This window comes from Flavobacterium sp. ACAM 123 (assembly GCF_000264055.1).
Classification (GTDB): Bacteria; Bacteroidota; Bacteroidia; order Flavobacteriales; family Flavobacteriaceae; genus Flavobacterium.
Map to the genome: position 1 here is coordinate 1 of NZ_AJXL01000006.1, position 57,671 is coordinate 57,671.

At 34.4% G+C, this 57,671-nt stretch carries 45 protein-coding genes and 5 pseudogenes (1 of these 50 running past the window's edge); 17 read left to right on the top strand and 33 right to left on the bottom strand.

Annotated elements, in window-relative coordinates:
* Positions 1-139: 139 nt before the first annotated feature.
* Genes A3SG_RS0101775 through A3SG_RS22130 form a run of 3 tightly spaced genes read right to left on the bottom strand, consistent with a single transcriptional unit; the run spans position 140 to position 2,282 of the window.
* A complete protein-coding gene (locus A3SG_RS0101775; protein WP_035663216.1) occupies positions 140-562 on the bottom strand; it encodes a response regulator in 423 nt (140 codons plus the stop codon).
* Positions 563-568: 6 nt separating this feature from the next.
* On the bottom strand, positions 569-1,411 hold the full coding sequence (locus tag A3SG_RS22125) for a sensor histidine kinase (RefSeq protein ID WP_232226241.1): 843 nt from the start codon (positions 1,409-1,411) through the stop codon (positions 569-571).
* 19 nt (positions 1,412-1,430) lie between these two features.
* Complete coding sequence (locus A3SG_RS22130; RefSeq protein ID WP_232226244.1) at positions 1,431-2,282, bottom strand: PAS domain-containing protein; 852 nt, start codon at positions 2,280-2,282, stop codon at positions 1,431-1,433.
* Between the two features lie 159 nt (positions 2,283-2,441).
* Between A3SG_RS22130 and typA the strand changes: the two genes are divergently transcribed.
* Positions 2,442-4,238: a translational GTPase TypA gene (typA, locus tag A3SG_RS0101785; RefSeq protein ID WP_016988292.1), complete on the top strand. Its 1,797-nt coding sequence runs from the start codon at positions 2,442-2,444 to the stop codon at positions 4,236-4,238.
* A gap of 202 nt (positions 4,239-4,440) precedes the next feature.
* Here typA and A3SG_RS0101790 read toward each other — a convergent pair whose 3' ends face one another.
* The 6 genes from A3SG_RS0101790 to A3SG_RS0101815 all read right to left on the bottom strand — a co-directional run bounded on the left by A3SG_RS0101790 (position 4,441) and on the right by A3SG_RS0101815 (position 16,006).
* On the bottom strand, positions 4,441-5,412 hold the full coding sequence (locus A3SG_RS0101790) for a T9SS type B sorting domain-containing protein (RefSeq protein ID WP_016988293.1): 972 nt from the start codon (positions 5,410-5,412) through the stop codon (positions 4,441-4,443).
* Between the two features lie 293 nt (positions 5,413-5,705).
* Complete coding sequence (locus A3SG_RS18840; protein WP_198008489.1) at positions 5,706-7,256, bottom strand: PKD domain-containing protein; 1,551 nt, start codon at positions 7,254-7,256, stop codon at positions 5,706-5,708.
* 85 nt (positions 7,257-7,341) lie between these two features.
* Positions 7,342-11,826, bottom strand: a complete 4,485-nt coding sequence (locus A3SG_RS0101800; RefSeq protein ID WP_232226246.1) for a T9SS type B sorting domain-containing protein — start codon at positions 11,824-11,826, stop codon at positions 7,342-7,344.
* A 63-nt stretch (positions 11,827-11,889) separates the two neighbouring features.
* Positions 11,890-14,235, bottom strand: coding sequence for a T9SS C-terminal target domain-containing protein (locus A3SG_RS0101805; protein ID WP_029596555.1), 2,346 nt, complete (start codon positions 14,233-14,235; stop codon positions 11,890-11,892).
* 15 nt (positions 14,236-14,250) lie between these two features.
* On the bottom strand, positions 14,251-15,087 hold the full coding sequence (locus A3SG_RS0101810; RefSeq protein WP_029596556.1) for an ABC transporter permease: 837 nt from the start codon (positions 15,085-15,087) through the stop codon (positions 14,251-14,253).
* A 4-nt stretch (positions 15,088-15,091) separates the two neighbouring features.
* Entirely contained in the window at positions 15,092-16,006 is a 915-nt protein-coding gene (locus tag A3SG_RS0101815) for an ABC transporter ATP-binding protein (RefSeq protein WP_016988298.1), read from the bottom strand.
* A gap of 295 nt (positions 16,007-16,301) precedes the next feature.
* On the opposite strand from A3SG_RS0101815, the gene A3SG_RS0101820 reads away from it, so the two are divergent.
* A complete protein-coding gene (locus tag A3SG_RS0101820; protein WP_016988299.1) occupies positions 16,302-17,366 on the top strand; it encodes a hypothetical protein in 1,065 nt (354 codons plus the stop codon).
* Between the two features lie 39 nt (positions 17,367-17,405).
* Positions 17,406-18,284 carry an SdiA-regulated domain-containing protein gene (locus tag A3SG_RS0101825; protein WP_016988300.1) on the top strand — a complete coding sequence of 293 codons (879 nt, stop codon included), beginning with the start codon at positions 17,406-17,408 and terminating at the stop codon, positions 18,282-18,284.
* Here A3SG_RS0101825 and A3SG_RS22835 read toward each other — a convergent pair.
* Both A3SG_RS22835 and A3SG_RS22840 read right to left on the bottom strand, forming a co-directional pair.
* The gene (locus A3SG_RS22835) at positions 18,267-19,598 is read right to left on the bottom strand and encodes a ShlB/FhaC/HecB family hemolysin secretion/activation protein (protein ID WP_316945170.1); all 1,332 of its coding nucleotides are present in this window, start codon (positions 19,596-19,598) and stop codon (positions 18,267-18,269) included. The two genes, A3SG_RS0101825 and A3SG_RS22835, sit on opposite strands and share 18 nt — an antisense overlap.
* Before the next feature lie 101 nt (positions 19,599-19,699).
* The gene (locus tag A3SG_RS22840) at positions 19,700-21,997 is read right to left on the bottom strand and encodes a metallophosphoesterase (RefSeq protein ID WP_316945171.1); all 2,298 of its coding nucleotides are present in this window, start codon (positions 21,995-21,997) and stop codon (positions 19,700-19,702) included.
* Positions 21,998-22,022: 25 nt separating this feature from the next.
* On the opposite strand from A3SG_RS22840, the gene A3SG_RS0101835 reads away from it, so the two are divergent.
* Positions 22,023-23,225, top strand: coding sequence for a Pycsar system effector family protein (locus A3SG_RS0101835; protein WP_016988301.1), 1,203 nt, complete (start codon positions 22,023-22,025; stop codon positions 23,223-23,225).
* Here A3SG_RS0101835 and A3SG_RS0101840 read toward each other — a convergent pair.
* The 9 genes from A3SG_RS0101840 to A3SG_RS0101875 form a co-directional block, all read right to left on the bottom strand.
* Positions 23,222-25,591, bottom strand: coding sequence for a GAF domain-containing protein (locus A3SG_RS0101840; protein WP_016988302.1), 2,370 nt, complete (start codon positions 25,589-25,591; stop codon positions 23,222-23,224). The genes A3SG_RS0101835 and A3SG_RS0101840 overlap by 4 nt on opposite strands.
* A gap of 460 nt (positions 25,592-26,051) precedes the next feature.
* A complete protein-coding gene (locus A3SG_RS0101845; RefSeq protein ID WP_016988303.1) occupies positions 26,052-26,294 on the bottom strand; it encodes a DUF1660 family phage protein in 243 nt (80 codons plus the stop codon).
* A 237-nt stretch (positions 26,295-26,531) separates the two neighbouring features.
* On the bottom strand, positions 26,532-27,590 hold the full coding sequence (locus A3SG_RS0101850) for a nucleoid-associated protein (protein WP_016988304.1): 1,059 nt from the start codon (positions 27,588-27,590) through the stop codon (positions 26,532-26,534).
* A 92-nt stretch (positions 27,591-27,682) separates the two neighbouring features.
* The gene (locus A3SG_RS0101855) at positions 27,683-28,222 is read right to left on the bottom strand and encodes an IS1096 element passenger TnpR family protein (protein WP_016988305.1); all 540 of its coding nucleotides are present in this window, start codon (positions 28,220-28,222) and stop codon (positions 27,683-27,685) included.
* 194 nt (positions 28,223-28,416) lie between these two features.
* Complete coding sequence (locus A3SG_RS0101860; protein ID WP_016988306.1) at positions 28,417-29,028, bottom strand: HPP family protein; 612 nt, start codon at positions 29,026-29,028, stop codon at positions 28,417-28,419.
* Positions 29,029-29,067: 39 nt separating this feature from the next.
* Positions 29,068-29,448 carry a VOC family protein gene (locus tag A3SG_RS0101865; protein WP_016988307.1) on the bottom strand — a complete coding sequence of 127 codons (381 nt, stop codon included), beginning with the start codon at positions 29,446-29,448 and terminating at the stop codon, positions 29,068-29,070.
* 203 nt (positions 29,449-29,651) lie between these two features.
* Positions 29,652-30,209 carry a sugar O-acetyltransferase gene (locus tag A3SG_RS0101870; protein WP_016988308.1) on the bottom strand — a complete coding sequence of 186 codons (558 nt, stop codon included), beginning with the start codon at positions 30,207-30,209 and terminating at the stop codon, positions 29,652-29,654.
* 479 nt (positions 30,210-30,688) lie between these two features.
* Positions 30,689-31,051 carry a hypothetical protein gene (locus A3SG_RS21800; RefSeq protein WP_198008490.1) on the bottom strand — a complete coding sequence of 121 codons (363 nt, stop codon included), beginning with the start codon at positions 31,049-31,051 and terminating at the stop codon, positions 30,689-30,691.
* Complete coding sequence (locus A3SG_RS0101875; protein ID WP_029596557.1) at positions 31,024-31,344, bottom strand: hypothetical protein; 321 nt, start codon at positions 31,342-31,344, stop codon at positions 31,024-31,026. Before A3SG_RS0101875 ends, A3SG_RS21800 begins: the two co-directional genes overlap by 28 nt.
* Positions 31,345-31,751: 407 nt before the next feature.
* Here A3SG_RS0101875 and A3SG_RS0101885 point away from each other — a divergent pair, with 407 nt between their 5' ends.
* Together A3SG_RS0101885 and A3SG_RS0101890 are read left to right on the top strand one after the other, a co-directional pair.
* Positions 31,752-32,156, top strand: coding sequence for a DUF2141 domain-containing protein (locus tag A3SG_RS0101885; RefSeq protein ID WP_016988310.1), 405 nt, complete (start codon positions 31,752-31,754; stop codon positions 32,154-32,156).
* A gap of 27 nt (positions 32,157-32,183) precedes the next feature.
* The gene (locus A3SG_RS0101890) at positions 32,184-32,429 is read left to right on the top strand and encodes a LytTR family DNA-binding domain-containing protein (protein ID WP_016988311.1); all 246 of its coding nucleotides are present in this window, start codon (positions 32,184-32,186) and stop codon (positions 32,427-32,429) included.
* Positions 32,430-32,567: 138 nt separating this feature from the next.
* On the opposite strand, the gene A3SG_RS0101895 is transcribed toward A3SG_RS0101890, so the two are convergent.
* The 7 genes and pseudogenes from A3SG_RS0101895 to A3SG_RS0101925 all read right to left on the bottom strand — a co-directional run bounded on the left by A3SG_RS0101895 (position 32,568) and on the right by A3SG_RS0101925 (position 38,446).
* Positions 32,568-32,750, bottom strand: coding sequence for a CsbD family protein (locus tag A3SG_RS0101895; RefSeq protein ID WP_016988312.1), 183 nt, complete (start codon positions 32,748-32,750; stop codon positions 32,568-32,570).
* Positions 32,751-32,967: 217 nt separating this feature from the next.
* Positions 32,968-33,742, bottom strand: a pseudogene (locus A3SG_RS18850) (CDP-alcohol phosphatidyltransferase family protein).
* Between the two features lie 52 nt (positions 33,743-33,794).
* Entirely contained in the window at positions 33,795-34,814 is a 1,020-nt protein-coding gene (locus tag A3SG_RS0101905) for a COX15/CtaA family protein (RefSeq protein WP_016988313.1), read from the bottom strand.
* Positions 34,815-34,872: 58 nt separating this feature from the next.
* Complete coding sequence (locus A3SG_RS0101910; protein ID WP_016988314.1) at positions 34,873-36,288, bottom strand: CCA tRNA nucleotidyltransferase; 1,416 nt, start codon at positions 36,286-36,288, stop codon at positions 34,873-34,875.
* A gap of 26 nt (positions 36,289-36,314) precedes the next feature.
* The gene (locus tag A3SG_RS0101915; protein ID WP_016988315.1) at positions 36,315-36,707 is read right to left on the bottom strand and encodes a GxxExxY protein; all 393 of its coding nucleotides are present in this window, start codon (positions 36,705-36,707) and stop codon (positions 36,315-36,317) included.
* Positions 36,708-36,774: 67 nt separating this feature from the next.
* Complete coding sequence (locus A3SG_RS0101920) at positions 36,775-37,344, bottom strand: L-threonylcarbamoyladenylate synthase (RefSeq protein ID WP_016988316.1); 570 nt, start codon at positions 37,342-37,344, stop codon at positions 36,775-36,777.
* Positions 37,331-38,446, bottom strand: coding sequence for a glycosyltransferase family 4 protein (locus A3SG_RS0101925; RefSeq protein ID WP_232226248.1), 1,116 nt, complete (start codon positions 38,444-38,446; stop codon positions 37,331-37,333). Before A3SG_RS0101925 ends, A3SG_RS0101920 begins: the two co-directional genes overlap by 14 nt.
* Before the next feature lie 195 nt (positions 38,447-38,641).
* On the opposite strand from A3SG_RS0101925, the pseudogene A3SG_RS18855 reads away from it, so the two are divergent.
* Positions 38,642-39,411 (top strand): annotated as a pseudogene (locus A3SG_RS18855) (Kdo domain containing protein).
* Here A3SG_RS18855 and A3SG_RS0101935 read toward each other — a convergent pair.
* The 3 genes from A3SG_RS0101935 to A3SG_RS0101945 all read right to left on the bottom strand — a co-directional run bounded on the left by A3SG_RS0101935 (position 39,408) and on the right by A3SG_RS0101945 (position 42,149).
* The gene (locus A3SG_RS0101935; RefSeq protein WP_016988318.1) at positions 39,408-40,202 is read right to left on the bottom strand and encodes a glycosyltransferase family 2 protein; all 795 of its coding nucleotides are present in this window, start codon (positions 40,200-40,202) and stop codon (positions 39,408-39,410) included. The pseudogene A3SG_RS18855 and the gene A3SG_RS0101935 overlap by 4 nt on opposite strands.
* A complete protein-coding gene (locus A3SG_RS0101940; protein ID WP_016988319.1) occupies positions 40,199-41,266 on the bottom strand; it encodes a glycosyltransferase family 9 protein in 1,068 nt (355 codons plus the stop codon). Before A3SG_RS0101940 ends, A3SG_RS0101935 begins: the two co-directional genes overlap by 4 nt.
* 67 nt (positions 41,267-41,333) lie before the next feature.
* On the bottom strand, positions 41,334-42,149 hold the full coding sequence (locus A3SG_RS0101945) for a 2,3,4,5-tetrahydropyridine-2,6-dicarboxylate N-succinyltransferase (RefSeq protein ID WP_016988320.1): 816 nt from the start codon (positions 42,147-42,149) through the stop codon (positions 41,334-41,336).
* 352 nt (positions 42,150-42,501) lie between these two features.
* Between A3SG_RS0101945 and ruvX the strand changes: the two genes are divergently transcribed.
* A complete protein-coding gene (gene ruvX / locus A3SG_RS0101950) occupies positions 42,502-42,918 on the top strand; it encodes a Holliday junction resolvase RuvX (protein ID WP_016988321.1) in 417 nt (138 codons plus the stop codon).
* 121 nt (positions 42,919-43,039) lie between these two features.
* A complete protein-coding gene (locus A3SG_RS0101955) occupies positions 43,040-44,536 on the top strand; it encodes a malate:quinone oxidoreductase (RefSeq protein ID WP_029596558.1) in 1,497 nt (498 codons plus the stop codon).
* 29 nt (positions 44,537-44,565) lie between these two features.
* On the opposite strand, the gene A3SG_RS0101960 is transcribed toward A3SG_RS0101955, so the two are convergent.
* The gene (locus A3SG_RS0101960) at positions 44,566-46,791 is read right to left on the bottom strand and encodes an FUSC family protein (RefSeq protein ID WP_016988323.1); all 2,226 of its coding nucleotides are present in this window, start codon (positions 46,789-46,791) and stop codon (positions 44,566-44,568) included.
* A 199-nt stretch (positions 46,792-46,990) separates the two neighbouring features.
* On the opposite strand from A3SG_RS0101960, the gene def reads away from it, so the two are divergent.
* From def to A3SG_RS0101985, 5 genes are all read left to right on the top strand, one after another.
* Positions 46,991-47,578 carry a peptide deformylase gene (def, locus tag A3SG_RS0101965; RefSeq protein ID WP_016988324.1) on the top strand — a complete coding sequence of 196 codons (588 nt, stop codon included), beginning with the start codon at positions 46,991-46,993 and terminating at the stop codon, positions 47,576-47,578.
* Positions 47,579-47,667: 89 nt separating this feature from the next.
* Positions 47,668-48,150, top strand: coding sequence for a DUF5606 domain-containing protein (locus A3SG_RS0101970; protein WP_016988325.1), 483 nt, complete (start codon positions 47,668-47,670; stop codon positions 48,148-48,150).
* A 104-nt stretch (positions 48,151-48,254) separates the two neighbouring features.
* Positions 48,255-49,043, top strand: a complete 789-nt coding sequence (mazG, locus tag A3SG_RS0101975) for a nucleoside triphosphate pyrophosphohydrolase (RefSeq protein WP_029596559.1) — start codon at positions 48,255-48,257, stop codon at positions 49,041-49,043.
* Positions 49,004-49,324, top strand: a complete 321-nt coding sequence (locus A3SG_RS0101980) for a hypothetical protein (RefSeq protein WP_016988327.1) — start codon at positions 49,004-49,006, stop codon at positions 49,322-49,324. Before mazG ends, A3SG_RS0101980 begins: the two co-directional genes overlap by 40 nt.
* A gap of 7 nt (positions 49,325-49,331) precedes the next feature.
* Positions 49,332-50,783: an APC family permease gene (locus A3SG_RS0101985; protein WP_016988328.1), complete on the top strand. Its 1,452-nt coding sequence runs from the start codon at positions 49,332-49,334 to the stop codon at positions 50,781-50,783.
* A gap of 7 nt (positions 50,784-50,790) precedes the next feature.
* Here the strand turns inward: A3SG_RS0101985 and A3SG_RS18860 are convergent.
* A pseudogene (locus A3SG_RS18860) lies at positions 50,791-51,470 on the bottom strand (Crp/Fnr family transcriptional regulator).
* A 145-nt stretch (positions 51,471-51,615) separates the two neighbouring features.
* Between A3SG_RS18860 and A3SG_RS18865 the strand changes: the two are divergent.
* Together A3SG_RS18865 and A3SG_RS21000 are read left to right on the top strand one after the other, a co-directional pair.
* A pseudogene (locus tag A3SG_RS18865) lies at positions 51,616-53,510 on the top strand (heavy metal translocating P-type ATPase metal-binding domain-containing protein); the annotation flags it as partial.
* Position 53,511: 1 nt separating this feature from the next.
* A pseudogene (locus tag A3SG_RS21000) lies at positions 53,512-54,271 on the top strand (cbb3-type cytochrome c oxidase subunit II); the annotation flags it as partial.
* A gap of 213 nt (positions 54,272-54,484) precedes the next feature.
* Here the strand turns inward: A3SG_RS21000 and A3SG_RS0102015 are convergent.
* Positions 54,485-56,509: a DUF349 domain-containing protein gene (locus tag A3SG_RS0102015; protein ID WP_016988331.1), complete on the bottom strand. Its 2,025-nt coding sequence runs from the start codon at positions 56,507-56,509 to the stop codon at positions 54,485-54,487.
* 431 nt (positions 56,510-56,940) lie between these two features.
* Between A3SG_RS0102015 and cas9 the strand changes: the two genes are divergently transcribed.
* Positions 56,941-57,671 carry the 5' end (the start) of a type II CRISPR RNA-guided endonuclease Cas9 gene (gene cas9 / locus A3SG_RS0102020; RefSeq protein ID WP_016988332.1) on the top strand. It continues 3,805 nt past the right edge of the window, so only the first 731 of its 4,536 coding nucleotides appear in the window; its start codon is at positions 56,941-56,943; its stop codon lies off the right edge, out of view.

A 57,671-nucleotide genomic window follows, 5' to 3' on the forward strand; every position in this document is an offset into this window, starting at 1 on the left:
CCTTTTTAAGGAGCTTTTTTTATGTTTTTTTTTAAGATTAAGATTAAGAATTTTTCTCTCAAAATCGTATTGATACTAAGTTCTTTTAAGGGCACAAGCGGTTTGCTTCTGCGAAGTCTACGAATGTATTTATGTTGTCCTACTCGTGGTGATACGCTTTATTTGATAAATAATCTAGCATAGACAGTGTAATGGGTTTTGATAAAAAATCAATAACCATAGGATATGTCTTCGCTTTTTCTAGATCCTCGGGATCAATTGTCGACGAAAGTATTACGACTTTCGTGGTAGTGTTAAAATCAGAATAATCGGCAGCGCTAAAACAATCTAAGAATTCCCATCCACCCATTACGGGCATGTTTAGATCCAAAAAAATCAACTCCGGTTGTCTTTTAGAATTGGAGTTGCGGTTTTCTATTTTGATTGAGTTAAAGTAATTAAGAGCTTCTTCTCCGTTTTGTGCAGTGACAATTTCATTCGAAAATGTAGTTTTGCAAATTACTTTTTTACAGAGCATTAGCGTTATAGGATCGTCATCAACACATAAAATAAGGTTTAGCATTGTGTGTTATTTGTTTTTAAATGTTAAAGTGAAAGTAGTTCCTTTATCGACTTCGCTTTCGATACTTATTGTTCCTCCTGTAGCTTCAACTTGAGATTTCACAAGATACAGTCCTAGTCCTTTGCTGTCAGGATAGTTGTGAAACCTTTGATAAAGGCCAAAAACTTTGTCTCGATTTCTTTCTAAATCAATTCCGATTCCATTGTCCTGAAAAATTAGCGTGGTATAATTCTCTGTCTGCTGCGTAGATACAACTATTTTAAGTATTTTATTTTCGCATTTATATTTTAAAGAATTTGTTAGAAGATTCAATAAGATGCTCTCTATGTAGGATTTGTTGATTCGTAGTATAGGGGCTCGCTCAAAATCAATCTGCACTATGGGTCGGTGGACGCTAATTTGAAATGTAAGTTGGCTAAAAATATTTTCAAATACTTCGTTCAACACAACCGCCTCTTTTTGAATAGAAGGGTTGTCTTTTATAATCATAACCTTCGTTAAATCATTAATAGTTTCGTTTAAAAGATGTGTAGATTTATTAAAGCCTTGTAAAATTTCTTTTAATTCTGAGTTTTCAACGGGGATATCTTCGATTAAGCTCAACAAGCCGGTTAAATTTGATAAAGGAGCTCTAAGATTGTGAGAGGTGATATATGAAAATTGCTTTAAGTCCTTATTATTTTGTGTTAATTCTCGTATCAGATGCTCTTTCTCTTTTTCTTGCCTTTTCTCTTCAGAAACGTCTTTTTGTATGGAGACCCAGTGAGATAGCTGATTTTCTAAATTGTAAATAGGGATCATTGAAAATCGAAGCCAAAATTCTTCTTGCTCTTTTGTGTAAGCAATCATTTCTATTACACTTTCTTCTCTATTTGTTAAAGCAGATATTATTTTTTTTATTATTAGTCTTGTCAGATTTAACGCCCCTTAATAGATCTGGAGACTTCCCTATAATTTCAAAAGAAGAGTATCCTGTCATTGCTGAAAAAGCGGGATTGACGTAAACTATTTTAGGTAATTTACGATCGTTAAAATTGGATTCTGTGATGATTATTGAATCTTTAGTTTCTATAATTACGGTTTCTAATAACTTAAGTCGCAATTCTTCTTCCTTTTGCTTTGTTATATCTTGGATCGCTCCAATCATTCTAATGGCTTTCCCGTTTTCATCTTTTAGGAGGAATCCTTTGTCAAGTACATATTTATAGGAGTTGTCAGCGCATTTAAAGCGGTATTCATCTTGCCAATTTTCGGTTTTTTGTTCTATAAAAGAATATAATTTTATGGACATTTTGATGCTGTCTTCCGGATGTATCTTGTCAAACCACCATTTTGAACTGTCTCCAACCTGATGTTCTTCGTATCCGAAAATGCTTTTGATCCCTTTGCTCCAGAAGAGTTTGTCTTCTTGTATTTCCCAGTCCCAGATCGTGTCGCTGGTAGCCTTAGCAACAATATCATATTTTTCATTTGATTCTTTAATTTCGTCGTTTGTTTTCTTGAGTTTTTCAAAAATAACTTCGTTTCTATTGTCGTTAGTGGATAGAATATACCGGAAAGAGATGCCAGTGAAGAATACTAAAACAAGGTCCTTAGAGAAATTATAAAAAGGGTAGTCAGCTAAATAATAGAACTTTATGGAAAGCTTATGGAATACGATAGCCAGGAATACGGCTATGATTATGTAAATGAGAGTTAACTGGTTGGTTTTGCTTTTCATTAATCAAATGTAATTAATTATAGTGAATAATAAAATATCCGGATACACTTATTTTTTGGCTTAATTTTAAGATAAAAAACGTTAACAACATGTAAACTCTTGTAGAAACATTTTTTATGTCAAAATAAAGTGTACCTTTGCACCCATTAAAAATCACAGATGGAATCTATTAGAAACATTGCAATTATTGCCCACGTCGATCACGGTAAAACAACTTTGGTTGATAAAATTATGTATCACTGTCAGTTATTTCGTGACAACGAAAACGCAGGTGATCTTATCCTTGATAACAACGACTTAGAGCGTGAAAGAGGTATTACCATTACTTCTAAAAATGTTTCGGTAGTATACAAAGGAACTAAAATCAACATTATTGATACTCCTGGTCACGCCGATTTCGGTGGTGAGGTAGAACGAGTATTGAACATGGCTGATGGAGTATGTCTACTGGTAGATGCTTTTGAAGGACCTATGCCACAAACACGTTTTGTTTTGCAAAAAGCGCTAGACCTTGGCTTGAAGCCATGCGTCGTAATAAATAAAGTGGATAAAGAAAACTGTACTCCTGAAGAAGTTCATGAAAAAGTTTTTGACTTAATGTTTGAGTTAGGTGCAGAAGAGTGGCAGTTAGATTTTCCAACTGTTTACGGTTCAGCTAAGAATAACTGGATGTCTGACCATTGGGAAAACGTAACTGATAATGTTGAAGCATTGTTAGATATGGTCCTTGCTAATGTACCTGCTCCTAAAGTATCAGAAGGTACTCCACAAATGTTGATCACGTCATTAGACTTTTCAGCGTTTACGGGTCGTATCGCTATTGGTCGTCTTGAAAGAGGTGTTTTGAAAGAAGGTATGCCAATCTCATTAGTAAAAAGAGACGGTACAACTACTAAATCTAGGATTAAGGAACTTCACACTTTTGAAGGCCTCGGTCGTAAAAAAGTACAAGAAGTAACTGCTGGGGATATTTGTGCGATTGTGGGCGTGGAAGGTTTTGAAATTGGTGATACAATCGCTGATTATGAAAATCCAGAAGCTTTGAAATCAATTGCAATTGATGAACCTACGATGAGCATGTTGTTTACAATAAATGATTCTCCTTTCTTTGGTAAAGAGGGAAAGTTCGTGACTTCTCGTCATATTAGAGATAGATTGACAAAAGAATTAGAGAAAAATTTAGCCATGAAAATGGGTGAAACTGATTCTGCTGATAAATTTATGGTTTTTGGTCGTGGAGTACTTCACTTGTCTGTTCTTATCGAAACAATGAGAAGAGAGGGGTATGAATTACAAATTGGTCAACCACAGGTTATCATCAAAGAAATTGATGGTAAAAAATGTGAGCCAATTGAAGAACTAACTATCGATTTGCCAGAGAATCTTTCTGGAAGAGCGGTAGAGTTTGTTACGATCCGTAAAGGGGAAATGTTGAGCATGGAAGGTAAAGGAGAACGTATGGTTATAAAATTCAATATTCCATCACGTGGAATTATTGGATTGCGTAATCAATTGTTGACTGCTACCGCAGGTGAAGCTATTATGTCACACCGTTTCATAGGATACGAACCTTTTAAAGGAGCGATTCCGGGAAGAAACAATGGTTCATTGATTTCTATGGAAAACGGAAAAGCGATTCCTTATTCTATCGACAAATTACAAGATCGCGGTAAATTTTTCGTCAATCCTAATGATGAAATTTATGAAGGTCAAGTAATTGGAGAGAACTCACGTAGTGATGATATGAGTGTAAACGTAACTAAGGCTAAGAAACAGTCTAACGTTCGTTCTTCTGGAAATGATGAAAAAGCGAGAATTATACCTCCAATTATTTTCTCATTAGAAGAAGCTTTAGAATACATTCAAAAAGATGAGTATGTAGAGGTAACACCTAAGTCTATTCGTTTAAGAAAAATACATTTGACTGAAACAGATAGAAAAAGATTTAAAATCTAATTTTATTAGTATATAGAAAAAAGCCATTCGAAAGAATGGCTTTTTTTATGTCTGCTATTTACATAAGTCACGAGTTCACCCAGGCATGAGCTTATGCCAATCATAGTTATTTATCAGTTCTAAAATTTAGAATGCAATGCCGATATAGTATAAAAAGGATCCGATTTTTATCGAACTATATTGAATACATAATCGGTAGTGCTTATCTTTTCAAGCTAAAATGGCCCTTTGCTTCTCTGCCATCTTCTAGCTTTATTGCAAACCAATAGTCATCAGCCGGTAGTCTAGTTTTGTTATAATTTCCATCCCATCCAGGACTTGTAGGGCTCAATTGTTTGAGGAATTTTCCGTAACGGTCAAAAATGTATATTTCTACATTCTTATAAAAGGCAGTATTTATTCCTTTTAAGTTCCAATAGTCGTTATAGCCATCGTTGTTAGGAGTAAAAAAGTTAGGAGCTTCTAATATTGAAAAGCTTTTAATTACTTGACCACAACCATTTAAGTTTTCTACTATTAATTCGTGAAAGCCGCCAGGTACATTTTCAAATAGTATTGAATTTTGAAATGGTGTTGCGGTACCATTTTGAAAACGAATCATATATTTATAATTGTCAGGATTCTCTAAATTAACTATAATGTAATTTGTAGGTACTAGATCATGAACCTCTATGTCTTTTATTTTTGCAAGGTAAGACATAGATACTTTACAGGTTCTTGTAGTTGTACATCCAACATTATTTTTCACTACTACAGTATACTCTCCTTCTTTTGATACTGATATGGAGGCTGTGTTTTCCCCTGTTGACCATAAGTAGGTGTAGTCGCTAGTTATTGCAGGAGCTTTGATACCGGAGTCCAGAACTATAGTTGGGTGTGTACCTTCACATAAAACCCTTTCTTCATAAGTATTTATTTTTGGAGTCGGTTCTACAATAATATCAAATTGACCGGTTCCGTAACAACCTTCGTCATTTTCAGCTCTAATGTATAGGGTTCTGGAAACGGAACTGTATTGTTCTTCCAATTCATTTAGTCCAAGCGAAGCATCTCGTACGCTAGAATAAAAATACAAGCGCACATCTGGGGGTAGATTCAATTCGGTTTTTATCGATTCTTTTTTTAAATCCAAAGGAAAAAGCGCGATTCCATTACCTAAGTCGCATTTATGCATGGATTCAGGGAGTAACAAAATGTTCTCATTGGCATGTAAAATTACGGTTCCGATTTTATAACAGGATGAATTTGGTTGTGTGACTTTAGCGTAAATAACTTCGTCTGGAACACTGTTTTGATATAGTGTTGCAATAGATTCTGTATTGTTTAGATCGTTTTCAGCTTCAGTTATGCTATGGTAGAAGAAGGCCTCATATTCAGTGTTGCCAAGACTAAGAGGGGTATTAGCTAATTCCAGATTAAAGGTAGATAACCCATCCGTTGGGTCTGCATCTTGTGTATCACATTGTATCAGCTTATATGGGACTTCAGAAATAACCGGGGCTTCATATATTGTAATTTTTTTTCTATTGGATCTCTAGTGTCTCCGTTTACTGTTTTTGTTAATGTAACGGTGTATTGGCCAGTGTTAGCATAGACATGGGAAGCATCTTTATTACTTGATGTTGTACCGTCACCAAAATTCCAAAGAACCGAATCTACTGTTTCCACCGTATTGATGAAAAAATGAGTTGAGTCTCCTAGACAATTAAATTCATAAGCAAAGGAGTAGAGAAAAAGTGAAGTTATAAAAGGAGGTAATCCTAAATAGGAAGTGCCATATAAATCTATTGCATTTTGTCTATAGTTGCTGGTCGCACCGTCTTCTTCAGGATTGTTTATAACCGATAATTTATTGGAGCCTTCGGCGGGATAAAGATAACCTGCACGGTATATTTTTTCATCGATAGCAAGCTGTAAGGCTCCGGCATTATAAAATGAATTATCAATTAAGATTTTGGAGGCAGGAATATTGGTACTACGTAAGTCATATTGAAGCAATGAACTTCCATCGGGGGTAGTACCATCTGCTTTATATTTATTTGTCGTTACATATAGCTTTTTTGTTTTCGAAGAAAATTCAACACCGTAAGGGTTGGCATTATCTAAGACTGTGATTCCATTAGTGAGCGTTCCTGTTGCAGGATTAAAATCATAGAGTAGAATATTCCCTGAATTATAAACGGGTAAATTAGTTTTTGGATTTTTTTCATTTGTTCGTCTTGATGCAGTATTTGCGATAGCAATTTTTTTACCGTTAGGGGAGGCTTTTAGATAACCTATCGCGTTAAAGGTAGCAGTTACATATGCTAGTGTATTGGGGTCTGGTTGATACCCACCAAGGGGTATGTTAAGTGGAGTATTCGTTTTGACAGCGTTGCTATTGACTCCTTGCGTACTTATTTTAAAGGAATAGAAATTATTTATAAAGTGGGTAAGGACCCAAAAGGAAACGCCGTCTTCATGCTGAACGGCAGTTATTTTTTCAGAACATTTATATTTAACCTCTTCGCTGTCATTCGGGTTGTAGGTGATTAGATGAATGTTTTTTTTAGTAGGAACAATGTCGCCAAGACCGTTGTTTAGCCTCATGTCAACTTCTGAATAATTTAAACCATGATTTGGAGGAGGATCATCGCTAGAAGTAATACCACTAGGATATACTGGAAGAGGCTGGTCTACTGTGAAAATATAATAAATATAGGGGTTTCTGGGCTTTGGAACTATTATAGCTGATTGTGTGCTGGATCGATGTCCAAGTAGCCCAAAACCATTGGGCATAATTTGATGACTTTTATCGTATACCGTTGAGCCGTCTGTATAAAAAAGTAAATTTCCATTTTTGTCTGAAATGCTTGCGCAACCTTCCTTTGTGACTAGTTTTCCGTTCGTTAAAGTTACTGGATTTCCCGAGTTAAAATCCAAACCAGCGCCATCTCCAAAATACCATATTGCGGCTTCTTTTTGAGCATACATTGGAGCGATTAGAACAGAGAAAAGCAGAATAAATAGGGATCTCATTTTCATAGTAACTCAAATGTAGTAAATTCTAAGTAACATTGAATTAATAATAAATCACTATTCAATGTTAAATATACGATTTTACTTATCTTTTTAGACTAAAATGACCTTTTATTTCCCTATCATCTTTCAGTTTTATTGTAAACCAATAATCATCTGAAGGAAGTGTAAGACCATTGAAAGTGCCATCCCAACCTCTATCAGACGGATTTATTTTGCTAAGAAGTTTACCGTAACGGTCAAAGATAAAAATGATAGATTTAGAATTAAAGTCTTTATTTGCTCCTTTCAAATTCCAGTAATCATTGTATCCATCGCCATTAGGAGTAAAAAACTTAGGTGCACCTAGTATGGCTATTGTTTTACTAACTGTTCCGCATCCATTACTGTCGTTGATGTATACTTCATGAATTCCAGCGGTTACATTATCAAAGAAATTTGACAATTGGAAAGGACCATTCGGCTCGTCGAAACTATATTCGTATTTACCTTGTCCGGTGACATTTACTGTAACGGTATTTGTATCTGCTAAATCAATGATGTCAATGCTTTGAATAGCGGCCACATCAGAAGCGGCCACTTTAATCGTTCGTGTTCTGCTACAGCCAAAGGCACTATTTACTTTTACGCTGTAGGTTCCCACTGCATTTACCTCTAAAAAGGACATCGTTTCACTTGTTAAACTCATATTGTCTTTTGTCCATTGATAGGTGTAATCACTTTCAGGACTACCATCTTGAATTCCAGAATCGAGACGTACAAAAAATGAGGGAAGATTAGCACAGACTAATTCGTCATCCTGTTGATCCTCATTTGTATCAATATTGGGTTTTGGATTTACTTTTAATAGGATTCGTGGACTTAAACCGTAACAGGCATTATCGGCAGTACTTTCCACACGCACCCAGATTTGTTGTTCGTCGCGATACCCATCATTTCTGTAGTTTGTAGTATTTAAGATTTCATCATTTTCGGATAAAGCATCTTGCTCATTTTTATAATATTTTATTGAGTACGCTGTGTTAGGATCTGGTAATATGCGGAGAATATCTGTTGTTACGCTACTAAAATCAAAAGTAGTTATACCATCAGTATCATCATTTGCTGTGCCTAAATCGTCACAAATCTCAAAAGTCATGTTATAGGAAGGCGGAATTTGTGTTGTAGACACTACTAAATTGACGTGTGATACACTAAAACAACCGTTTGAATTTTCTGTTCTTGCCCAAACGGACATACTTCCTGCAGTGGTGTTTTTAAATGATAGCGGGTTATTAATTAATTTATTTGGCTCTGAATTTTCTGCGCCAGAAAACGAGATATAGTAGCTGAACTGCGCTGTTGGGTCAGATGAAATCGTATTGTTTTTCACTGTAAGATTGAAATTAGAAAAACCATCAGAATCATCATCACATTGAACAATCGTAACCGGATTAACCACAGGTAAAGGGTAAACTGTTAATGTAGTTTCATTTGAAAGTAATCCGCAAGAATTGCCAACTTTATTTAACTGAACACGATATTTATATCCATTCATGGCATTTTTCACACTTGTTATTAATAATGTATTAGTAGTCTCTTGTGAGTAGGTTGCATTATTAGTTATGGGAGTCCACGTACTTCCGTTCGTTGAAAGTTCCCATTGATAGGTGTTTCCACCATTATCTGCAACTATAATTGTTGCATTTTGTAATTCACAAGTGGGAGAAACACTTGGCTGATTTGTAATTACTATGGGTGCAGCAGTAATGTAATTACTACTTGGAACTGTGTAACCACCAATTCCGCTAGTTACTTTTCCATTTGTATTTACAGTTGGCGGCGCAATATTTCCAAGTATCCCATCGTTATTCGGGTCTAAAAAGCCAGCTTCAATCACATCGTTACACAAATCATTATCGCTATCAAGTTCAAGATAATTTTTAATCCCATCGCTATCTGTATCTCTAATGTCATAGTTAAGGATGCCACTTTCGGGCGTAGTTTCTACACTATTTGCCAGACCGTTAGCTCCAAAATTAGCACCGTCAATAATTCCGTCTAAATTAGTATCGGCAGCATTAGAACCAGATTCAACTAAATCGTATATTCCATCATTATCACTGTCTAAATCTAGATAATCTTTTATTGTGTCGCTATCACTGTCCACTGGATTTAATCCCGTTCCAAAAGCATCACTTAGTCCGTCTTTATTTGCATCTACTGTCGAATAGGGTATAAAAGTATTCAATCCCTGGGCTTCAATACTATCTGGGATTCCATCATTATCAGTATCTAAATCTAGATCATCTGTGATGCCATCGCCATCAGAATCTCTTGGAACGCAAACGGCATAAAAGCTAAAACTTACACTGTTTATATCTGAGTCAGATAAGTTTTTATGGGTAAAACTAATCGATTTTGAAAGGTAGGTTTGAAATTTAAAATCTACAGCGGGAGGCGGTCCAGAAGATGGCAATAACACCGTACCATTTAATCTAAAGCGAATATCAAAAGAAGAATACTCTGTTACACCACTTTCATAAATCCCATCATAATTAGTATCTATTAATAATTGATTTGAGGGGTTTAAAACAATTAGCGTTTTATCAATATCGGATTTAATTACAAACTCTTCATTAGATAATGATGAGATAGTTGCGCTACCTAGAGCATTGTATTTTAATCCAAGACTAATAGGACTGTTGAAGTCCAATTTGTAGATTATTGCATTTGTTTTTCCTGCGGCTAAGTTGGTGGTAAAACTATCATCCGCATTTCCTGAAAAAGTATTTATTCCTGTCCCTAAAGGAATTGTTGAACTAATGTATGAATTACTGTAATTGCCAATAGCAACTATACCTGTTGAGCTTGAAACTGCTATTGCTTTGTCTCCATAAGACTCAGTGCAATTTGTGATACCATCATTATCGTTATCAATATCAATGTTGTTACTAACTCCATCTGCGTCAGTATTAATTGGGCAGTCACTCACTGGTATTTCATCGGATGGAGTTGTAGTTCCACAACTTATGATGGTTTTTTTAACTTGATAATATCCAGGTCCTTTTTCTGAAAGACTCGGTGTATAAGTGTTTGATATTGCTCCTGGAATATCCTGACCGTTATGAACCCATTGAAATCTATTGTTTAAAGGGTCTGAGGTGATACTCAATTCAATATTGGGTATACATCCTGTATCTGTTGATAATACGCTATTAAATGTAATTTCTGGTTTTAGATCAAAACCAGAATAATATCCGCCGTACGTTGCGGCTCCACTTGATCCAAAAAATGAAACATAAACCTGCTTTGAAGAGAAAACACCAATATCACCTGTTAAACCGGTTCTTGTGTAGGTTACAAAGTCTGGTTTCCCCAATATATCCTGAGGTGCTACACCTACAGGTTGTCTAACTCCATTTATAGAAATTTCCATTGTTGCCCCTCTTTCAGTAACAATATTTAAGCCACTTCTGTTATTGAATAGTATTGGACCAATCCTATCTATATAGGGAATATTGTCTACAATATTGGGAGTTGAGCAATTTAACGGTGGAACAAAAAACATTTCCTGATTGGCTTGGCTTTGCAAGCCACTAGTACCTACTCCGCCTACGCTTTGATATGCAAATACGTTCTTTGTCGTTCTCACGTATAAACTACCATATGCAGAATAATTGGTACCATCAAATGTAATATATTGACCAGCGTTAAGTGGTGTTGCGTTATACGGAGTAGTGCTTCCATTTAAATAGATGTCAGTATTATTTTCGTGAACCACAATTAAAGGGCGTTCTGTAATATCTAAACCAAATCCACGAACAAAAATATACTCGTTTCCGATATTTTTTGCAGAGACGATTTGGTCAAATCCTAAATCTAAATTGTTATTATTATTACCGTTTGTGCCCCCATATGAGCCACAATTCACTACAACGGGCTTGTTGGATTTAACTAAGGCACCAATCAATCCATCCTTATTTGCGATACTATTATCTTCAGTTGCTAACACATAACTTTGACCTCTATTTAATACTACACTTGGTGGAGTATTTCCAACTGCAGTATTTCCAACCAGAGTTACTCCTGTTTTAATATCACTGAAATCTACTACAGTGCCGTCTTCGGTTGCTAAAACTGATAAAAAAGTATATCTGAATGAGCCATTATTAGTTGTTGCAGTATTGACAAAGGCTCCTACTCTAAATTCACTTCCAAGAGCTGAAATACCTTTGGAAACTAGTGAGCCTGCTTGATTATAACTTCCGGCTAGAACTCTCGCAGCAACATAAATTAAGTTGTCGGCTTCGATAATAAAACCTTTGTTTGTCAATGGAGTGTTTAGTAAACTGGGGTCGACATGCAACTGTGAATTTGTACCAAATCCTATGTTATATTCAACAGGAATATCTTTTGATACTATAAGCTCGATAGTTCCGTCTCCGATAGTGTTAATTTTGACATTAACGGGAGTTTCACTAGGTGTTGAAATGTATAAATACTGATTTTGAGGTTGGGCTGAAAAATTAGTGGAACTAGACAACGGCGGAATATAATGTGTTTTACTAAACTGGGCAAAACAGCTCATTGATAAACAAGTAAAGAAAATAAGTAAAGTTTTTTTCATGAGCTAAAAATAGGGAAATAAGTATTATCTTTTTAAAGAAAAATGGCCTTTTATGATTTTTCCATCTTCAAATGTTAAATTAAACCAATAATCATCAGCAGCTAATAGACGTCCATTAAATGTGCCGTTCCATCCCACACTTGTAGGACTTATTTCTTTCAGTAACTTTCCATAGCGATTAAATATGGTTATCGTGGATTTTGGTAATAGATCTAAGTTTTCAATATTCCAATTATCATTATAACCATCTCCGTTAGGGGTAAAGTATCTAGGATAATCCAATACATAGAAGACAAAAGGAGTTGATATACCACAACCATTTTTATCTCTGGCATAGGCGATATAGGTTCCTGCGGCTACTCCTTCAAATTGAGGATTATCCTGAAAATAGGAACCATCAATTGAAAATTCGTAATCTCCTGGCCCTGTATATTCTATTAACACTGAATTTTCATTTCCTGCGAAATCATTTATTGTAGTTCCGTTTATGGTTGCAATTCCCGAAGCAGTTATATAAAAGTTTTTAGTTGCTGCACATCCGTTTGAATTGCGAACTGTAACGGAATAATCACCAGGTGAAGTTACCGTTATTGAATTTGTTGTTTCACCGGTATTCCATAAGTAGCTGACGAATCCCGTAGCGACTGATATCTTTATCGTATTTCCGTTGCATAAACTTGAGTTTGAATCTTGGAAGTTTGGAGGGCTAAACTTATCTATAATTAGTGTAATAGGGGTAATGGCATAACAATCGGGGCCATTTATGATTCTCGCAAAAATAGTTTGCTGATTGGGAGTCGTATTTTTGAATGCATTTGGGAGCACATTGTTTTGTGAAACAGCATCATTTGAATTTAAATAATATTCGACAACTAATCCTACCGGCAATCCACTCAAAATCTGGGGTGTTACTTGTGAGTTTAGGTCAAAAAGAAACAATCCGTCTTGACGCGCATCTGTGTCACAGGTCGTAAAGGGATTTTGCAGAGCAATAGTTGTGTTAGAGACTTGTAGCGTTAATTCGGCATAATTCACGCAACCATAGCTATTTGTAATTTTGCCAAAGAGGATTTGGTTTTGAGATTTGTTTACATAGGTTGTAGGATTTGGAATCGGATTTATGCTCCCTATCGCTGCGGATAAACTTTCGTAATAAAAAATGGCAGGTAAAGAGGAATCATTATTTTTTATAATCGCATCCGCTTTTGTCAAGTCAAAAGTTGAGATTTCGTCTCCATTATCATCGCATTGGACTAAAATTGTATTATTCAATACTGTTTGAGGAGTGTATTCAATTTTTATTTCGCCCGAAGTGATACAATTAGTGGCGACTAATTCTACTTTGTAAATCCCGGGACCGGTAGCGGTATAAGAGGCTTGAGACTCATCAGAGATAGGAGTAGTAGAGTTGTCTCTATACCATCTGTAAGTATTTGATGTAGGTAGGTTTGTATTTATGATATAACTCTCTCCAAAACAGATGCTGTTATTGGTGGCCAGTAGCCGATCCATACCTAAATCTATTTTAGATTTGAAACTACCCGCTTCGAGGAAAATAGCAGAATCATAATAGGTAAGCCCGCCATCGCTATTGTCATCTGCGATTACTAATTTAATATGGTATATAGCTCCCGCGGTAACATTTGTTTGTGCAGTTAATACTTGAGTTTGCCCCGCATAATTAATCGGACTTGAATTCGTTAGAGAGGTGTTTAATTGACCAAAATATGATTCGTTTATTGCAGGGCAGGACTTCGTCGTTCCGAAGCTATCCGTGAAACTGATCGCTGGATGTATGTTTGTGGAGGAAACAGGAGTTGAAGTCAGTGGGATTACTGCTAAATTCTTGTAATTGTCCGTACTTCTTTTTTCTTTTATTAAAAATGCAAATCCATCAGAATACAGGCAAGGGAATTCATCTTGATATTCATTCGAGGCAAATATGTAATTAAAACTGATGAAATTGGTCAAAGGCATGAAATCAAATTCTAAAACCGTGGCATTTATGGAGGTGATCCCTAATGCTTGATCTAAATCAGTATCACCTCCCCATCTCGTATCTCCACCTCCTCGATTTCTAATGAACGGTCCAATCGAATTAGTACTACTCCAAGTGCTTAAAACAATACCTGCTGTAAATGGAAAATTACCTCCTTGATTATTAAAATAGCCATAACTATTTTGTCCAGCAGTAAAATTATCTCCTCTAACATCAAAGTTAGAAGTAGTGGCGCAAGTGCTGTTGTTTGTCAGTATATTTACAAGACCTTGTGCGGTATAGGCATCGTTTACCGTTATTGATTGCGCACTTCCCATCATGGGGATACAGCAGAGAAAAATACAAAGGGTTGTTGTTTTTATAAATTCCATAGACTAGTAAAGATACTATAAATCTCTGTTTTTCAATAATTTATAAGATAATAATAGGAATATAATTGACCATGATAACACAATTAATAGTGATGAAAAATGAATACTGTAGTCTTTAATACTGTCTACTCCAATTTGAGTACCGATAGTTTTTATAACTGATAATCTGGAAAATGGCTCAACTATCAAATTTGACATTGACTCTAGCGGAAAAAATTGAGTTATATAATCAGCGGTTTTATTATCTGGGAAAATTTTGAAATTCAAAATACCTTTGGCAATTCCCTCTATAATGTTCCAAACCAACAGAAACCCAAGGGCAAATGCAGATCGCTTCACCAGTATGCCCAAAAATAAACAAAAGGAGAAAAAGCCAACTAATTTGACAAAGAACGCCACTAAATAACCCATTTCAGAAAAGACTATAGATAACTCTGTATAAGAAGAAAAGACAAACCCCAATATTAAACTCATGACGAACACAAAAACAGTAGAGCAAAAAGAAAAGAGGAGTACGGTCAGAAATTTAGACAAAATGAACTCCTTTTTACTCAAACCGTCAATCAGGTTTTGTTTTAAAGTACCGTAACTGTACTCATTTGCCATCATGGATACGATAACAATAGCTAAAAATAATTTTAGAATGGCAGCAATATAAGTGTTGAAGTGCCAAATGAAAGGGAAGTTGAATATACCCATTTCAGCAAGATGAATTTTAAAAAAACCAATGTCAAACTTTATGGATGCAGTCATCGCTATAAAAGAAAGTAAAATGAAATAGGTCAACGTCAAAACCCGACTTGCTTTGTTCATCCATATTTTTTGCAATTCAATCGATAATAATCTTTTCATTTTTTTAGTTTTTAAGTGTTGGTTTAGCATTTTTTGTCAATTCTAAAAATTGCTCTTCCAAACTGTGTTGGCGTTTTACCAAATGACTTAGATTAATGTTTTTCTCACAAAGGAATTTATTTAATTCGGCGGCCTGTAGTGGACTTTTTAGATAGACAAAAACCTTTCCTTCCTCGTGCTTGATGCTCTCTATGGCAGGATGCGTTTTTAAAACTTGGATCAAGGCTTCAGAATCTTCCGCTTGTAGTTCAAAGAAACCCTCATTAGAAGACATTCCATGCACACTACCGGAATATAAAACGATTCCTTTACTTAATACTAAAACATGGGTGCACACTTTTTCGACTTCATCTAATAAATGAGAGGCAAGCAAAATAGTGGTTCCCAGCGCGGCAATGTTTTTTATGATATCCCTAATTTGACGGATTCCCTGCGGGTCTAAACCATTAGTGGGTTCGTCTAAAATTAATATTTCGGGATCATTTAGTAGAGCAGAGGCAATTGCTAAACGTTGTTTCATCCCTAAAGAAAAAGTACTAAATCTACTGTCTTTTCTTTCATCTAAACCTACAAGTTGCAGTTTTTCGAGAATTTTAGCATAACTAATATCTTTGATTTTGCAAACTAGCCTTAGGTTTTCCTGTGCCGTCATATAAGGGTAGAAATTGGGTCTTTCGATAATTGCCCCCACTTTTTTCAACGCATCATGGGTTTCTATTTTTCCGTCAAACCAGCTGTATTCGCCTGAGGTTTTATTCACAACATTTAAAACAATTCCAAGTGTTGTCGATTTTCCGCTTCCGTTTGGCCCTAAAATACCATAAACGTGGCCTTTTTTTATTTCGAAAGAAATATCTTTTAAAGCTTGAACGCTTCCGTAGCGTTTGCTGAGATTTTTAATAGAAAGGATGGTTTCCAAAATGTTCGTTTTTATATTATTTATAGGACGAGTAAAATAAGGAATTGTTACCGTTTTATCAAAATTAGTTTGCTGCCCGATTTCCCTTATTGTCTTTGATGTCTGTATTTAAAGTAGGAATTGTGTGTAGTGTAGATTAATTATTAGCTACGGAGTACGCTGCTGTTAAAGCGACTAATTTTATTGATTATGGGTCAGCCTACTTGTCTCTTTTGCTTCGTTAAAAACTAAGAAGTTTAGGTTTTATTATCTATTTACCTTTAAATTGATGTAAATTTGCAGTAAATTCACCCTAATGAGCGATTCTGAAGTACTATTTAAAAAACCCACTTACCCTATAAATCAATCCCTTTCTGATTATTTAGGACGTTTTGATCGTATTTCAAAAGTACCTATAGTTTATGATGATCTATTGCGTTTTTCAGGTTTTATAAATGTCTACGATAAGCAGGATGAAGACACCTTATGGATCAGGGTTTATTATAATGAATTTGAAAGAATGGAAATTGATCTGACTTTAAAAAAGATTTATTCGCTCTTGCATTCGGATGGGAATTTAGATATTATTAAGTTCTTGAATATCGATTCTATCGATTATTGCACTTTTGGGAATTCGAAGCCTTTTCGAATAAAAGTGAGAAACATTTTAAATGATAATTACACTCATTTTTATGTCAAAAAAGCGGATGCTTCACGAGTTTATGGTCTGGAATTAGAGCACATTCTATCTCCTGATAAAATTAACTTTTTAGTATATGAGGATACCTTAGTTGAAGAACACATAATGGGAATTGCTGGAGATGTATTTATAAAAACACTTTTAGATGATTGTAGTGAAACCGAAAAATCACAGATAGCAAAAGAATTTGTTAAGTTTAATGAGCGATGTATGATACGACTTCTAGGTGACATGAGGTCTTATAACTACGTAATTGTACCGATTCATGATTTTGATCAGGTAGTCTATAGAATTCGCCCTATCGATTTCGATCAGCAATGTTATGAAGGGAATTTTAAGATATATAGACCTCAATTCTTCAAAGAGAATTATCCTATGGTAAAATTAGTCAAAGATAGATTGCAGGATAGCTCGATTGAACAATATAAAAATGAAGAACGAGCGGTGCTAGCCAAAAGAATTCTTTCGGCAGAAACTCGTATTAAAAGATTATTAAAAATTATGGGAAATGATCTTATTGCACCTGATGCGCATGTGCAAAGGTTAAAAGATGATTTGTACTTATTTACGAATGATTTGAACTTTAAAAATGCCAAGAGAATGGGGAATGTTTTAACCGCCGCCTTCCGATTTGTTACCAGAAACTATAAAAACGCTAATTTATTTAAGCCTGGTTTTTAATCATTAAAAGAGGTTTTTTTATCACGTAATTTTCGAAAAATGAGAAACCAAAGCTGGATCTTAGTATTGTCAATATTGTTATTATCTTGCAAGCAAAACTTTAGCGTAATAACTTCATTATACGCATTTCCTAAAAAATTAAAAGAAGTCTCAGGAATAACTTATATCCCGGAATCTAAGCTGCTTTGGGTTATTGAAGATAGTGGCAATGCCAACAAAATTTATGGGTTAAACCCAAAGGGAAAACTCGAAAAAAGCATCACCATCCAGAATGCTGAAAATATCGATTGGGAAGAGATCACTAAGGATAAAGAAGGAAATTTATATATAGGGGATTTTGGGAATAATGAAAATAAAAGAGAAGACTTATGCATTTATAAAATTGCAAAAGACTCTTTGTTAAACAATACAACTAATTCGTCTTATAAAGTCTCATTTGAGTACCCTGAACAAAAAAAATTTCCACCAAAGAAAAAGAATCTTTTATATGATGTAGAATCTTTTTTTGAGTTTGAAAATAATTTTTATCTCTTCACTAAAAATAGAAGTTCTAAGTTTGATGGCACGACACTCTTGTATAAAGTCCCAAATAAAGCGGGCTTTCATCAGGCTAAATTGCTTGGAGAATTTAAAACGGGTGGTAGCTTTGAAAACAATGCCATTACGAGTGCAACAATAAGTCCAGATGCCTCTAAGGTACTTCTCTTATGTCATAGTAAAGTTTGGCTTTTTCAAAATTTCACTGCAGATAATTTTTTAGCAGGAGAAGTAAGCGAACTCAGACTAAATCATTTTTCGCAAAAAGAGGCTATTTGCTTTAAAGACAATTCAACACTATTGATTGCAGATGAAAAGAACAAAAACACAGGCGGCTTCGTCTATGAAACAACTTTACAAAGGCTAGAAGCCAAACCCTAAACCGAAAGTGATACGCCCTTGATCATCATCAGCACTTTTAAAATAAGTGAGCCTTGTTGTTATGGTGCTGAGCCCATTAAGCCAGATACCACCACCGACCGATTGATGCCATTTATTGGAGATTTCATCATCTAACCAAACTCTCCCATAATCAAAACCACCAAAGACCCCATAAGACATAGGAAGGATACTGTTACTAATATCCCCTATTTCATATCTAATATCGCTGCTTTGAAAAAAAGATTGATTTCCTACAAAACGTTGGTTTCTAAAGCCTCTTAAATCATAGTCACCACCTAAAGTTGCTCCTTGATAAAATTCATAATTATTGTTAAAGATTGCTTTTCCTTTGATTAGGGTTGCTAGTACAAGTTTTCCTTTAGAATCAATTCTATGGTTAAAATTAAGTTTAGATTCTATAGTAGGGAAGTTGCTTTTACTTTCGGCAAGGTTTATGTTCCAACTTCCGCCTATTGAGAATCCCATTCCCATAGTTGGTAAAGAAGGATTGTCGTAGTTTTCATAGCTATATTTTATGCTGGCTCCAGCAAATTGTTGACTCTTAAAAATCCTTGGGTTTACACTGTTTGGAATTGCTAAAAAACGATTGTTTGTCTGTTCTACATCAAAGCTCTCAAAAGAGGTTTGAAAAAGCAAAGTGCTTCCATAAAGCCCTGTTTTTTTAACTTGAGGTATTAATTTGAGCATTCTTATGCGCACTCTATTATAATCCATTCCATTTAGCTCGTCATTGTTAAGACTGTTATTTCCATAGCCAAAATAGTTGATAGCAAAATTAGGACTAGTGATTTGAGATTCTAAATTAAAGTCCCAGTTCCCCATTGCTTTAGGCACATGAAGGCTGTATAATAGTTCAAATCCTTCTGTGGCAAAATAATAATTAGTTGTAAGCGTATGTTTTCTAGTATAGGGATTTTGGTTAAAATGATTAACAGTATAGTTTGTAACAAGTCCAATTTTTATCCCATCATCAGGATTAAAACCAATATTTGGTAGACCTGAAAAAGCATTGTATTTTGGTTTTCTAAAATCATATAAATTTGCTGTATAATCATCAGTTAATACTTTAGTTGTTTTTGAGTCAACAGTGTACGTATTTATTTTTGATTTAAAATCAATGATTTTAGTGTTTTGTCCATTTGCAATGGTGTATATATCGTGGTTTTGTCCGCCAATGAGTCTGATGTTTATACTTGATTTTTTATTGCCTGTAACTTCAAACTCATCGTCATCATCTAAGCCATATACCCATATATTCTTAGTTTTAGAATCATTGAATGTTTTAGTATACACTAATTCATCCCCCTCGTTTTTTATTCGATAATAACTAACTTCAATTTTACCTTTAGCGACATGATTAATTATAAATTTGTCGTCTTTGTGGGTACCAACAATTAAAACAGTTTTTGTAATACACGGTTGTAATTGTTTGCATATTTTACTAACTGTGCTCTTCTTGATTTTATATTTTCTTTGATCTTAGCTATAGTTTCGTCCTGAGCTTCTTTAGGTAAGTTATCAAAAGCATGATCAATGGCTTCATCAGAGAGGTGCTCTTGAATGTATTTAGCTTGCTTGATCCAGTCTTTTTCGGTCGCTTTTCTTAAAAAAGCAAGGTCTAAGGGATAGGGTTCCCTATTAAACCATTTTACGTTTTTAATGTCATTCTTAAAGGTTTGCATGTGGCGAAGCGGCGGAATAGTCATTAAGATAGAAAGCAATGCGCCATCAAATTTTGAGAAAGCTTGGTCTCTGTCACGTGGAATAGGCCTGTAAAGAACTTGGTCCTTTTTTTTGTATTCAGCCCAACGCCATTGGTCATAATGTCGGTCCCAGTCCCCAACGAGCATGTCAAATAGACGAGCTTTTATGTATTCGTTTTCGTCAACGGTATATTTTTCATCCTTATGTAAGTTTTTTAGTAAATCTTCTGTACTAATGATATCATCAGGCTTTCCAAAGGTGTCTAAGTCTTTTTGACTTTCCGAAGGACGCTCTTCAACTAAATACAATTCATTGCCAAATTCAGTATTAAAGAGGCCTAATGTTTTTTGTTTTGGAATATAATACAAATGGGGATTTGTGTGTAAAACACCAATTTCATCGGCTAAATTACCAACGCCTAGTGGAGCGTAAGGATGCGATGTAGTATAAAAATCATATAGGAAACTTTCGGCATAAGTGTTTTTAAATTCAGTCGCTATGTATTGATCTTTAAAGGCAACATTTTGTAAAAAACGGCCAACACTTTTCTTTACAGCACGCATTACGTATTCTTTGCCGTCTGGATCAGTTAGTCGTAAAGATATAGTTTGATGACCGCCACCAGCTCTTTTTGGCGTTAAACCACCGTATAGCGTGTCTAGGGATGCTGTTTTAGAATTAATTAAAGTACCATAAATTTTGCGGTAATGAGAACCAAAAATAAGATTATGAATACTACTTTTATCAGTCATTTCTGGGCTATACACTGATGTTTTCACGGTAGAAGGAAAGTGGTTTGCATATTCAACTTTGATTTTTTCCTTCGGAGAAAGTACCGTTTTCTTCAAAAGTAGTTGGGTTTCATTGTTTTCTCTACCGAAAAAGGTGACCGTTGTTTCTCCGTTTTCATATGCGTCTAAGATCGCGAAACCATTTTTTCCGTAGGAGAAATCATTTGCATTAATAGCTCTTGCTGCCGTAGATTTTGATCCCGCACCACTAATGATTTGTTTAATGTTATTGCTTTCAATATATTGCAAATTATGGTCGTGACCTGATACTACAATTACATTATCTTGACCTCGTAAAAGGGTTTTGATCCGTTTTACAAAAGCAGTATATTGTTTGTTTTGGATGTCTTGAGGACTTGCTCCTGTCGTTTTTCTTAATAGATTAATAAATGAGCCAATAACGGGTAGCGGAATGTTCTTTTCTAATGGGAAAATTTGTTTTTTTAAAGAAAATTGTCCTCCATGGCTGCCATTACTCATCAATGGATGATGCATGGCTAGGATGATTGTTTTGTCTTCGTTTTTAGTCAAGATACTTTCTAATTCTTCAAAAAAAGCTTCCCTACTTTTAATAGAACAACCATCATTTATTATTGGGGTTTTGTCCCAGTTTTCAAGGAACCATTGGCTGTCAACAGTAATAAGTAGTAGATTATCATTGATTTTCTCATCATTAATAGGGCAGCCTTTTCGCGGGGAGAATGATTCTTTATCATCAAAGTAAGCTGTAACTATTTCTTCTTGTCTTTCTAGTCCTTTTATGCCATTGTACCAGTCATGATTTCCTGGAATAAATATAGTTTTACCCTTGAAATTTGTCGAAATTTTTAATTGGGATTCTATTTTATTGTAAGCGATTTTATAATTTATTTTGTCTTCCTTTGGCGGCATTCCCTTTGGATAGATATTATCACCTAAAAAGAGCAGTGTACTGTTTTTAGTGGCTAGAACAAGTTTTTCATGTAACGCGTTTAATACGTTTTTAGCCTTTTCTTCATCAGCATTACCTGCATCACCAATTAAAAAGAAAGTATGCGCAATTTTTGAAGTATCGGTTGTGTTAATAGCGAGCGGGTTTTTAGTCTTATCTCCAAATTGTGTGTGATGTGTCGCACAAGATTGTAATAAAATTAAAAATAAAGCTAGAGAATGGTATATTTTATTTTTGAACAAACGATTATCCGAAAACAATTTCATAGTTTAGTGGTATAAAAATTTACTTATGAGTCTTATAGGAGAAGCCGAAAATTTTGTTTGTAAATTACTCAAAGATAAACTTTCTGTTTTGTATTTCTACCATGATTGTGACCATACTTTAGAAGTAGTGAGTGCAGTAAAGGAACTTTCTAAGCAGGAAAAAGTAGGTCCACTAGAAAATGAAATACTACTTGTTGCAGCTTGGTTTCACGATACGGGGTACATAAGTGGATGCGAAAACCATGAAAAATGTAGTATAGAGATTGTTTCTAAGTTTTTAAAGGAAAAGGGTAAGTCAGAAGAATACATCCAAAAAGTTTCTCGTATTATAGAAGCCACTATTTACGATTATGTACCGCAAACTCTTCTTGAAAAAATAATCAGGGACGCGGATTATTTTCATTTTACAAAGGAAGACTACCCCATAAAATGCAAGCTGTTAAGAAAGGAGTGGGAAAGTACAAATAAAGCGACGTACAGTGATTTAGAATGGGCCAAAGAAAATTTGAAAGTTTTATCCCAAAAACATATTTATTATACAAATTATGCCATTACAAATTGGCAGACTTTAAAAGAAAAAAACATTAAACTAATTGAACAAGAAATTTTAAATATGGAAAATGGTTGGAGTGATCCGCAGGAAGAAAAGGAGAAGAAAAAAAAGAAAGCTAAAAAAGAAGTTGATAAGGAAAAACCAGGTCGTGGAGTTGATACCCTGTTCAGAGTAACGCTAAGTAATCACATTCGTTTAAGCGGAATTGCAGACAGTAAGGCTAACATATTACTCTCGGTTAACGCGATCATTATCTCTATAGCACTATCGTCTTTAATTCCTAAATTAGATAATGCTAATAATTCTCACTTAGTAATTCCAACTTTTATCATGTTGATTTTTAGTGTAGTGTCCATTATCTTTGCTATACTTTCAACGAGGCCGAAAGTAACTACAGGAGTTTTTACACGACAAGATATAGAAGATGAAAAAGTGAATCTACTTTTTTTTGGAAACTTTTACAAAATGCCATTAGAAGAATACGAGTGGGCAGTAAATGAGATGATGAAAGACAAAGCGTATTTATATAATTCAATGATAAAGGATCTCTATTATTTAGGTGTTGTTCTCGAGAAAAAATATAGATTATTAAGGATTACTTATAATATTTTTATGATTGGAATAATAATTTCAGTCATTGCTTTTGTAATTGCGTTTAACTCTGTCTGGATTTAATTCAGCTCGTCGAGCAATTCTTGATACGTATATCTCTTGTCAGCTGAGTTTGGGTCAATGGTGTTTGAAACTTTTACTCGCAGTGCCTTTAATCCAGAAACACCCTGCAATTCTTCGACGTCAAATTGCTCTATCGGTGGTTCGAGCATTCCTTTAAATTGAAGGAACTTGATATACTTTAAGTATTCTATTTCTTCATAATTGTGAGAATACACAATGGTAATTTTCTCTTTTTCTGTGATTCTTTCCTTGGTTCCTTTTATGTTGGCTTTGTCAATACGTTTTTTAACCACTTCATAGCGCGCGTTATAGGTTCCGTCAACATCAAAACGCTTTTCATCCATTCTAAAACGAATTGTAATAGGGGAACTAAACACTAAAATCAAAGAGGTAACATCCAGTTCATATGGCAGTGCTGATTTAAGTTGATGGTGCTCTAGTTCCATTTTGCACAATGTTTGAAATTGCCACAATCTTAAATTATTCAGATACATTAAATCAAAGGGCTGTGCAGGAGAAATAGAGGCACCAATATAGAGATTATGCTCGACTCCATCTGTTTTAAATCGTTCGAAATAATGTGGAAATATATGCTGTGCTTCGACTTGTTCCTTATCAAGAACGGTGGCCATTTTTTTATTGATAAGAGACATCGAAGTATCAAATTTTTTCCGTGCTTGATAAAACAAACCTGTTTTTGGATCTAATTTTTCAAAATAGCTATTTATCAATGACTGACATTTACCCTCAATTTTTGAGTTGGATAAAATAGGATGTATTTCTTGTTGGATGTAGTTTTGAATCTGTTGCTCTGTATCTGCTTTTAATTCTAATTGCAATTCTCTAGAGTAGGACTGCATTTCAAATTTTCGCTGCTCCAGTAGAGGAAGCGTAGTGTTTGCCTCTAATCTTTCAAAGATTTCAGATAATGCATTCAGTTGATTTTTTAAATCTTTCTTTACAGTGGAATTTCGGTGATCAGAGGAACCTTTGATGTCAATCTGACCATACAATGGATATACTTCTTTGAAAACAATTTCCTTAAAGACATGATCCTTTGTAGAGGTATTTGTATGAAAATACTTTTGTGCCTCATTTCTAAATTTCCAATAAACACTCGAGTGGATTGCAGTATACTCCCGTTGAATTATAGCTTCTAACTGGTTCTCTAAATCAGTGTTATACCGTTGCAGCGTATCGACAATATACGGCAGTATAAGTTCTAGATTGTTTGCATTAATGCTATTTAATTGCCGCGGTTGGGACGAAACAAGTTCCATAATTCCCAGCAATTTATTGTCTTTTATAACAGGCGCCAGAATGCAGCTTTTAATTCCTTGGGCCAGTAAATGTTTAGCAAATACTTCATTACCTGGAATAGTAGCGAATAATTCTACATTTGATATCGAAAATATTTTTTTATCGTCTAAAAGCGCGCTATAAGAGCACCCGGGGAAAGCTTTGTCGCAAGGTATTTCATTTTTACCTAGAAGAATAACGCTTTCCAGTTCCCCATTTTTAAATGGCGGTTTTATGAACTTGTTTTCTTCCTCATTATATATCAGGAGACCTATTCTTAAATCAGGAACTTTAAAGATTGATTTAAAGGTAGCGTCTAAATTTTCATTAATATTGTTTTGCCCCTTTTGAGATTTTAAAAGATTGCTTTTTAGATTAGATATGGCGCTTTCCTTAGTGGCATCATAAAGAGTGACTATTCCGAAACCTTTTAGAAACCAGCTTTCTACAGGAAATTTATTTTTCCAAAGATCTATATTATCGTAATTATCCATTAATTCATCAATATCTGCAGATGTTAATGAAATGGCTTCTTCTGTAGGGTATATTTCTATAAAATCTACATTGTAGAGAATGCGATAGTGACTTACTATTCCGTCTGAATTTGGAATGTCATAGAATAAAGGCTTATTATAATCAAACTGTTGATGATAATAGGAATTTAATATTAGAATACAACTCAGCACGTAAAATTGATCATCACTAAAATCTCTGATCGTCAGATCAAAATCTCCTGCAGCTTGCAATATTTTTTTGAATCTTTCAGAATAATTGAAAGTTAATTTTTGAAAAGGAATAGTCACCGCTTTGATTTCATTATTTGTTAATGAAGTAGGGAAGAGGTCAGATAATAAATACTTTATAACTGTTTTATTGTCTTCAATGGTAGATTCGTCTTCGATACCAGTTCTAAATTCAGGTATTGCTACAATTTCTTTCAATACTGCCTTTGCATAATTAGAACGATAATCAATATTTGATAGCGCTATTTCTTCCAGTGATTCGATCAGTTTATGAAAGGAAATCAGGGTTTTTAAAGGACTATCTTTGAATATATTAGTGTTCATTATGAAGCGGAGTTAAAATGTAAAATTACTAGTAAATGAGATTATTTTACTTTTGCAAATTTATAAAAAATACGCCAATGACTAAAACAATTGAAGGTCGAATATTTTTTAAGCCGCAGATGAAATTCCATTAAATTACTTAGATCAAGGTATGCGAAGTGCCGCTAAGCTTTGGACGAGTCATAAGAAACGGATAAAAATGCAATCCATTTAGGCCTTTCTTGTTGTACTGATACACTAGTAAGAACTGTAGCGGAAAGTAGGATTTGAGATTCCTTACTTCTTTTTCCGATTTTTTATTTTGCTTCAAAATCAAAAAGTAGTGGGTTGCGACGATATAGACAGCAGTCTTAATTTTTGTATGTAACAAAAGCGTGCGTTTAAACAGCTTTACTCTTAGCATAGCTACTTGAACTATTACTTTTAGAGAATTTTATGGCAGTTAAAACGGACGTGATTACTAAATATGTTGAAGATGTTTCTTTCTACAAAAACTTTTTAGACTGTCATTTATTTCTTTTAATTCTGGGGTCAGATATGTTTTGTTTCCTTTTTCATCATTTGTCAGTTCTAAAGCACAAACAGTACATCTATATTCCTTAAAATGACTTGTAATATTTCGAGTCGTGATAATTTTGTGTCCAAAAAGTGTGCAATAAAGTTTTTTGCTGGAAAGATGTTCTTTGATTTCGATTGTATTCATGACGTAGGCGATTATTGAGATCTAGAATTTCTAAAATACCGATAAAATCTATTAAAGTAGCAATTTAATCGACTAAGTACATGGTTTTTGTATAAAAGAAAATAATTTCTTATAAAAATAAAAAATTATTAATCATTAAATTTTGGAGAAGACTATGCATTTTGATATTAAAAAATGCCTCAATTATCTAAAAGTTATTGAGGCTTTTTGAAAGAGCAAAAGAAGTGAAAAATGATCTTACGATTTTTCTTCTTTGTTGAAGTACACTAAATAGTAGTACATCTGCTTTTCTTCATCCCAGCCTTTTTCAACATATTTCTCTGCACTTTCAGGATTGATAAAATCCATTTTGATTTGAATGTGTGTATCTAAGTTGATTACATTTTTGATTGATTTACGGGCATCCGTAACGGCAGCATTAGCAATAGGGAATGAGGTTACGTCTTCTATGCTGTATTTTTCTCCTTTATCGACTTTGTAGTTTTTAAATTCAGGAATCAGGTCTGGATTATCCAATACTTCATTCAAAAAATTAGTTTCTTCAAATTGATCGTTTTTGGCAAAATAATTCACAGAGCGGTTCATAAACATCACCTCTTCTTTTTTATCTTCTGCAGGAAAAACTACATCCTTGGCAAAATTCTGGCAGAATTTCAAGTATTTTTTAGTGATGAAATTTTCATCCTCAAAGGCATCAACAGAAAGAAAGTGCTCTAGCCAGTATCTCGCATCATAGCGGTTACTGTCAACAGTTAATATTTTGTATCCTTCTTCTTTCTTATGATTAAAAATCAAACACCCTTTGTCTAACTTGCTTAGGTTTATACCTTGCTGCAGTATCATTTCTAAGTGAGTTCCTTTTTCTTCAAATTGTAAAAAATCAGCTTGTAATTCACTTTTAAAAACACCTATGGCATCAACGACGTTATTATCAATATTAACGTTTGTAAGATACGCAACGTACACCTCTCCGTTTTTAATGTGAGGGTGATTGGATTGTTCAAATAAATGTTTGGTGATATTCTTTGAGTTTTCATGTAAGCTATGTGGATCTTCAAAAATAGCTGAAGCATATTTATACATGTCGTTGTAATCTAAATCAACTTCATGTGCAAACTGAAAATAGTTTTCTTCTTTTTCTCTAAAAGGCTTCAAGAAAAATTCTTTTATTAGAGGCACAATTTCATCTTGAAGGCTAAAGGGTTGCTCTGATAAGAAAAGAGCTTCATTACGACTTTTATTCCCCACACGATGAATGGAAAGAGTCTCAATATGAGCGTTGTACAGGTTGATCATTTTCGTTTTTTATGTTTTAGATGAAAAAGCCAAGGTTTAAAGACGAGAGAGCAGTCTTTAATCTTGGCTCTTGATTCTTGTTTTTTATTGTTCTAATTCCAATTTTCTTCAAAACCGAAATCCTCAAAACTATCGTCTCCTTCAAACATGTCCAAATCATCTTGATCCAAATCATCTTCAAATTCGCTAGCAAAATCATCTGCATTATCAGCTTCAAAGTTTTTTTCGGCGGCCTCGTCGGGCATTTCACCATGTGAAAAGAGCGTTTCAGGATATAAATTTCCAGCAACCTGATCCTCGACTGCAGCCAACTCTACTAGGAATGTCCACATATTGATAAAGTCGTATACGTAAATTATTTTTGTGTTTTTCTCGTCTAATAGCTCCGATAACTTGTAAGAGCTCATTGTTTTCTGCTCCCCCAGAACATCGCCAGTGTCAAAAAGTGAAATTTCATCTTCTTGGTTCCATGTTTCATCACAAGTATAGAATGAAGCCACCTCCATGCCATCAAAACCAAAGGAATTGAAAATTGAGTTGTGTAAATCTTCTAAAGTGTCCTCTGCAAGAATTGCAATATCTCTAAATATATCTTCTTCAGCATCTAAAATTACTCTGAATTTGTAAACCATAATCTTTGTTTTTATTGAAAGGACAAAGGTAAAATTTAATTTTATATTTCATCCCGAAGTTTCGAGACAGATTCCAGATTTGTTGATAAGATTTTTGCTTATACATTTTTAAAGTACCCACTAAATTATTTATCAGTCTATTGATCTAGAGAAAAGAAATACGTTAAATTAAGTAGTAGAAATTGAAGTAGTTATTAGAGGGTTGAATCATTTTTTTTAAGAGCGTTGTGGATTCTCTTTCTAAATTTGTGATATTTATCATGACTCGGATAATACCTGTTTGATGTCATGTTGTTGAAAATTAAGGCTACAATCAAGAGAATTAACACGCCACTTAGTACAGGTGTAATCACATACCAATACCCCATGTTTTTTATTTCTGTTGATCCCGTTACTGCTATCAAAGCGGTAGCTCCTCCCGGAGGATGCAATGTTTTTGTCAACTGCATTAAAACAATCGAAATTGAAACGGATAAGGACGCTGTTAACCACATAATATCAGGAACAAATGTAGCGATAGTGACCCCTACGATCGCTGAAATAACGTGACCACCAACCAGATTTCTAGGTTGTGCCAGAGGACTTTGAATTACTCCATAAATTAAAACACAAGAGGCACCAAAGGAGCCGATGAGATAAACCACATCAGAATGAGGTAGCGTTTTAGATTGCAGGTATGCAATGATCCCAATCCCTACAAAGGAGCCTAAAAATGCCCAAAAATTCTCTTTAAAATCGACCAGCGTTTCTTTGTAGAGTACATACTTAGTTTTGCGGTAACCTCTTTTTAATTTTTGAATTGGCATGAGCTATTAAATTGGATTAAATTAAAGGTTCTATTTTTCTTAAAACTCTATTGGCAAATCATGAGGGGCCGCAATAAATAAATATTGTTTTCCGGTATATTCATCTGTTTGAATAGTTACTGAGGGAATGTTTTTGACGACCAAAGAAGAACTAGTATTTTCTACATTGTCGACTTCAAATACCAGATGACGCAAACCGCAACTTTCTGGAGGAGAAGGTCTTTTAGGCGGTTTGGGAAAGGAGAACAGTTCGACGATGTAATGTACATTTAAAGCCAAGTCTACTTTGTAAGAGTTCCGTTCTTTCCGGTAAATTTCCTCAAGTACTTCTTGCCGTGAAACTTGGGTGTAAAAGGGTTTTGATTTTTGATAATTAGAGTAAATAAGGGCTGTATGATTTATTTTGTTTAGGTGAAGCATGCTAGTCGTACTCGGTTGGTCGCAATCGATAGAAGATTTAAATTAGAAAAGAATTCTATATTTGTACCACATAGATTGAGAAGAATTAAAAAGGCCATTTTTTATAAAAGGTAATGTTTCGCTCTTAAAACGGGAAATGGCCTGGTATATTACTTTTGTTTATCCAGCAAAAATAGACAAATTGTATTACATCCAGCATAGGATTATTGGTTAAGTTGCCTGATTACTTTTGCTGGATTTCCCACAGCTAAGGAATTGTCAGGGATATCTTTTGTTACGACAGATCCAGCACCTATCACACATCCTTTTCCAATGGTGATACCAGGACAAATCACTGAATTGCCACCTATCCAGCAATCGTCGCCAATTGTTATGGGTAAGGCACTTTCTAGGGTTTTTCTTGTTGTGGCATCCAGTGGATGTGTGGCCGTGTACAATTGTACTCCTGGCGCAAACAACACATTAGAACCAATAGTGACCTTGGTACAATCTAAAACAACACAGTTTACATTAAAGAAAACATTGTCTCCACAATGGATGTTGTAGCCGTAGTCGCAAAAAAAAGGAGGTTCAATATAAAGATTTGCTCCTGCATGCGGAATCAGCTCTTTTATTATTTCCCGTGCTTTTTTAGTTATCCTGTATTCGGTGACATTCAATCTATGGAGTAGGTTTTTAGATCTTCGTCTGTCTTTTACTAAAACAGGATCGCCGGCTAAATAGTAATCTCCGGCAATCATTTTTTCTTTTTCTGTTATCATATGATTTATTAATTTTTTTATTTCTGTGCATGTCCTCCGCAAAAGCTCCGGTCGGGCTGTTTGTTACAATCTTTCTTGTCTCTTTCTCTAAAAGAGACAAGAAAGGATTTCCACTACCATCCCTCATGCAAACCGCAGCCATAAATCAATAACGATTTAATGTAAATATAGCAGAAAATTAAAACCACAACAAGTCTTCCTCGAAATTTGAAAGTTCACTTCATTTAACTTTTCAAATGAATTTGTTTAAAATACATTTAGGGGATCAAAATTAAACTACATGAATTCGATTATAACATTTATAATTTTACAGTAAACTCCTGCTCTCAAACGATCATTTCAGGTAAAGTAGTAGTTAAAAAAAGCAACTCAGTTTATTGTAGTTGCTTTTTTGTTTTCCTCGTTGCGGGTACGAGTGTGACACTAGCACTAGCCCAATTTAACATTCTGACTAGCGAGGGTATAGTAACGATTAACGATTAAGAACGGAAGTGATTTAAGAAATCAATGGTGACGACAGGAGTATGATTGTTAAATTTCGTGACTTGACTATTTGTGATTGTAACACTAAAAAAGCTTATTCTTAAATAGCAAGCTGGCAAATTATAAAACAAAAAAAAGGCAATCTCGTCTGTTTTTGTTTGTCCTCTTTTATGGGCACGAGCTAGGGGCATTGCGACAGCCCTGTATTGCCTAATGCTCGGATTAGCGGCTTGGCATTCGCACAGCGCCTCGTACTTTTTAAAGAACACTGTGGAGAACTGGGAGCTGGGTAGTGCTAACGTATTATCTGCTTTTTTAGAGATGTGTTGCCCTAGTTTATCATATTTCTTTGAAGCCAAAATTTGGCTGTTGCCGTAACTATTTGATGGATATCAGTGAGTAGTCTACTTTGCTGAGAATAGGTGAAGGCATCGGTTATGTTTAATTCACGAGAAGTACTTGTACGTTTGTTGTAGGTGATAGTATGTCGCGGTACACCTACAAGTTCAAGTGTGGTATCGGTATAACCTTCCAAATAATTTGTTGCATACGAGCGAACGGGATTTGGCTTTGCATCATAGACGACGGTGGCTATTTCTCTTGCGATGGATGTAGTTGTCGATAAAGTTCTTGTCCAAGACTCAGCTGGCAAACTTTTTATTTGAGCGGTTGTAAATGTTTTTTGCGTTTCTACCGATGCAGGGATTGTTGCAACACTAGCGAAGTCATTATATTTTTTATCTGCTAAAGGTCAATTCAAATAAGGAATGGCAATGGCAATCCAATTGTGGCACAAAGGAAAAAATACAGAAGCTTCTGATTTATTTGAAAGAATTGTAGCAGCAAAAACAACAAGCTGGTTGCCTAATTAGTACGTGTCGTTTGTAAATACATTAACTACTTTTGATACAAAACACAAATTAATTTCGAATCAAATCACAATTCATCCATCAAATGCTAAAATTCAGGATTTATAAAATTGAAATTAATACAAACTGATTTACTTTTATGTTGTTATAAAAAAAAATCAAATTAGCTATAAATTAAAAACTAAAAATCATGAAAAAATTAATTGTGAGTACGCTTTTACTAACTAGTGTTTTTGCATTTTCGCAAGTAACTATACAGGTTGAAGTTAGTGGATTGAAAAATAATAAGGGACACGTTATTATTGGGATTTATAATTCTGAAAATACCTTTTTAAAGAAAACCTTTAAGGGAAATATTGCGTTAATAAAACACAATAAAGCAATAGCCACCTTTACTAATATTCCAGCTGGAGAATATGCCGTGAGTGTTTTTCATGATGAAAACAACAATCGAAAATTAGACTTGAATTTCATGGGAATTCCCAAAGAAGAATATGCTTCATCAAATGGAGCCAAAGGATTTATGGGACCGCCAAAATATGGAGATGCTTTGTTTAAAGCCTACGAAAACAAAACGGTTTTAATAAAAATATAAAGTGATTGTAATTCATCATAAGAATCCATGAGTTCAGTAACTATAAATTTAAAAAGTAGATGGAAGCACAATACTTTTGACAATAGAAATTATTTAATAGAATGTAGTTTAGAACGTGTAGAGGAGGAATTAGATCCAGTAGATTTTTTTCGAAGTAGCAGAAAGTTCATGATTCCATTGAAAGCAATTAAAAAAATTATAGGCTACACTAATTTTAGATTAAAAGTTATTCTGCCTTCTTATAAAGAGAACGAGGTTATCGTAAGTAGATAACAATTTTCCGATTTTAAAGCGTGGATTGGGTAGTGGAGAAATAAAAAAACTGTTTCAAAAAACTGGCTATTTTATTTCGTTTCAAATAAAATAAAAGCCGGTTTTTTGAGACAGCCCTATTGGATCATAAACTAGAAATTAGTCAAATAATGACTTAATTTCTTTTTTTGTCTTTCCTAATTTTTGTTGAAGTTTTCCCCACATTTCATCTTCTTTTCCTTCGTCAAATAACAAATCGTCTTCGGTAAGCTCAGCAAACTTTTGTTTTAGCTTCCCTTTCATTTCATTCCAGTTCCCTTCAACCTCTTCTGAATTTGGCATAATCGTTAATTTTAAAATTGATAATTTATGTAGAGTAAAAGTAGAAAAAAAGGAGAAGTAAAAGCTTATATAATTTCTCAAAATTGTTGTAAAATTGCTTTAGATTATGGATTTTAAAGTGGAGTTTTTAGTTTAAATAAAAGAGGCAATAGTAGGTATTTAAGTATCTGTTAGATAATGCTTTAGAATCTCTAAATAGATTTTGTCTATCATCGTTTTACGCCTTAAAAAAAAGTTTTCTTATTCCGATTAATACAAATATGAAAAAAGAATATCCAAATAAAAAAAGGAACAATATATTCGATGTAATCCAAAGCTAACATGAAGGAGATCAACAATAATTGAAATCCTAATCCGTATAATGAAACGAAAGTCATAAACCAATTTGGGAATGTTTGTACCTTGTATGCATTGCTGTCTAAAGTATGAATGATTTTGTCAAACCCTCCGTAAACGACCGTGTATATTTTGAATAATATATCGACAGATTTTTGACTTTCACCAGCTAACGCTTGAGGTGATTTATCTTCAAAAATCTTGCTGGTTTTATCTCCACCTACTGATTTATTTCGTAAAATGACATAGTAGTAATTGTATAAAGTACCCTGCAATTGTATGCAGAAAAAGGCTCCCAAAGTAAGTAGAAAAGACGTCTCTGAAACATAACAAATGGCTCCTAAAAACAAAAAATTGAGGATGATGTCAAAGACACTATCTAGGTACCTTCCGGTATAAGAAGGGGTGTTTTTGATCCGGGCAAGTTCACCATCGGCCGCGTCAATAATCGATTTTAAGATGATGAAAATACCAGCCAGGTAATACTGGTTTTGTAAGATGCAATAAATAGCGATACCCCCTGAAACTCCAAATAGTAATGTGACATGAATGGGTGTAAATCGAGTGTCTTTTAATTTTTGAGCAAATAATGAGGCTAGTGGTCTCCCATAATCGGATAGGTCAAGAAATTTATCTTGAGCGGCAAGTTTTGACATTTTGAGTTAATAAACAAGGAAATGTGACAATATAGTCATTTGTAAAGATACTTTATAAAATTAATTTCTTAGTGTTGGATTCTAATATCATGTAAAATTGAACACCAAATAGTAGTGTTGCTAATACAACATGAACAGTTTGAGTTCCAAATGGGAATGCAAAATAATACATTAAAATTCCAGAGATAATTTCAATAAATAGGATGATTAGTACCCAATTTGTTTTATTGAATCCCAGAGTTAGTTTTCTATTGAGATAAAATAAATAGAAGTTAGTTAATAGTACTATTATTGAAAATGATCGATGAATATAAAATGCGATAGTTGGATTTTGAAGCCACATGATTTCAGGAGCACCAGTCTCAGATACTGTATCTACATGCTCACGAACAGTAGTTCCTAAAACGATTTGAATGATAGTGAGTCCTAATGCACCAGCTAATATCCAATTAAACTTTTGATTGAAAATAAGTGTTTTTTTATTTTTTCGCACTGTATGGATCACAATCAATTGTAAAGCCACAATTAGTAAGGCCGCCAGCATGTGAGTGGTGATTTTGAACGGATTTAAAACAGAATCAACAACCGTTTTTCCTAACCATGCTTGAAAGCCCATTAAAAAACAAATCAACAAAGTAAGTAAAATAAGTTTTTTGTTCTCTTTCCTGTATCCAAATGATAATATAAAAGTGATAACACAAGCAATTCCAGCCAATGCGCCCAATAAGCGATTAATGTATTCAACCCATGTATGTATTGGATTAAAAATGGCATAATCGTGTTTTGTGTATTTTTCCCAATTGGCCTCATCAAAAGTTGATGTTGATATAAAATCTCTTTTTGCAACTAAGAGAGATTCTTCTTTAATAATTACTTGGCCTTTATCATATTCTCTTCCCACTGTAAAAAGTAATTCTTTTTGTTCTGTCGGTGGAATATAATATCCAAAGCATTTTGGCCAATCTGGACAGCCCATTCCAGAGCCAGTTAATCGAACGAATGCACCAGCAAAAATAACAAGGTATACGAGGATTAAAGCTATTTGTGCTGAGGTTAAAAAGTATTTTTTCACTTTAAATATTTTTTTGCAAAATTATCTATTTTAGTTTTAGAAATAAAATACACAAAAGTTAAACTTTAACTAATCCTATCTTTTTCGCTCTTTTTAGCATGAAGTCATAAGCCGCTTGATAGTCATTAGCAATTTCTCCTTCTAATATGGCTTCTTTTATCGCCTCTTTAAGCATTCCTATTTCTTTTGAAGGCTTGAGATTGAAAATTTCCATAATCTCTTCTCCAGTTATAGGCGGTTGGAATTTACGTACGTGGTCACGCTCTTCCACTTCTACTATTTTCTTTCGTACGATTTCAAAATTGTTGTGGTATTTTTTAAATTTACTTGTGTTTTTAGTAGTGATATCAGCTTCGCACAAGGTCATTAAGTTTTCTACATCTTCGCCGGCATCAAAGACTAAACGGCGAACAGCAGAATCGGTCACCGTTTCTTGTGATAAAACAATAGGCCGCGAACTCATCATTACCATTTTCTGAACAAATTTCATTTTCTGGTTCAACGGCATATGCAAGCGTTCAAATATTTTTTTGACCATTTTTCCGCCAAGAAACTCATGTCCGTGAAAGGTCCATCCTTGTTTTTTGTTGAAACGTTTGGTTGGTGCTTTTCCTATGTCATGTAATAAAGCAGCCCAACGCAGCCAAACATCATCTGTGTTTGGGCATATATTGTCTACCACCTCTAGCGTGTGGTAAAAATTGTTCTTATGTGTTTGACCTTCTATCTCTTCTACTTGGTTTAAAGCAGTCAGTTCTGGTAAAAGGATGTCTAAAAGCCCCGTTTTATAAAGCAGTAAAAATCCCTCAGATGGCTTGTCTGTTGATAGTATTTTGTTCAGTTCGTCAACGATACGCTCTCCAGAAATAATTTTGATTCGTGCGGCATTCTTGGCAATGGAGGTGAACGATTTTGCTTCTATTTCAAAACTCAGTTGGTTTGCAAAACGAATCGCTCTCAACATTCGTAAAGGATCATCAGAATAAGTGATGTCTGGGTCAAGCGGAGTTCTTAAGATTTTGTTTTTTAAGTCGTCCAGTCCTCCAAAAGGATCTGATAAGGCTGCAAAATTATCAGTATTTAATGATAGTGCCAGCGCGTTGATGGTGAAATCACGACGATTTTGATCATCTTCAAGTGTTCCATCTTCTACAACTGGATTTCTACTATCAAAATGATAGGATTCTTTTCTTGCACCTACAAATTCAATATCGGTATCTTCAAAACGCAGCATCGCAGTGCCATATGTTTTGAAAACTTGTACTTTTGGCTGTTTTGGGAGTAATTTAGAAACTTTTAAAGCTAGTTCAATCCCGCTTCCAACGGCAACGATGTCGATGTCTTTTTTAAAGTCTCTTTCCAAAATTAAATCTCTTACAAAACCACCAATCACGTAACTGTCAATCTTCAGTTCTTGGGAAGCTTGAGAGATGACTTCGAATATTTTATTGTTTAATGCTTGTTTGTAGTTCATTTTTTTTTAACCGCAGATTCGCAGATTTATTTTAATTTTTTAGTACTGACGATACGTTTGTATTCTAAAGAGGTTGAATTGAAGTTTGCTAGTAATGCTAGTTCATTACCTGAAACCTTTAAATAATTTAGACATTGGTTGTAGTGACTATTGTTGAAACAATCGACAGTTTTAACTTCGAGTATTATACTATCAAAGACTATAAAGTCAGCATAAAATTTATGTTTTAAAGTAGTGTTTTTGTACTGAACTTGAAATTCTTTTTCACGTTCGAATATAATATTATTGGCAGTAAATTCGTATTCTAGAGCGTCCTTATAAACGATTTCTGGAAAGCCTTTTCCTAAATTTTTATGAACTTCAAACAGTATTCCTATTATTTTATATGTTTCATCTGTATTTGAATATTCTTCGGACATAGAAAACAGTGAATTGATTAATAATCTGTGAATCTGCGGTAAAAAAACAATAATTTACGGTTAAATTTTATTTTCGAATAATTTTAACCTTACTATCATTAGTTAATTTTATGATTGTAGATGGTTTTCCGGCAATTTTATCGCGCTGCAAATTTACAACATAGTCCACGCCTTTTATAATTTCAGGACTAATTTCTTTAAAACTTTTTGGAGTAGGTTGACCTGAAATATTTGCCGAAGTGGAAACTAAAGGTTTTTTCATCTTTTCCAGTAATTTGAAGCAGAATGGTTCTTTTACGATTCGGATTCCCAAAGTAGTATCAGCAGCGATTAAATTAGCCGCCACGTTCCGTGGATTATCTAAGATGATAGTGGTAGGATTTTCGGATAAATCGATGATTTGCCAAGCCACCTCTGGAATATCCTTAAAGACATTGTACATCATTCGTTCTCCATTCATCAAAACAATCATGCTTTGGGTCTCTACTCTTTTTTTGAGTTGGAAGATTTTAGCAACCGCTTCCGGGTTTGTTGCGTCGCAGCCAATTCCCCAGACGGTATCTGTAGGGTATAGGATTATTCCACCTTCCTTTATAATTTCGAATGCTTTATGAACTTCGTCGTTAAGATTTTCCATTGCTAATTTTTTTATATTGTTCTAATGTCTTTTCAGCCATAATACTTGTGGTGTAGAGACTTGATAGTTTTTCATGAGAAATTATGGTGAATTTAGGAATTAACTCAGGGTTGTCAAACAAATGAATTATTTTCTCAGCTAAAACTTTCGGAGTCTGTTTTGGGGCTAACAACCCATTGACGCCATCTTCAATAATTTCTGGAATTCCTCCTACATTTGTGCTTATGACTGGTTTTTTATGATAAAAACTCTCAAAAATCACTTGAGGTATTCCTTCGCTTTGAGAGGTAACCAGCAAGGCGTCAAATTGCGGAATAAAATTAGATGCGTTTGGCTTATATCCTAAGAAAACTAAGTCTTTTTCTAAATTGTATTTTTTTACGGATTCCAACAGTTCCGGTGTTCTTTCCGTAAAATTTCCAATCTGGACGAAAATAAAATCTGTTCTTTTTTCTTCATTGATTAGTACATTAACGGTTTCAATCAGCGTTTCAAAATTTTTAGCCCGAATATGATTCCCTATGACTCCAATAATTTTTCTAGCGGGATCGATAGCTAATTTTTCTCGCAATAAATAAGAGGTCTCGGCACTTTTGTTTTTTAAATTCGTTCCGTGATAAATCGTTAAGAGTTTTTTTTTATCGGTAATTGATTCTGCGGTAACTCTTTTGGTTTCATTAGAAACGCAAATAATTTTTTTAATTTTAAAGTAATTGTACTTAAATAAAGTGAGTCTTTTCTTTTTTATAGGAAAAGAGGTTTTTTTACTAAAGACAAAAGGAGGTAGGTTATGAAATTTGTCAGCAATAATACATAAAGCAATGGCTGATGGATCGTGGATATGAATGATATCGACTTTTTTTTCTTTGCATAGGGTAATGATTCTTTTAGAATATCTCAGATCTAAATTGTATGCTAAAGGAGCTGTCTCGTAGCTAATTTCAGTTTTCATTAGGCGACTATGAAAAAGTCCGTTTTCAACACATAAAACAATATTTTTGACATCAGGTTGAGTAGCTTTTAATTCGAAGCAAAGATTTTCTATATGGTTTTCGCCGCCTCCCCAATTTTTTACAGCTGACACATGTAATACAGTCATCATTATTTTTTTGCCGAAATTACAATAATAATTTGAAGTCTAAAATGGTATGTGTATTTTTGTTGGTTAATGGCGATTTGGAATTTGGTATCTGGAAGATGCTCGAAATTTTTATTTCGATCTCGCAGCTTTGAAATCAGCTTCTAAACCATAAATGCTGTCTTTAAAGAATAAAATAAAGTACTTAAAATAATTATAATGACAATAAAACTGATGTTTTCTCAGACGGTTCAAAACTCTAAAGAGATCCTTCGCTTTATTAAAGAATTCAATTCTGATTTGGGAACTGTTTTTGGAAATGGAGATAGAAATGTAATCAAACTGTTTGACTTAGATGGGCAGACAATCAATATCAAATCTTTCAAGCTGCCCAATATAGTGAATAAAGTAGCCTATAGGTATTTTAGGAAATCTAAAGCCAAACGTTCTTTTGAATACGCTACTATTTTGTTAGAAAATGGAATAGGAACGCCACAGCCTTTGGCTTATTTTGAAAATTATAATTCGTTTGGATTAAGGGATAGTTATTACGCAAGTGAACATCTTGAAACAGAACTGACTTTTAGAGAATTAGTTGAGGTTCCTGATTATCCAGATCATGAAAATATTTTAAGACAGTTTACAAAATTTACTTTTAACCTGCATGAAAAGGGAATTGAATTTTTAGATCATTCCCCCGGCAATACTTTGATAAAGAAAATTTCAGAGAACGAATATAATTTTTTTTGGTTGATTTAAATCGAATGATTTTTCACGACTTAATGGACTTTGATCTTAGGATGAAAAATTTAAGCAGGCTTACTCCAAAAAAGGAAATGATTGCCATAATGAGCGATGAATATTCGAAGTATTACATAGAGCCGGCTAGTTCTATTCTTGAGAAGATGTGGCAAGCCACAGTGGAATTTCAGGAAAAATTTGCCCGTAAGAAAAGGCTTAAAAAGAAATTGAAGTTCTGGAAATCTTAGCTGTTTAATCGCATTCTTTTCAGTTCCTGAAAACGTATATAAACACTATAGGCGTTCAAATAGCAAATAACAATCCCTTTTTTACCATCTAGTATCCCCATCCTGATGATATATTGATATAGAAATTGATATAAGGGTCTGAAGTAAAAATGAAAAAAAGTAGGCTTTGTTCCTTTGTTTAATTCTTCGACTGCTTTTAATTTACCGTAAACATTCATCTTTTGTTTGTAATCGCTGTAGCTACGATACGAATAGTGAATCAGTTTATTCTCTAATTTACCTGTTTTTCCAGTAACGGTTAATTTTTCATGAACAATCTTTCCTAAATCATACTGAGCCTTTTCTTTCTTGAAAAGTCTGATGATTTTATCTGTCTGCCAACCGCTGAAGCGTAGCTTTGTGTTTTTGAACATGAAGGTACGGTAACAATAATAGGCAGGAAAGGAGTCTTTGTGCTCGATGGTTTTGATGATTTCCTCTTTTAGCTCAGCCGTTAGTCTTTCATCAGCATCTAAAAAAATTATCCAGGAATACGTAGCTAAACTAATTGCATAGTTTCTTTGAACTGCATAGTTTTCAAAAGTATGTTGTACTACTTTTACATTCTTATAAGTTGCCGCTATTACTGCGGTTTTATCTGAACTAAAAGAATCCACGACAATTATTTCATCAGCAAAAGCCAAGTCGCTTAAAACATTTTTTATATTGTGCTCCTCATTGCGGGTGATTATTAAGGCGCTTAAAAATGTTTTACTGGTAGCTATTCCGTTTGTATTTCTATTAATTGTCATTTTGATAGAATGTTTAATAGAAAAGATTTTAGTTTCTCTTTGTATAGCTTAGGTTCAAATTCTTTGTATAAAGTAAGAGCATTCTGTTTAAGTTTCTTTTCTGTTTTTTGTGAAAGTAACTCCGGTTTGTAATCATTCAAATGGACTGACATGTGGTGAATTCCATCTTCTAATGTGGCCCAAATTTTCTTTTCAATCCAAGGGGAGAAGATGATAAAAGAGGGTTTTCCTAGTGCTTTTGCCATATTTATGGCGCCACCGTCATTACCTATAATTAAGTCACATTGATTCAACACGCCAATAAATGATCTTAAATCACCTCCAAGTAAATCAAAATATATTTTTTTCTGGGTTGAGGGCTTGCAACTAGTAAAAACAGTTTTAGCATCATTGATTTGCTTTGGAAAATAATTAAAAAGAATATTCACATCATTATTGTCTGCAATTGTGTCAATTACGGATGTAATATAGTTTAATGGATAGGTCTTCAATTTTTCACTGCCCAAAAGGCTAATCATAACTGTTTTTCGATTTCTTATTAGTTGATGTTTTTCAAAAAGGGCAATAGCATGCTGATTTTCTTCAGGAGTAACAAATAGTTTAGGTAGCGGATCAATTTTCACTGATAAATGAAGTGGTTCCAGAAGTGACAGCCTTCTTTCAATGGCTAAACCCAAATTAGTTTTTGGGAATTCCTCAAACGGGACATTGTCAGTATATAGAAAAGTGCGTCCTTTTTTCTTATAAGATATTTTTCTTTTGGCTTCACTCAGTAATACAATCAACCAACTTTCTAATTTTGAATAGGCGTCAATTAATAAATCATATTTAGTGGCTCTGATTTTGAGTGCTAAATTCAGGAATTCTCTTTTGCTTGTTCGATGCTTTTCTTCAAAACGTATAATCGTATCGATATTTGGATTGCCTTCTAAAACAGGAGTTGTTGATTCATAGACCAAATAATCGATTTGAGCATCAGGGTAGGCGAGTCGCAGATTATTGCATATAATGCTACTTACCAATACATCCCCGATCATTTTTTGTTGTATAACTAGTATTTTCATAAGATAAAAAAAAACCTCCCTTTTTGAGGGAGGAATATACAATATAATATTTTAGTACAAAATAAATTTAAACCGCTACGTCATATTCGCGTAAAGCGTTATTCAAAGATGTTTTTAAATCAGTTGATGGCTTGCGTGTTCCAATGATTATTGCGCATGGAACTTGAAAATCTCCAGCCGGAAATTTCTTAGTATAGCTACCTGGAATTACTACTGAACGGGCAGGAACAAATCCTTTCATTTCAACAGGGGTTTCTCCAGTTACATCAATGATTTTTGTAGATGCAGTCAAACATACATTAGCGCCTAAAACAGCTTCTTTCCCTACGTGAACTCCCTCAACAACGATGCAACGGGAACCTATAAAAGCACCGTCTTCAATTATTACAGGGGCAGCTTGTAAAGGTTCAAGAACCCCACCAATTCCTACTCCGCCACTTAAATGTACGTTTTTACCTATTTGTGCACAACTTCCCACTGTTGCCCAGGTATCAACCATCGTTCCTTCATCTACATAAGCGCCAATATTTACATAACTTGGCATCATGATTACACCACTTGAAATGTAAGCGCCGTAACGAGCAGAAGCTCCCGGAACTACACGAACACCTTTAGCAGCATAGTCTTTTTTTAATTCCATCTTGTCATGGTATTCAAAAATTCCTGCTTCCCATGTTTCCATTTTTTGGATAGGAAAATACATAACAACTGCTTTTTTAACCCACTCGTTTACTTGCCATGCGTCTCCTTTAGGTTCAGCAACTCGCAATTTACCTGCGTCTAATAATTCTATGACTTCTCTGATGGCTTTTGTCGTCGTTTCTTCTTGTAACAAAGCTCTGTTTTCCCAGGCTTGTTCTATAATTGTTTGTAATGAATTCATCTGTGATAATTTTTAAACAAAGATATGTTTTTATAGCAAAAACAAAAACCCAATTTAATTTGAAAATGTTACAAAAATCTCGAAGTGGTGCTTGATGTTGAGGGGGTGTGTTTTTGAATAGAGTAGCAATGTTAGTGTTTCGTTATTGCGAACGCCTTTAATTTACTGGGATATAGGGTATCGGGTTACAGTTTTAGTTAAGCCCATTAGATCTGGACAAAGAGTAAGAAGCTTTTGAATTTGATTCGTTATAAAGGAGAAGGGCCTTGAGAAAAAAGAGATAAGAAGATAAGATTTCTTTTCTTGCTTAGAAACGGAAAATTAAAATAGTTATCTTTGAAAAAAAAATAAAATGCCTAGAGTACTTGCCATAGACTACGGACAAAAACGCACTGGTATTGCAGTGACAGATGAAATGCAAATCATAGCTTCGGGATTAACAACTATTCCAAGTGCAACTGCCATTCCTTTTTTAAAAGATTATTTCTCTAAAGAGAAGGTCGAAGCGGTGCTTATTGGTGAACCCAAACAAATGAATGGGCAGCCCTCAGAAAGCGCTTCTATTATAAAAGGTTTTGTGACTCATTTTACCAATCATTTTCCGGAGATGAAAGTGATTCGCGTAGACGAGCGTTTTACCTCAAAAATGGCAGTTCAATCCATGCTTGATAGCAGGTTAAAGAAAAAACAACGGCAAAATAAGGCATTAATTGATGAGATTTCGGCGACGATTATGCTTCAGGATTTTTTGAATCGAAAAACGTTTTAAACAGTGATTTTTAAGAAGCTAAGCTAAGATCGAACGTTTTCGTAATTTGTAACTTTTCTCCCTTAATTTATAGTTTTTTTTGCAATTTTTAAAAGTACCTTTGCGCTTTAATATTTTTGCTATGTCTGATACAACAATTCGTTCAAATACTGAAGTAGTACTTATAGGTGCTGGGATCATGAGTGCCACTCTTGGATTAATTCTAAAAGAACTTCAACCCGATATAAAAATTGAGATTTTCGAAAGATTGGATATCGCAGCTGCTGAGAGTTCTGATGCATGGAATAATGCAGGAACGGGACATTCTGCCTTTTGTGAGCTCAATTATACTCCTGAAAGTGAGGATGGAACTATTGATCCAAAAAAAGCAATTAGTATCGCTGAATCTTTTGAAGTATCGAGACAGTTCTGGTCTTACTTAGTAGAACAAAAAAAGATTTCTTCTCCTGAAAAATTTATTAAAAGTATTCCGCACCTCAGTTTTGTTTGGGGTGATAAAAACGTGGAATACTTAAAGAAAAGATTTGAAGCTTTACAACAAAATCAACTTTTTAAGGAGATGGTTTTCAGTACTGATTTATCTCAACTAAAAGAATGGATGCCTTTAGTGATGGAAGGTAGAGATGAATCTGAAAAAGTAGCTGCAACTTCTATGGCTATTGGTACTGATGTGAATTTTGGAGAATTAACTAGAAGTATGTTCAATCACTTAAGTCAACTTGACGGTGTATCAATCCATTTCAATCATGAAGTCCAGAAATTAAGTCAAAGAAAAGACAAGACGTGGAGGATTAAAATTAGTGATTTGGCTACAGGCCAAAAAAGGAAAGTATACACTAAGTTTGTATTCATAGGTGCCGGTGGTGGATCATTACCGTTATTAGAAAAAGCAGACGTTCCAGAAGGAAAAGGTTTTGGCGGTTTCCCCGTAAGTGGACAATGGCTCAAATGTATTAACCCTGACGTTATTGCAAAGCATCAAACAAAAGTATACGGTAAAGCTAGTGTGGGAGCACCGCCTATGTCGGTTCCGCATATAGATTCAAGAATGATTAATGGAGAAAAGCAGCTATTATTCGGACCATTTGCCGGTTTTTCAACCCGATTTTTAAAAAACGGATCCTATTCAGACTTGCCCTTATCCATAAAACCAGACAATATCTTTCCGATGTTGTCCGCTGGAATTAAAAACATACCGCTCACAAAATATTTAATACAACAAGTACGTCAATCACCAAAAGATAGAATTGATGCACTGAGGGAATATGTACCGAGTGCTGTGTCTAAGGACTGGGTAATTGAAAGAGCGGGACAACGAGTACAGGTCATTAAAAAAGACAAAAAAGAAGGAGGAATACTTGAATTTGGTACGGAGGTAATTACTACTGCCGACGGATCCTTATCTGTTTTACTTGGCGCTTCACCAGGTGCTTCCACAGCAGTTTCAATTATGATAGACGTCGTGGGAAGATGTTTTAAGGAGGAGTTAGCTTCACCTGAGTGGCAGGAAAAAATTAAAAAAATGATCCCATCTCATGGTCAATCATTAAATGATAATCCAGTGCTTTCAGACGAAATCAGGAAAAATACAGCTATAGCATTAAAATTGAATAATTAAATTTTCACAAAATGAACTCTAATAATTTATTAGAGTTCATTTTTTGTTTTAATTAATACCCGAGTAGTCTTGACTATGTTTTCTGACAAACTAGTTAGCCATATCAACTGTTCTATTACCAGTTGCGTTTCTTGTTTTTTTAATTCAAACTCTTTTTCACCTGTAGTGCTTTCTTCTTGTAATTCGTTAGCACGAATTTTATTTAATTCATTAAACCTGTTGCTCAAATCGGCGTTGATTGGATTTACTATTTGCTCAACATCATCCTCTTTTAATAAAGTTATAGCATCTTCTAGATTTTTAACAACTTTGTCAAAGACAGCATTAAATGCTTCTGAAGCGGCAGATGTTTTATGTGATTGAATGTAGGTTCCTAGAGAAGCGGCAGATGATAACAGGGTATGATTCATCACAGTCAGTTTATAGACTTGTCCTAATTTATTTTGTTTTGATTTAGGTTCTTGAAGCATTCTTTGAAAGGACGCCATTAGATTACCAATTTCAATAAAAGCATGCTTTCGGGCTACACGATACGCACTGGGAACAGTTCCTTTTTTGTTGTAAAACAGGGAGATTTGCTCTAAATAATTTCTATTTGCTTCAATCGATTTTTCTAAATAAACCGGTATTTTCACAAATTCCCAAGAAGGCCATAAAAAGTAATTGGCAAGAAAGGACAAAAGAGCACCAACCAAGGTATCCACTACACGATATTGAATTAAATCTTCAATATTTGGGGTCAGAATCCCATAAATAAAGATGACATAAATAGTGATAAATGTGGCTCCAATCTTATAATTAGTTGGAGTAAAGGAAAAGCCAAAAAGCAAGGCGATAATCGCTAATCCGCCAATAATTGTCGAGTCATGAACTAAATAAAGGACTCCAAAAGCGATAAATCCACCTAAAATTGTACCAAAAATTCTGTGAAAGGTGCGCTGTTTTGTCAACCCATATCCTTGCCTCATGATAACGACAATAGTTAAAACGATCCAGTATGCGTTTTGAAAGGGAAGGACTTTTCCAATAATAAAACCCATCATAATAGTAATTGTGAGTCGAAGGGAATGTCTAAAAACAGTGGAGGAGAAACTTAAATTCTCGATCAGTGTTCGTACCGGATAGTATTGCGGAGTGATGAATTTTTCTAAATCTGTATCTTTTCCTTTTAAATCTTGTAATTTAACAACCGCTGTAAAAGCACGTTCTACTGTTTTATTTATCTCCACTTGTTTCTCGGCGTAGTGCAGCATATTTGTTAGCATTAAAACACCTTCTGAAGCGTAGACTTTTCCTAAATCATTTTCATAGTCTGTAATTGCTAATTCTAAATTATGTAAATCAGCAAGAAGGCTGTGTTTTGACACGTATTTTTCTCCGTTTTCAATACTTTCAGATAATGTCCTTAGGCTTTTGGCAAGGTTGTAAGCCAGTTTTTGGTACGTTTCTAAAACCCTGGGGTGATTGTCAAATTTTTGATGTAGCTTGTTGTGGTCAAATGAAGTAGCAATGGCTAACTCCATAATTTCTACTAACGAAATAAACACAAGAAGTAGTTTTCGATTTCGATTGGTAGAGCCGGAATCAGTTCGGTTCCTGATAAGGATCTCTCTTATATTTTCATGAATGGTGTTTAGTTGCACCTGTAAATTCAATTGTTTTTCAGTAATTGCCTTTCGATCTGAATTTAATTCCCATAAATCACCTCTTAATTTTAAATATTTGGAAGTTAGTTTTATACATTCGGCAATTTGCAGTTCGGCATACCGGTTCGGTCTGATATAAAAGAAAATTAAAGAAACAATGAGGTAAAATAAGCCGCCCAAAAGTATTAATCCTGAATATTGAACTCTGTCCCAACCCGTTTGTAAATGAGCAAAAGCCAACGAGATTGCTATTAAAGCTGAAAACGAAACCATGGTTGCCCTTTGTCCATATACTGAAATCATCGACAAGAAGAACAATAATACAGTTAAAAATGGATAAAATACCCAAGGGTAAGGATAGACAAGGTTTATTAACAAATTGACTCCGGAAACGATAAGAACCGTAACAAGAATTCCGTTAACTTTATGTTTTAGATTACTTGGGATATCACTGGGATAGGTGAAAAAAGCTCCTAGAGCGATAGTAAAACCAATTTTGAAATGGCCTAAATAAGAGAATAATAAAACAGGTAGAACCGCTGCAATAGTTATTTTTAAAGCATTTGTAAAATAAGTACCGTCTGTAAATTTCTTGACGTTGGGAATCATATAAGTGGTATTGTATACAAATATATGAAATGTACGATTTATCCATAGCGGAAAAGGCGTAGATTTAAGTTTAAAATAGAAATAAATGCTAAATATCCCTTAGGAATTATTCATTGTCTAAATTTTTACTATTTTTGCCAACCGTAATTGAAGGACAAAAATCCTGAATTTAGGGCATATAATACTTAAAATAACAATAATGATTTTACCAATTGTAGGATATGGCCATCCTGTTTTAAGAAAAGTAGGAGAGAATATTTCACAGGAACATCCTGACTTGAAAGAAACGATTGCTAATATGTATGACACCATGTATAATGCATGTGGAGTCGGTCTTGCCGCGCCACAGGTAGGAAAAGCACTTCGTTTGTTCATCATAGATACGACACCTTTTAGCGAAGACGAAGATTTAGAGTCAGCAGAACAAATAGAATTGAAAGGGTTTAAAAGAACTTTTATCAACGCAAAAATGTTGAAAGAAGAGGGTGAAGAATGGTGTTTTAATGAAGGATGCTTAAGTATTCCAGATGTTCGTGAGGATGTTTACAGAAACGAAAGAATAACTATTGAGTACTGTGAAGAGGATTTTGTGGTGAAGACAGAAGTTTTTGAGGGGTTAATAGCGAGAGTGATTCAACATGAATATGATCACATAGAAGGAATTTTATTTACTGATAAAATTTCATCACTTAAAAAACGTTTGATTCAAAAAAAACTGAAAAATATTACTGAAGGAAAGACATTTCAAGACTATAGAATGAGGTTTATTGCTAGAAAGGGCAGATAATTAAATTTTAAATACTCTGTTTAGTGATGGTCTTTGGAATTTAATAAAGAATACATACAAATCGAATTCTTAATAATAATTATAACAATATGAATTTAGAAAAAATACTTGCGATTTCTGGAAAACCAGGTTTATTTGTACTTAAAGTGCAAACACGTACTGGTTTTGTTGCAGAATCATTATCGGATGGAAAGAAAATTACGGTAAATTTAAAAAGTAATGTAAGCTTATTATCTGAAATTTCAGTTTACACTTATGAAGGTGAAAAACCATTGGCAGAAATAATGAGCAAGATTGCTGTCAAGGAAAGCAATGGTCCTTCTATTTCACATAAAGAAGACAATGCTACATTAGCAGCTTACTTTAAAGAAATTTTACCAGATTACGATGAGGAAAGAGTATATCCGTCAGATATTAAAAAAATAATAAACTGGTACAACATGCTCCAGGTTAAAGGTTTGGTTGTAGATGAAGAACCTGCAGTTGCAGAAGAAACTCCTAATGGAGAGGATGTTGAAGCTGTTGCAGAAAAACCAAAAAAGAAAAAAAAATTAAGGAATAATACATTCTGAATTTTATAAAAAATCCTGTCTTCTCTAATTTTAGAAGACAGGATTTCTTATTTTTACGCACCCGAGTGGCCAAGGATCGAACCCACCAAGAAAAACCATATGCTATGAATACAAGAGAAACTCAATTGAAGGCCTTTGATAGACTGTTAACTATAATGGAGGAGTTGCGAGAGCAATGCCCGTGGGACAAAAAGCAAACTCTTCAAACTTTACGGCATCTTACCATAGAAGAAACGTATGAATTGGGGGATGCCATTCTGGATAATGATCTGACTGAGGTGAAGAAGGAATTGGGAGACTTACTACTGCATATTGTTTTTTATGCTAAGATAGGAAGCGAAACCAATGATTTTGATATTGAAGATGTTTGCAATGAAATTTGTGAGAAGTTAATTCACCGTCATCCGCATATATATGGAGATACTGTGGTTAAGGACGAAGAAGAAGTCAAACAAAACTGGGAAAAACTAAAACTGAAAGAAGGAAGGAAATCGGTTCTGGAGGGTGTTCCCAAAAGTTTACCCGCATTGGTGAAAGCCAGCAGAATACAAGATAAAGTTAAAGGGGTTGGGTTTGACTGGGAAGAGCCGCATCAAGTTTGGGATAAAGTAAAAGAGGAATTACAGGAATTACAAGTAGAGGTGGAAGCCGGAAATCAAGATAATATCGAAGCCGAGTTTGGTGACGTTTTATTCTCAATGATTAATTATGCCCGATTTTTAAATGTAAATCCCGAAGATGCCTTAGAACGCACCAATAAAAAATTTATCAAACGCTTTCAATATCTGGAGAGCAAAGCGGGCGAATTGGGCAAACCATTGATGGACATGACTCTTGCTGAAATGGATGTTTTTTGGGAAGAGGCAAAGCTTCTAGCAAAAAAGCAGGAATAAGAAAATTTCGAATTTTCAAATATCCAAATTTGGGAAGAGGCAAAGCTTCTAGCAAAAAAGCAGGAATAAGAAAATTTCGAATTTTCAAATATCCAAATTTGGGAAGAGGCAAAGCTTCTAGCAAAAAAGCAGGAATAAGAAAATTTCGAATTTTCAAATATCCAAATTTGGGAAGAGGCAAAGTTTCTAGCAAAAAAGCAGGAATAAGAAAATTTCGAATTTTCAATTTTGTAAAAAAGCAAAAAGTGTTTTACCATCTTTTATCTTTAAAAGTCAATTAAATTATATATGTCGGAAAATAAAATAGGGTTAAAACGTTCTTTGGGGTTAATTGATGCTACAAGTTTAGTAGCTGGTTCGATGATTGGTTCTGGTATTTTTATCGTTACTGCCGCTATGGCTCGTGATATTGGTTCTGCAGCCTGGCTTTTAATAATTTGGTTAGTGACCGGCTTGATTACCGTTGCTGCCGCATTAAGTTATGGTGAATTAGCGGGCATGATGCCTAAGGCGGGCGGGCAATTTGTTTATATTCAGCGTGCCTATGGTAGATTAATTTCGTTTCTGTACGGTTGGACTGTTTTTACCGTCATTCAGACTGGAGTAATTGCTGCAATTGCAGTTACGTTTGCAAGCTATTCTGCTATATTTTTTCCAGTTTTGGACAATACGCTTTTTACCCTAGGAGACAGTTTTGTTTTCCCAACTAGTAAACTATTGGCTATCGCAAGTATTATTATACTCACGTTCATCAATACTAAAGGAGTAGAAAGCGGAAAATTGATTCAGTTAATCTTAACATCGGCTAAGTTAATTGCACTTTTTGCGTTAATTATTTTTGGTTTGTATGTTGGTTTTCACACAGACGTTCTTTCGAATAATTTTGCTAATATGTGGGAAGCCAGTAGCACTGTTTTAAATGGTGATGGCTCAATTACTGTTACAAAGTTAACTGGAATGGCAGTTCTGGGTGCTGCAGGGGCTACAATAATAAATTCTTTGTTTTCAAGCGATGCATGGAACAACGTTACTTTTATTGCAGGAGAGATTAAGGAACCAAAGAAGAATATACCACGAAGTTTATTTCTGGGTACTTTGATTGTTACCGTTATTTATATTCTGGCAAATTTGGCTTATTTGGCCCTGTTGCCCATGCATGGCACTCCGGATGCAACTGGAATCGCGGGTAATGGAATCATGTTTGCAAGTAATGATCGAGTGGGTGCCGCAGCTGCGGGTATGATTATGGGCAATAGCAGTGTTTTCATTATGGCTGCCTTAATTATGGTTTCTACTTTTGGATGCAATAGTGGTTTAATTCTGTCGGGTGGGCGATTATTTTATGCGATGGCTAAAGATGGATTGTTCTTTAAACAAGCTAAGATTTTGAATAAAAATCAAGTTCCAGCGAAGGCTTTATGGGTACAATGTGCTTGGGCTTGTGTGCTATGTGTTTCAGGTAAGTTTGGAGACTTGCTAACTTATGCAACTTTTGCGTCGTTACTGTTTTACATTTTAACAATCTTTGGTGTGTTTATATTAAGAAAAAGGGAACCTAATGCTGAAAGGCCGTATCGGGCTTTTGGTTATCCGGTTGTGCCCGCACTATACATAATTGTCACTACTGCAATTTGTATAACATTACTGGTATATGACACTTTAAACACCGGTTTGGGATTGGGAATTGTAGCTTTGGGCGTACCAGTTTATTATTTCCTGATGGATCATAAAAAAGAATAGGGAGCTACTACGTAGTCATCTTTTTTAATTTACTGGTGTCTTTAATAGTTATCTTTGTACCAACTAGTTCTACTAATCTTAATTTTTGAAATCATACAGTATTCGGATCCATCTTTCGTTTGCTGTCCCTATCATACTGGCTAATTCATCCCTTGATAGTTGAATTTTCAGTGAGTCATCTTCGTTTTTTTCGAAGATGTCATGTAAATAAAGTAATATTTCCGCTAATTTTTCTTTCACCGTTTTTTGAGCCATATTGACTAAATGACTATCAGCTTCTTTTAGATCACCGCAGATTGTTTTCATCACATTCATGGAAAACTGATTGTTTTTATCAAAGAATCCCATAACTTCAGTTTGGGGGATAAAACACACTTCCATATCTTCAAGGGCGACAGCGCTTCAATTAACAGGTTTCTCGCTAATCATGGAACGTTGACCCAATAACTATCCTCTTGTAACTAATTTTACTATTTGATCTTTTCTATTGGGAATCAGTTTAGTAAGTTTACAAACCCTATCCTTTATGCAGAATATTCCATTTACACTTTCTCCCTTTTCAAAAATCACTTCTCCTTTTTTGATAATGCGTGATGTTTTACATCTAGCAAGTTTAGCAAGTTCGTCTTTATTGAGCGCTTTCAGTGAGCTGAACTGTCTAACAATACATTGTTCGCATTTTGACATAATGAAGGAGGCTGTACTTATGCAAGTTTACGCATTAATAAGACAAATATCATATTTTCGTTAAGAATTGTTTAAGAGCCTTACATCAGGTAAAATGAGCAAAATTATGGATACATAACACTGCTTCTATTGTGGTTTAGACAATATTAAAGTAGAGAAAATTACTTTTGACAATAAAAATTTTTGTTGCAACGGTTGTAAAACAGTGTACGAAATTTTTAGTGTCAATGATTTGACGTACTATTATGATTTTGAAAAATCCCCTGGAGCAACGCCGCTTGATATTAATGGTAAGTATGATTTTTTAGAAAACGAAAGTATAGTCTCCAAATTATTGGAATTCCAAGAGAATTAAACCGCTATTATTTCACTTAATATTCCTCATATTCATTGCAGCTCCTGTATTTGGATTTTAGAAAATTTACAGCGCCTTCAAAAGGGGATAAGTTCTTCTCAGATTAATTTTCCTGAAAAGAAGGTTCGAATCACTTATAATCCTCTTGCCGTTTCTTTTGCTAAAATTGTTTATTTACTAAGTGCCATTGGCTACGAGCCTTATATTAGTTTAGAGAACTATGAAGCTGGGAAAAAGAATGTCGATAGAAGTCTGACCTATAAGTTAGGAATTGCTTTTTTTTGTTTCGGTAATATTATGTTGCTTTCCTTTCCAGAATATTTTGAAGTGAACGATTATCGGCTAGACACTTATAAACCGTTTTTTCGATGTCTTATCCTTACGGCATTTTTGTATTCAACCTCCGATTACTATGTTTCGGCTTATAAAAGTATCCGACCTAAAATGCTAAATATCGATATTCCAATTGCTTTAGGGATTATCGTGATGTTTGTGCGAAGTACTACTGATATTGCATTTGATTATGGATCTGGTTTTTTGATAGTTTAACTGGCTTGATTTTCTTTATGCTGTTAGGTAAGATGTTCCAAATTAAAACCTATCGCTTTTTAAGTTTTGAAAGGGATTTTAAATCTTATTTTCCCATTGCCATAACCCGCATAAAAAGCGATGCTTCTGAACAAAGTGTCTCTGTTTATGATATTGTAAAGGGAGATCGACTGCTTATCAGAAATCAGGAGTTAATTCCTGTTGACGAGATATTGATTAGCGAAAAAGCTACTATCGATTATAGTTTTGTAACCGGTGAAGTCGTACCTATTAGAAATAATTCAGGGGATAAAGTATTTGCTGGTGGAAAACAAATCGGGAAACTTATTGAAATGGAAGTGCTTTATTCTGTTTCTCAAAGTTATCTCACCCAATTATGGAGCAATGACGTTTTTCAGAAAACTATAAACCAAAGATATAAGAGCATTACTGATAGTATAAGTAGGTATTTCATTCCTGTCCTATTGTTGATTGCTTTCGCTGCATTTGGCTATTGGATTTTATTCGACACGAACACTGCTTTTAACGTTTTTACTGCAATCCTAATTGTAGCGTGTCTTTTTGCTCTGGCATTGACTGCTCCATTTACAATGGGGAATGTATTACGAATCATTGGTAAACAGAAATTTCACTGAAAAAATGCACTGGTTATTGAACAATTAGCTAAAGTGGATACTATCGTTTTTGATAAAACGGGAACTATTACTACCAATAAAAAGGCGAAAATTTATCATGAAGGACAGTCGCTTTCCAATGAGGATCTAATCAATATTAAAACGGTACTTCGTGGGTCTAACCATCCGTTAAGTAGGATGTTGTATGATTATCTCCCAGAGCTAAAAAGTGTATGTCTTACTGGTTTTGAGGAAATTGCTGGTAAAGGGACCAGGGCTACGATTCAGGGAAGACAAGTGGTAGTGGTTTCAAGCGGCATTTGGAGGAAGTCCAGAGGGGAAGACGACGCTGCAAATGGCAGTTCATGTGAGCATTAATGATGCGTATTGTGGGAAATATTTTTCAACAATCAATATAGAGAAGGATTAGAAGGTCTTTTTAAAAGTTTAAAGAATAATTATCAGATTAAAGTTTTGGTCGGAGACAACGAGGTGGAAAAATCTTCTTTAGAAATGCTGTTGCTCTCTTAAAAATGTAAATGCTGTCGCGCACTACACAGATTGGATTATTGCACACGTGCAAGCAGGTCCGTTGGCGTAGAACGGATTTATGACTTTCGGTATGATTTATTGGTTGATACCAAGAATGACTAAAAGTAAATTATATTCTACTACGCTAGCTAATTTTTACTTTTGGATTGGAACTTTAGGGACTATACTGTATTCCTATGTGTGTAGTGGGTTTTCTACAAGCTTCTATGTGGAAGCAGTTTAATCCGGATGGAACTTTAACGTACGGTAACTTCCTTTAAACCGTTACGCAAATCATGCTAATGTATTTGATGAGTACTATTAGTGGTACGCTTTATCTATCAGGAATGTTAGTATTAGTGTATAATATTGTTGATACTTTAAGAAATGGTGCTAGCCTTAAAGATGAATTAGCTTAAGCTCCTACTTTAGTTAAAATCAATAATGGAAGAATTAAGGAGGGAAAATTTCACCCGTGGTTATAAAGAAAACCTAGTCAGCTAACCATTTTAGCAACAATTGCGATATTAATTGGTGTTGTTCTTCAAACCGTATCAACAATTGTGGTAAAATCGAATATTCCAACTATAGCGAGCGTAAAATCGTGTACGCCACTAGAATTGGAAGGACGTGTTTTATAGATTCGGAAAGATTGTGTGGGTTGTCACTCTCAATCTGTTCGTCCTGTCCGTAGGTTGGTAGAACGTTATGGAACGCAAGCGAAAGCAGGTGAGTTTGTTTATGATCATCCATTGCAGTAAGTAACTTTGGGGTAACTGGTGTATCGTGGAATGGCAACATTATTTTTGAATTAGACCATTTTTCAGGAGATATCAATTTTCATTAATCAAAAGTAGTTTGATTTTATGAAAGTTAAAATGATAATTATCATACTCAGAGTACTGTAACAAAAAAGCCTCTTTCTTTTTTTAGAATGAGGCTTGTATTTAACCGGTGGTATTGTTTTACTCTTGCTTTAGATTTCTTAACTGTTTTAGTTTTTCTTTCCAGACGTCTAAGCCTTCCTTGTGAATAGCTATGTTTTTTCTAACCTCTAAAACAATTGAATTTTCTTTTTTTGCATTTCTGGTGTTCGCAAAAAACTGAATGTTGTTTTCCAATTGGAAAATTTCATTTTTAACTTCATCAATCTTGCGCATCAAGAAAATCTTTTCATTTTCTATTTTTCGGGTATCATTATTTTCTGATAAATGATCCATTCGATTGGCAAAACGCAACAGGTCTGTATCTTTTTTGCTCAAGCTCAATTTATCAAAAAGAGCATCTAGAATTTTATTAAATTTCCCTTCAATATGTCTTCTAGGATAAGGTACTTTTCCAAAATTTTTCCAAGTTTCGATATGTAGTTTTATGGCATCTAAATCTGTTTTATGGTCCCCAGTTAATTGGTATTCCCGTAAGGTTTCCAAATAAGATTTCTTCTTGTCAAAAGCTTCTATTTCTTCAACGCTATGTTCGTCTTTTTGCTCTTTTAATTTGTTGAAATAATGATTGCAGGCATCCTTGAATTCTTTCCAGATTTTATCTGAATGTTTTCTTGGGACATGGCCTATTTGTTTCCACTCGTCTTGAATTTTCTTCATGATTGGAGTAGTGGTAGCAAAGTCAGTGCTCTCCTGTAATTCCTGCGCTTTGGCGACGAGCGCATTTTTCTTAGCTAAATTCTCGTTTTGGTCTTTTTTAATTTCTTTGTAAAACGAATTTTTAAACGAATTGAAATTTCTGACCTCTAATTTAAATGCAGCCCAAGTTTCTTCATTTACTTCTGAAGGCACTTTTCCAGCAGCGAAAAAAGCAGTTCTTAACGTTTCTACTTTTTCAATTTGTGCAAGCCATTGCGAATGAGCATTTACTTTTACAGTTGCCAAAACCGCAATTGCAGTAATAATTTCTTTTTTCTTTTCTAAGTTTTCGAGTTCGGCACCTCTTAGTTTTTCAAATAAAACCTCACGCTTGTCGTGCATTTTTTTTGTCAAATCACTAAAATGGTTCCAGATAACATCACGGTGTTCTTTAGAAACAGGACCTATGTCTTCTTTCCAGATTTTATGCAAGTCTTGTAATTCTCTGAAAGCTTTATTTACATCTGCTTCCTTCACTAATTCCTCAACGCGCGCAACTATTTTTTGTTTTTGCTCTAAATTATGTTTAAAGTCTAGGTCTCTAGCTTCACGGTCAAGATGCAAGTAGTCATAGAAATTTTCTACATGAAAATGATAATTATTCCAGACGTGGTTGTATTTATCTTTTGGTATTGATCCCGCATTTTTCCATCGATCTCTTAATTCATTAAAATGTTTTAAGGTGTCTTTGATGTTTTCCTGCGGATTGATTAGCTCTTTTAATTCCTCTACGATGGCTAATCTATTTTCTAGATTTGATTTCAAGTTCGTTTGCAAACTCTTGAAATGGATATTTTTATTGTCTCTGTAAATCGAGTAGGACTGATCAAACTTTACTTTTAAAGGGAAATGGTATTGAAAATCTTCTGTAGTATCAGGATTTTCAGCTTGGTATTCCTCTTTTTTTTCTTCGATAAAATGACTGTATTTTGCTAAAAATGCTTTTTTGATTTCTTCAACATGATCTTTCACTGACATCACCTTGTCGTTTTCAACCAGGATTTGTAGTTCGTCCACAAGTTGTTCCATCGACAAAGTATCATAATCTTGCATCGGAATATGATGACGCTCTTTTAAGGTTTCGTCCTCGCTTTCCTCTGCATTGGAATCCTCTATTGAGCTTAACGCTTTTTGATTTACGTTTTCAGTCACGGGATCTGTGGTCGCCACTTCTTCTTCAGCGGGTGCTACACTTTTGTCTTCTACAGGTTCCGTTATTTCATTTTCCGGAGTATCGGAAATCGCTTCGGTTTCTGTGATTACAGTCTTCACTTGAACAGATTCATTTGAATCATTTGCTACATTTCCATCTGCTTGTTGCAGGTTGTCATTCTTTTCTTCTAACATTTTTTCAATGTTTAAGGTTCCTATTTTATCGAAAACGAAAGATAGTAAAGGAATATTGAAATACAAAATAATTACCTTATTTATAGTCGTTTTATGGTGTGGTTTTGACTTTTTTGAAGCAATTTCCTGCTATTCGCTATATCTTTTTTATCTCAAAAAAGGAGACGAAAAAGGATGCTGCTGCTATCAGGGCTAGGACGTAGTTGTTTAATTATGAGTAGGTTAATTAATAGGAATAAAAAAGTCCCACCGAAGCAGGACTAAAGATTTTCATCTACGGCATATAGCCTTATTGTGATAAGATTAAAGATTAGAAATTTTAATCAGTTGTAAATGTAAAACAAAAATAGTTAGCTTGCAATGAGGAAAACCGTAAATATCTTAATTAATTTCTTACTATTTTTAGAAACTATTAAAAAAGACAATTCCGGATGGCAAAAATATTAGGTTTAGATTTAGGAACAAACTCTATTGGTTGGGCGATTGTGGATAAAGACGGAAACGATTTTTCTCTTGTATGCAAAGGAGTTCGGATATTTTCTGAAGGGGTGAAATCTGAAAAAGGAATTGAAAGTTCGCGCGCAGCCGAAAGAACTGGTTATAGAAGTGCGCGAAAAATTAAGTTTCGTAGAAAGTTAAGGAAATACGAATCTTTAAAAGTCCTATCTCTAAACGGAATGTGTCCGTTGTCAATTGAGGAAGTTGAAGATTGGAAAAAATCTGGATTTAAAGAATACCCACTTAATCCTGAATTTTTAAAATGGTTAAGAACAAGTGATGACGAAAATATAAATCCTTACTCTTGTAGAGATAGAGCAAGTAAACAAAAAGTTTCTTTGTTTGAATTAGGTCGCGCTCTTTATCATATTACACAAAGAAGAGGTTTTTTGAGTAATCGTTTAGATCAATCAGCTGAAGGAGTTTTTGAAGAACATTGTCCTCAGATTCAATCTGTAATTGAAGATGTAAATACTACAGATGAAATTTTAATTGAATTGAAAGACTATTTTCTTAATACAGGAATACTTGATGAATCTATAAAAGGAGGTTTTAAAAAGGATCTAGATGAAGGAGAAAAAAAACTAAAAACGCTTTATAATTCTTTGGTTGCGATAACAAAGAAAAATGAAAGTGAAATAGAAAAATGTAAGGAAGAACTATT

Coding starts and splice junctions, on each gene's coding strand:
- A3SG_RS0101775 (WP_035663216.1), bottom strand. CDS start 562: ATGCTAAACCTTATTTTATGTGTTGATGACGATCCTATAACGCTAATG.
- A3SG_RS22125 (WP_232226241.1), bottom strand. CDS start 1,411: ATGATTGCTTACACAAAAGAGCAAGAAGAATTTTGGCTTCGATTTTCA.
- A3SG_RS22130 (WP_232226244.1), bottom strand. CDS start 2,282: ATGAAAAGCAAAACCAACCAGTTAACTCTCATTTACATAATCATAGCC.
- typA (WP_016988292.1), top strand. CDS start 2,442: ATGGAATCTATTAGAAACATTGCAATTATTGCCCACGTCGATCACGGT.
- A3SG_RS0101790 (WP_016988293.1), bottom strand. CDS start 5,412: ATGCATAAATGCGACTTAGGTAATGGAATCGCGCTTTTTCCTTTGGAT.
- A3SG_RS18840 (WP_198008489.1), bottom strand. CDS start 7,256: ATGAGATCCCTATTTATTCTGCTTTTCTCTGTTCTAATCGCTCCAATG.
- A3SG_RS0101800 (WP_232226246.1), bottom strand. CDS start 11,826: ATGAGCTGTTTTGCCCAGTTTAGTAAAACACATTATATTCCGCCGTTG.
- A3SG_RS0101805 (WP_029596555.1), bottom strand. CDS start 14,235: ATGGAATTTATAAAAACAACAACCCTTTGTATTTTTCTCTGCTGTATC.
- A3SG_RS0101810 (WP_029596556.1), bottom strand. CDS start 15,087: ATGAAAAGATTATTATCGATTGAATTGCAAAAAATATGGATGAACAAA.
- A3SG_RS0101820 (WP_016988299.1), top strand. CDS start 16,302: ATGAGCGATTCTGAAGTACTATTTAAAAAACCCACTTACCCTATAAAT.
- A3SG_RS0101825 (WP_016988300.1), top strand. CDS start 17,406: ATGAGAAACCAAAGCTGGATCTTAGTATTGTCAATATTGTTATTATCT.
- A3SG_RS22840 (WP_316945171.1), bottom strand. CDS start 21,997: ATGAAATTGTTTTCGGATAATCGTTTGTTCAAAAATAAAATATACCAT.
- A3SG_RS0101835 (WP_016988301.1), top strand. CDS start 22,023: ATGAGTCTTATAGGAGAAGCCGAAAATTTTGTTTGTAAATTACTCAAA.
- A3SG_RS0101840 (WP_016988302.1), bottom strand. CDS start 25,591: ATGAACACTAATATATTCAAAGATAGTCCTTTAAAAACCCTGATTTCC.
- A3SG_RS0101845 (WP_016988303.1), bottom strand. CDS start 26,294: ATGAATACAATCGAAATCAAAGAACATCTTTCCAGCAAAAAACTTTAT.
- A3SG_RS0101850 (WP_016988304.1), bottom strand. CDS start 27,590: ATGATCAACCTGTACAACGCTCATATTGAGACTCTTTCCATTCATCGT.
- A3SG_RS0101855 (WP_016988305.1), bottom strand. CDS start 28,222: ATGGTTTACAAATTCAGAGTAATTTTAGATGCTGAAGAAGATATATTT.
- A3SG_RS0101860 (WP_016988306.1), bottom strand. CDS start 29,028: ATGCCAATTCAAAAATTAAAAAGAGGTTACCGCAAAACTAAGTATGTA.
- A3SG_RS0101865 (WP_016988307.1), bottom strand. CDS start 29,448: ATGCTTCACCTAAACAAAATAAATCATACAGCCCTTATTTACTCTAAT.
- A3SG_RS0101870 (WP_016988308.1), bottom strand. CDS start 30,209: ATGATAACAGAAAAAGAAAAAATGATTGCCGGAGATTACTATTTAGCC.
- A3SG_RS0101885 (WP_016988310.1), top strand. CDS start 31,752: ATGAAAAAATTAATTGTGAGTACGCTTTTACTAACTAGTGTTTTTGCA.
- A3SG_RS0101890 (WP_016988311.1), top strand. CDS start 32,184: ATGAGTTCAGTAACTATAAATTTAAAAAGTAGATGGAAGCACAATACT.
- A3SG_RS0101895 (WP_016988312.1), bottom strand. CDS start 32,750: ATGCCAAATTCAGAAGAGGTTGAAGGGAACTGGAATGAAATGAAAGGG.
- A3SG_RS0101910 (WP_016988314.1), bottom strand. CDS start 36,288: ATGAACTACAAACAAGCATTAAACAATAAAATATTCGAAGTCATCTCT.
- A3SG_RS0101915 (WP_016988315.1), bottom strand. CDS start 36,707: ATGTCCGAAGAATATTCAAATACAGATGAAACATATAAAATAATAGGA.
- A3SG_RS0101920 (WP_016988316.1), bottom strand. CDS start 37,344: ATGGAAAATCTTAACGACGAAGTTCATAAAGCATTCGAAATTATAAAG.
- A3SG_RS0101925 (WP_232226248.1), bottom strand. CDS start 38,446: ATGATGACTGTATTACATGTGTCAGCTGTAAAAAATTGGGGAGGCGGC.
- A3SG_RS0101935 (WP_016988318.1), bottom strand. CDS start 40,202: ATGACAATTAATAGAAATACAAACGGAATAGCTACCAGTAAAACATTT.
- A3SG_RS0101940 (WP_016988319.1), bottom strand. CDS start 41,266: ATGAAAATACTAGTTATACAACAAAAAATGATCGGGGATGTATTGGTA.
- A3SG_RS0101945 (WP_016988320.1), bottom strand. CDS start 42,149: ATGAATTCATTACAAACAATTATAGAACAAGCCTGGGAAAACAGAGCT.
- ruvX (WP_016988321.1), top strand. CDS start 42,502: ATGCCTAGAGTACTTGCCATAGACTACGGACAAAAACGCACTGGTATT.
- A3SG_RS0101955 (WP_029596558.1), top strand. CDS start 43,040: ATGTCTGATACAACAATTCGTTCAAATACTGAAGTAGTACTTATAGGT.
- A3SG_RS0101960 (WP_016988323.1), bottom strand. CDS start 46,791: ATGATTCCCAACGTCAAGAAATTTACAGACGGTACTTATTTTACAAAT.
- def (WP_016988324.1), top strand. CDS start 46,991: ATGATTTTACCAATTGTAGGATATGGCCATCCTGTTTTAAGAAAAGTA.
- A3SG_RS0101970 (WP_016988325.1), top strand. CDS start 47,668: ATGAATTTAGAAAAAATACTTGCGATTTCTGGAAAACCAGGTTTATTT.
- mazG (WP_029596559.1), top strand. CDS start 48,255: ATGAATACAAGAGAAACTCAATTGAAGGCCTTTGATAGACTGTTAACT.
- A3SG_RS0101985 (WP_016988328.1), top strand. CDS start 49,332: ATGTCGGAAAATAAAATAGGGTTAAAACGTTCTTTGGGGTTAATTGAT.
- A3SG_RS0102015 (WP_016988331.1), bottom strand. CDS start 56,509: ATGTTAGAAGAAAAGAATGACAACCTGCAACAAGCAGATGGAAATGTA.